The sequence below is a fragment of the Xanthomonas hortorum pv. pelargonii genome (assembly GCF_024499015.1).
GTDB classification, from domain to species: domain Bacteria; phylum Pseudomonadota; class Gammaproteobacteria; order Xanthomonadales; family Xanthomonadaceae; genus Xanthomonas; species Xanthomonas hortorum_B.
In genome coordinates this window covers 2,242,180-2,299,850 of sequence record NZ_CP098604.1, presented here as the reverse complement: position 1 = coordinate 2,299,850, position 57,671 = coordinate 2,242,180, and the positions used below count along the sequence as shown (strand labels likewise).

Annotated in this window: 37 protein-coding genes, 2 tRNA genes, 3 rRNA genes and 1 other RNA gene (2 of these 43 only partly in view); 27 read left to right on the top strand and 16 right to left on the bottom strand. The window is 63.1% G+C overall.

Annotated elements, in window-relative coordinates:
* The 3 genes from NDY25_RS10120 to bphP all read left to right on the top strand — a co-directional run.
* Positions 1-109, top strand: the 3' end of a protein-coding gene (locus NDY25_RS10120) for a TCR/Tet family MFS transporter (protein ID WP_256627915.1). The gene continues 1,163 nt to the left of window position 1, outside the view; the window shows 109 of its 1,272 coding nt (coding positions 1,164-1,272); its start codon lies off the left edge, out of view; the stop codon is at positions 107-109.
* 99 nt (positions 110-208) lie between these two features.
* Entirely contained in the window at positions 209-802 is a 594-nt protein-coding gene (locus NDY25_RS10115; RefSeq protein WP_168960073.1) for a biliverdin-producing heme oxygenase, read from the top strand.
* Positions 799-2,703: a bacteriophytochrome BphP gene (gene bphP / locus NDY25_RS10110; RefSeq protein ID WP_168960072.1), complete on the top strand. Its 1,905-nt coding sequence runs from the start codon at positions 799-801 to the stop codon at positions 2,701-2,703. Before NDY25_RS10115 ends, bphP begins: the two co-directional genes overlap by 4 nt.
* Before the next feature lie 138 nt (positions 2,704-2,841).
* Here the strand turns inward: bphP and NDY25_RS10105 are convergent, their stop codons facing one another.
* A complete protein-coding gene (locus tag NDY25_RS10105) occupies positions 2,842-4,017 on the bottom strand; it encodes a benzoate/H(+) symporter BenE family transporter (protein ID WP_168960071.1) in 1,176 nt (391 codons plus the stop codon).
* Between the two features lie 769 nt (positions 4,018-4,786).
* Here NDY25_RS10105 and NDY25_RS10100 point away from each other — a divergent pair.
* From NDY25_RS10100 to NDY25_RS10065, 8 genes are all read left to right on the top strand, one after another.
* Positions 4,787-6,333, top strand: a 16S ribosomal RNA gene (locus NDY25_RS10100).
* A 92-nt stretch (positions 6,334-6,425) separates the two neighbouring features.
* Positions 6,426-6,501: transfer RNA gene (locus NDY25_RS10095), tRNA-Ala, on the top strand.
* Between the two features lie 19 nt (positions 6,502-6,520).
* Positions 6,521-6,597, top strand: a tRNA-Ile gene (locus NDY25_RS10090).
* A 228-nt stretch (positions 6,598-6,825) separates the two neighbouring features.
* A 23S ribosomal RNA gene (locus NDY25_RS10085) occupies positions 6,826-9,708 on the top strand.
* A gap of 173 nt (positions 9,709-9,881) precedes the next feature.
* Positions 9,882-9,996 (top strand): 5S ribosomal RNA (gene rrf, locus NDY25_RS10080).
* Together the 16S, 23S and 5S rRNA genes with 2 tRNA genes alongside form the textbook arrangement of a ribosomal RNA operon.
* Before the next feature lie 302 nt (positions 9,997-10,298).
* Positions 10,299-11,114, top strand: coding sequence for a bifunctional DNA-formamidopyrimidine glycosylase/DNA-(apurinic or apyrimidinic site) lyase (gene mutM / locus NDY25_RS10075; RefSeq protein WP_043889566.1), 816 nt, complete (start codon positions 10,299-10,301; stop codon positions 11,112-11,114).
* Between the two features lie 184 nt (positions 11,115-11,298).
* On the top strand, positions 11,299-12,402 hold the full coding sequence (locus NDY25_RS10070; protein WP_168957587.1) for a DUF4380 domain-containing protein: 1,104 nt from the start codon (positions 11,299-11,301) through the stop codon (positions 12,400-12,402).
* Positions 12,403-12,469: 67 nt separating this feature from the next.
* The gene (locus NDY25_RS10065) at positions 12,470-14,071 is read left to right on the top strand and encodes an OpgD/OpgG family glucan biosynthesis protein (RefSeq protein WP_168957586.1); all 1,602 of its coding nucleotides are present in this window, start codon (positions 12,470-12,472) and stop codon (positions 14,069-14,071) included.
* A gap of 156 nt (positions 14,072-14,227) precedes the next feature.
* Here the strand turns inward: NDY25_RS10065 and NDY25_RS10060 are convergent, their stop codons facing one another.
* Together NDY25_RS10060 and NDY25_RS10055 are read right to left on the bottom strand one after the other, a co-directional pair.
* Complete coding sequence (locus NDY25_RS10060) at positions 14,228-15,472, bottom strand: GAF domain-containing sensor histidine kinase (RefSeq protein WP_168957585.1); 1,245 nt, start codon at positions 15,470-15,472, stop codon at positions 14,228-14,230.
* Positions 15,473-15,937: 465 nt separating this feature from the next.
* Positions 15,938-16,573: a thymidine kinase gene (locus NDY25_RS10055; protein WP_104551568.1), complete on the bottom strand. Its 636-nt coding sequence runs from the start codon at positions 16,571-16,573 to the stop codon at positions 15,938-15,940.
* Positions 16,574-16,687: 114 nt separating this feature from the next.
* On the opposite strand from NDY25_RS10055, the gene NDY25_RS10050 reads away from it, so the two are divergent.
* Together NDY25_RS10050 and NDY25_RS10045 are read left to right on the top strand one after the other, a co-directional pair.
* Entirely contained in the window at positions 16,688-18,664 is a 1,977-nt protein-coding gene (locus tag NDY25_RS10050) for a UvrD-helicase domain-containing protein (protein WP_104551569.1), read from the top strand.
* Positions 18,665-18,726: 62 nt separating this feature from the next.
* Positions 18,727-19,275, top strand: coding sequence for a GNAT family N-acetyltransferase (locus NDY25_RS10045; protein ID WP_168957584.1), 549 nt, complete (start codon positions 18,727-18,729; stop codon positions 19,273-19,275).
* A gap of 43 nt (positions 19,276-19,318) precedes the next feature.
* Here NDY25_RS10045 and NDY25_RS10040 read toward each other — a convergent pair.
* Positions 19,319-19,394: non-coding RNA, sX9 sRNA (locus tag NDY25_RS10040), on the bottom strand.
* 77 nt (positions 19,395-19,471) lie between these two features.
* Between NDY25_RS10040 and NDY25_RS10035 the strand changes: the two genes are divergently transcribed.
* A complete protein-coding gene (locus NDY25_RS10035; RefSeq protein WP_168957583.1) occupies positions 19,472-20,506 on the top strand; it encodes a DUF4272 domain-containing protein in 1,035 nt (344 codons plus the stop codon).
* Between the two features lie 134 nt (positions 20,507-20,640).
* Here the strand turns inward: NDY25_RS10035 and NDY25_RS10030 are convergent, their stop codons facing one another.
* Positions 20,641-21,309 (bottom strand): YceH family protein, encoded by a 669-nt coding sequence (locus NDY25_RS10030; RefSeq protein ID WP_168957582.1) that lies wholly within the window; start codon positions 21,307-21,309, stop codon positions 20,641-20,643.
* 127 nt (positions 21,310-21,436) lie between these two features.
* On the opposite strand from NDY25_RS10030, the gene NDY25_RS10025 reads away from it, so the two are divergent.
* Positions 21,437-22,399, top strand: a complete 963-nt coding sequence (locus NDY25_RS10025; RefSeq protein WP_168957602.1) for a 5'-nucleotidase, lipoprotein e(P4) family — start codon at positions 21,437-21,439, stop codon at positions 22,397-22,399.
* Positions 22,396-23,127: an orotidine-5'-phosphate decarboxylase gene (gene pyrF, locus NDY25_RS10020; protein ID WP_168957581.1), complete on the top strand. Its 732-nt coding sequence runs from the start codon at positions 22,396-22,398 to the stop codon at positions 23,125-23,127. Before NDY25_RS10025 ends, pyrF begins: the two co-directional genes overlap by 4 nt.
* 238 nt (positions 23,128-23,365) lie before the next feature.
* On the opposite strand, the gene NDY25_RS10015 is transcribed toward pyrF, so the two are convergent.
* The 4 genes from NDY25_RS10015 to NDY25_RS10000 form a co-directional block, all read right to left on the bottom strand.
* Positions 23,366-24,886 carry a tryptophan halogenase family protein gene (locus NDY25_RS10015; RefSeq protein WP_168957580.1) on the bottom strand — a complete coding sequence of 507 codons (1,521 nt, stop codon included), beginning with the start codon at positions 24,884-24,886 and terminating at the stop codon, positions 23,366-23,368.
* 106 nt (positions 24,887-24,992) lie between these two features.
* Complete coding sequence (locus tag NDY25_RS10010; protein WP_256627914.1) at positions 24,993-28,025, bottom strand: TonB-dependent receptor domain-containing protein; 3,033 nt, start codon at positions 28,023-28,025, stop codon at positions 24,993-24,995.
* Between the two features lie 323 nt (positions 28,026-28,348).
* Positions 28,349-31,378: a TonB-dependent receptor gene (locus NDY25_RS10005; RefSeq protein ID WP_168957578.1), complete on the bottom strand. Its 3,030-nt coding sequence runs from the start codon at positions 31,376-31,378 to the stop codon at positions 28,349-28,351.
* 134 nt (positions 31,379-31,512) lie between these two features.
* The gene (locus NDY25_RS10000; protein ID WP_168957577.1) at positions 31,513-32,565 is read right to left on the bottom strand and encodes a LacI family DNA-binding transcriptional regulator; all 1,053 of its coding nucleotides are present in this window, start codon (positions 32,563-32,565) and stop codon (positions 31,513-31,515) included.
* Between the two features lie 408 nt (positions 32,566-32,973).
* Between NDY25_RS10000 and NDY25_RS09995 the strand changes: the two genes are divergently transcribed.
* The 3 genes from NDY25_RS09995 to NDY25_RS09985 all read left to right on the top strand — a co-directional run bounded on the left by NDY25_RS09995 (position 32,974) and on the right by NDY25_RS09985 (position 37,928).
* Positions 32,974-33,948, top strand: a complete 975-nt coding sequence (locus NDY25_RS09995; RefSeq protein WP_168957576.1) for a hypothetical protein — start codon at positions 32,974-32,976, stop codon at positions 33,946-33,948.
* Positions 33,948-36,626 carry a glycerol-3-phosphate 1-O-acyltransferase PlsB gene (gene plsB / locus NDY25_RS09990; protein WP_168957575.1) on the top strand — a complete coding sequence of 893 codons (2,679 nt, stop codon included), beginning with the start codon at positions 33,948-33,950 and terminating at the stop codon, positions 36,624-36,626. Before NDY25_RS09995 ends, plsB begins: the two co-directional genes overlap by 1 nt.
* A gap of 318 nt (positions 36,627-36,944) precedes the next feature.
* Positions 36,945-37,928 carry a zinc-binding dehydrogenase gene (locus NDY25_RS09985; protein ID WP_168957574.1) on the top strand — a complete coding sequence of 328 codons (984 nt, stop codon included), beginning with the start codon at positions 36,945-36,947 and terminating at the stop codon, positions 37,926-37,928.
* A 334-nt stretch (positions 37,929-38,262) separates the two neighbouring features.
* Here NDY25_RS09985 and NDY25_RS09980 read toward each other — a convergent pair whose 3' ends face one another.
* Positions 38,263-38,466 carry a YdcH family protein gene (locus NDY25_RS09980; protein ID WP_023905744.1) on the bottom strand — a complete coding sequence of 68 codons (204 nt, stop codon included), beginning with the start codon at positions 38,464-38,466 and terminating at the stop codon, positions 38,263-38,265.
* Positions 38,467-38,625: 159 nt separating this feature from the next.
* Between NDY25_RS09980 and NDY25_RS09975 the strand changes: the two genes are divergently transcribed.
* Both NDY25_RS09975 and NDY25_RS09970 read left to right on the top strand, forming a co-directional pair.
* Positions 38,626-39,198 carry a hypothetical protein gene (locus NDY25_RS09975; RefSeq protein ID WP_168957573.1) on the top strand — a complete coding sequence of 191 codons (573 nt, stop codon included), beginning with the start codon at positions 38,626-38,628 and terminating at the stop codon, positions 39,196-39,198.
* A gap of 194 nt (positions 39,199-39,392) precedes the next feature.
* Positions 39,393-39,746: a ribonuclease E inhibitor RraB gene (locus NDY25_RS09970; RefSeq protein WP_168957572.1), complete on the top strand. Its 354-nt coding sequence runs from the start codon at positions 39,393-39,395 to the stop codon at positions 39,744-39,746.
* An 88-nt stretch (positions 39,747-39,834) separates the two neighbouring features.
* Here the strand turns inward: NDY25_RS09970 and NDY25_RS09965 are convergent, their stop codons facing one another.
* From NDY25_RS09965 to NDY25_RS09950, 4 genes are all read right to left on the bottom strand, one after another.
* Positions 39,835-40,368: a lipocalin family protein gene (locus NDY25_RS09965; protein WP_168957601.1), complete on the bottom strand. Its 534-nt coding sequence runs from the start codon at positions 40,366-40,368 to the stop codon at positions 39,835-39,837.
* Between the two features lie 332 nt (positions 40,369-40,700).
* The gene (locus tag NDY25_RS09960) at positions 40,701-41,735 is read right to left on the bottom strand and encodes a glycoside hydrolase family 43 protein (RefSeq protein WP_168957571.1); all 1,035 of its coding nucleotides are present in this window, start codon (positions 41,733-41,735) and stop codon (positions 40,701-40,703) included.
* Between the two features lie 34 nt (positions 41,736-41,769).
* Positions 41,770-43,257, bottom strand: coding sequence for an MFS transporter (locus NDY25_RS09955; protein WP_168957570.1), 1,488 nt, complete (start codon positions 43,255-43,257; stop codon positions 41,770-41,772).
* A 143-nt stretch (positions 43,258-43,400) separates the two neighbouring features.
* Positions 43,401-46,340, bottom strand: coding sequence for a TonB-dependent receptor (locus NDY25_RS09950; protein ID WP_168957569.1), 2,940 nt, complete (start codon positions 46,338-46,340; stop codon positions 43,401-43,403).
* A gap of 462 nt (positions 46,341-46,802) precedes the next feature.
* Between NDY25_RS09950 and NDY25_RS09945 the strand changes: the two genes are divergently transcribed.
* The 6 genes from NDY25_RS09945 (at position 46,803) to NDY25_RS09920 (ending at position 55,819) form a co-directional block, all read left to right on the top strand.
* A complete protein-coding gene (locus NDY25_RS09945) occupies positions 46,803-48,128 on the top strand; it encodes an MFS transporter (RefSeq protein WP_168957568.1) in 1,326 nt (441 codons plus the stop codon).
* Between the two features lie 10 nt (positions 48,129-48,138).
* Positions 48,139-49,128 carry an endo-1,4-beta-xylanase gene (locus tag NDY25_RS09940; RefSeq protein ID WP_168957567.1) on the top strand — a complete coding sequence of 330 codons (990 nt, stop codon included), beginning with the start codon at positions 48,139-48,141 and terminating at the stop codon, positions 49,126-49,128.
* Between the two features lie 30 nt (positions 49,129-49,158).
* Positions 49,159-50,595, top strand: coding sequence for a glucuronate isomerase (uxaC, locus tag NDY25_RS09935; protein ID WP_256627913.1), 1,437 nt, complete (start codon positions 49,159-49,161; stop codon positions 50,593-50,595).
* 232 nt (positions 50,596-50,827) lie between these two features.
* On the top strand, positions 50,828-53,470 hold the full coding sequence (gene galB / locus NDY25_RS09930) for a beta-galactosidase GalB (RefSeq protein ID WP_233366353.1): 2,643 nt from the start codon (positions 50,828-50,830) through the stop codon (positions 53,468-53,470).
* 116 nt (positions 53,471-53,586) lie between these two features.
* Complete coding sequence (locus NDY25_RS09925) at positions 53,587-54,705, top strand: endo-1,4-beta-xylanase (RefSeq protein WP_425510795.1); 1,119 nt, start codon at positions 53,587-53,589, stop codon at positions 54,703-54,705.
* Between the two features lie 76 nt (positions 54,706-54,781).
* Positions 54,782-55,819: an SMP-30/gluconolactonase/LRE family protein gene (locus tag NDY25_RS09920; RefSeq protein ID WP_168957564.1), complete on the top strand. Its 1,038-nt coding sequence runs from the start codon at positions 54,782-54,784 to the stop codon at positions 55,817-55,819.
* A gap of 361 nt (positions 55,820-56,180) precedes the next feature.
* On the opposite strand, the gene NDY25_RS09915 is transcribed toward NDY25_RS09920, so the two are convergent.
* The gene (locus tag NDY25_RS09915) at positions 56,181-56,885 is read right to left on the bottom strand and encodes a DUF3800 domain-containing protein (RefSeq protein ID WP_256627912.1); all 705 of its coding nucleotides are present in this window, start codon (positions 56,883-56,885) and stop codon (positions 56,181-56,183) included.
* A gap of 152 nt (positions 56,886-57,037) precedes the next feature.
* A protein-coding gene (locus tag NDY25_RS09910; RefSeq protein WP_168957562.1) for a Kelch repeat-containing protein crosses the window boundary here: on the bottom strand, positions 57,038-57,671 show its 3' portion. 401 nt of this gene lie beyond the right edge of the window; the window shows 634 of its 1,035 coding nt (coding positions 402-1,035); the start codon falls outside the window, past its right edge; the stop codon is at positions 57,038-57,040.

Sequence of the window (57,671 nt, the reverse complement as noted above, 5' to 3'; positions counted from 1 at the left end):
GCCCGGAGCGCCCTGGTTGCTGGCCGGTCTCCTGCTTGCCGCAGGCTGGGTCATGGCCTGGAAGCGGGCAGGGCGGGGCGCCGGGATTGCAGCCGCAGCGCCGCGATAATGCCAACCTATTCATGTTGCGCTCGCGCCTGCTTTATCTGATTTGCGCAGGCGCTGCTAGGCTGGTGTCCTTCGTGCCGCGGCACCGCCTCGAGTCCCTATGCCTTCCGACGCCTTGGCAGTTCCGCCCTCGGCCGCGTTCGTGCTGCGCGATGCCACTCAGGGCGTCCATTGCCTGGTCGAAGCGATCCCGCTGATGCAGGCATTGGGGCAGGGACGCGTCGATCGCGATGCCTATGCGCTGATCCTGCGCCGGCACTACGCGTTGCTGGCCGGCTTCGAAGAACAACTGAGCGATTGGCTCAACACGCTGGTTGGGACTGACTGGCACTATCGCCGCCGTGTGCCAGCCTTGCGCGAGGATTTGCGCACGCTGGGCCAACAGCCGGATGCGCCCATTGCACCACCCGTCGTCGATAACGAATCCGCGCGCTGGGGCATGCTGTACGTCATCGAAGGCTCGCAACTGGGCGGCCGCATGATCTCGCGCGCCTTGCGCAAGCAGCAGCCCGCATTGGCCGATGCCTTGCGCTATTTCGAACTGGCCGACAACGATCCGGCCGGCTGGCGCCATTTCCAGACCATGCTCAACCAACGTCTCGACACGCCTTGCACACGCAACGCCGCCATCGACGGTGCGCAGTCCATGTTTGCCCACTTCCACACCTGCCTCGCAGCGGAGCCGCGCCCGTGAACCAGCCAACCGAACCTTTGAATATGGATGCCTGCGCCCGCGAGCCGATCCACATTCCCGGCCTGATCCAGCCCTACGGCGTGCTGCTGGTGATCGAGCCGGCCGATGGACGCATCGTGCAGGCCAGCACCACTGCCGCCGAGTTGCTCGGCGTGCCGCTGGCCGAACTGTTGGGCATGCCCTACACGCAAGTGCTTGAACTGCCCGGCGAGCAGCCGTTCGCGGTCGACGACCAGGCGCAACACCTATTACATGCCGAGGTGCGTTTCCCCAGGCGCGCCGCGCCCACCGATCACCCATGGGTGGCCGCCTGGCATCTGTATCCGGAGCAATGGCTGGTCGAAATCGAACCGCGCGACGCCCGCCTGATGGACGTCACCCTGCGCGAGGCGCTGCCGCTGTTGCGCAGCATCGAGCGCGATCCCGGTATCGACGAAGCGGCGGTGCGTGCGGCCAAGGGCCTGCGCAACATGATCGGTTTTGATCGGGTGATGATTTACCGCTTCGACGAAGAGTGGAACGGCGAAGTCATTGCCGAGGCGCGCAACCCCGAATTGGTGGCCTATCTCGGCCAGCGTTACCCGTCCACCGACATTCCCGCGCAGGCGCGCGCGCTGTACCTGCGCAACCGCGTCCGCCAGATTGCCGATGTCGGCTACCAGTCCGCCGCAATCGAGCCCACCTTGCATCCGCGCCTGGGCACGCCGGTGGATCTGAGCGATGTCAGCCTGCGGAGCGTCTCGCCGGTGCATCTGGAATATCTGGCCAACATGGGCGTGAGTGCCACCCTGGTCTCCTCGCTCGTGGTCAACGACGTGCTGTGGGGGCTGATCGCCTGCCACCACTACAGCCCGCACTTCACCAGCCACGCCATGCGCGATGCCACCGATGCGGTCACGCGCGCGCTGGCCGGTCGCATCGGCGCCTTGCAGGCGGTCGAGCGTGCCCGCATGGAATCGGTGCTGCTCACCGTGCGCGAAAAGCTGATCACCGACTTCAACGACGCCGCCCAGATGACGGTGGAGATGCTCGCCGATATGGCGCCTGACCTGATGGACGTGGTGGATGCTGACGGCGTGGCGATCTTCCATGGCAAGGAGATCAGCCGCCACGGCACCGCGCCCGATGCCGCCGCGCTGCGGCGCATCCGCGACCACATCGAATCCGCACACCACGTCGCCCTGCGCGAGGATGCCGTCGGCGCCCTGCATGTGGAGGCGATCGGCGAGGTATTTCCCGAGCTGGCCGATCTGGCACCGCTGGCCGCCGGTTTCATTTTCGTGCCGCTGATGCCGCAGTCGCGCAGCGCCTTGCTGTGGACCCGCCGCGAACAGGTGCAGACGGTCAACTGGGCCGGCAATCCGCAGCTTGCCAAGCTGGCGGACATTCCCAACTCGCGCCTTTCGCCACGCAAGAGCTTCGATCTCTGGCAGGAAACCGTGCGTGGCCGCGCGCGTCGCTGGTCGCCGCTGCACCTGGAGTCGGCCCGCAGCCTGCGTGTGTTGATCGAACTGATGGAGCGCAAGCGCTTCCAGCAGGATTTCACCCTGCTCGAAGCCTCGCTGTCGCGTCTGCGCGACGGCGTGGCCATCATCGAACGTGGCGTAACCACGGCCGCGCACCGGCTGATGTTCATCAACCCGGCGTTCGCAGAGCTCATCCAGACCGAAGTGGCCGACCTGATCGGTTGCTACATCCTGACCCTGCTGGCCAGCGATGCCGCCCGGTCCAAGGTGGAACTGCTCGAAGAGGCGCTGCGGCAAGGCCGCGCCGCCTACGTCACCTTGCCGCTGCGCGCGCCCGGCGGCTCACCGGTCTACCGCCAATTCCATCTCGAACCGCTGCCCAGCCCTAGCGGCGTCACCGCGCACTGGCTGCTGCAGCTACGCGATCCCGAATAAGCGAGCCGGTGCCGCGCCAGGTGCAAGCTCGCAACATGCTGGCTGCGGTCCAGTTGCCTGCATCGCTTGGTGCGTCGGGCACGGCGTCTCAGTGAATCGATCCAATAAGACGCCCATCCACTGGATGGTGTGCCGCGGCTAAGCCCGCGGCCGCAACACCAACAAGGTGATCGTTCCGGCCACCAGGCCCCAGAACGAGGCACCGATCCCGCCCAGCGTCAGCCCGGACGCCGTGACCAGAAAGGTGATCAGCGCCGCCTCGCGCTCGCTGTCTTCGCGCAAGGCCGCCGCCAGGCTGTTGCCGATCGTGCCCAACAACGCGATCCCGGCGATCGCCATCACCAGCTCGCGCGGAAAGGCGGCAAACACCGCCGCCACGGTCGCGCCGAACAGGCCGATCACCACATAGAACACGCCCGCACTGACCGCAGCCACATAACGCCGCGCCGGATCTTCATGCGCCTCGCGTCCCATGCAGATCGCAGCGGTGATCGCCGCCAGGTTCAAGGCAAAGCCGCCGAATGGCGCTAGCAGCGTATTGACCGCACCGATCCAGCCGATCGTCGGCGAGATCGGCACCGTATAGCCGGAGGCCCGAATCACCGCCACACCCGGCACGTTCTGCGAGGCCATGGTGACCACGAACAACGGAATCGCCAGCCCGAACAGCGCCGCCCACGACAGTGACGGCATTACCAGCACCGGATGGGCCAATTCGATCTGCACCGCCGTCCAGTGCAATAGCCCGCCACTGGCCGCAATCGCGATGCCGACCAGCAACGTCGCAATCACCGCATAACGCGCAAACCAGCGCCGCCCGGCCAGATAGGTCGCCAGCATCGCCAGTGCCAACATCACCTGACTCTGCATCGCCACGAACAGATCCAGCCCAAAGCGCAACAACACCCCGGCCAACATGCCCGAGGCCAGCGAGATCGGAATGCGCCGGATCGCCCGCTCGAACAACCCCGAGAAACCCGCCACCATGCCAAGCACTGCAGCCACCACAAACGCACCGACCGCCTCACGCAACGGCACACCGGCCGCACTGCCGATCAGCATCGCCGCACCCGGCGTGGACCACGCCGTCACCACCGGCACGCGATAGCGCAGCGACAATCCAATGCAGGTCACCCCCATGCCGATCCCGAGCGCCCACATCCATGAGGCGATCTGCGCCTGATCCGCCCCCAGATGGCGTGCCGCCTCGAACACGATCACCGCCGAGCTGGCAAAACCCACCAGCACCGTGACAAAGCCTGCAGCAATCGCAGGCAGGGACAGATCGCGGAGCAGGCTGCGGGAGGGAAGCATCGTGAGCTCTCTATCTAGTGCACCCATTCTCACCGAGCACGCCGATGATCGATACCGAAGCACCTGTTTTATGGATGGCCCTGTATAGACACAGCCCTTTGGTTTTATAGAGAGAGCAGCGCCGCCACGTCGCATTTGCACGTGGAATCGGACGTCGCGCATTCGCGAAGTGATGCTCGTGTCATACCAGTGTCAAAAAGTGCTTGCACTTCTGCACAGTCTCGATAAACTGCGCGACCTCGCTCAGGACGGCGGCGCTTCTCGAAGCACCGCAACAACGAACGGGTTCGAAAACCCCCAGAAATTGGGTGTTGACGAAGTAGGAAAGTCGGCTATGATGGGCGGCTCGCTACACGGAAAGACGCTACGGCGGATTGAGGTGCAGCGGCGGCAACTTCCTCTTCACGAGGGGTTGACGAAGGTGAAAAGCCTGCTAATATGGCCGGCTCGCTTCGCAGAAAACCTTCGGGCCGAAACAAAGCAGCGTCAACCACCTCGGAAACAAGGTGTTGACGGTAAGAAAAAGTCCGCTATACTAGGCGGCTCGCTTCGAAGGAAACGACGAAGCTGACGGGAACGGCGCTGAGGCCACTTCCCCATGTTCTTTGACAGTGTGCGCAGGTAATTTGTGCGGACGCCTGCAGGAAGGATGATTGTCCATCTTGCAGACGTTTAATCAAAAAGCAACATATTAATTGCTTTGCAAGCGATAAGTTGTCAGTGGTTGAACTTCTGCAGCTAAAGTAATTTGTCTTCGGACATGTAATTTTAAGTGAAGAGTTTGATCCTGGCTCAGAGTGAACGCTGGCGGCAGGCCTAACACATGCAAGTCGAACGGCAGCACAGTAAGAGCTTGCTCTTATGGGTGGCGAGTGGCGGACGGGTGAGGAATACATCGGAATCTACTCTTTCGTGGGGGATAACGTAGGGAAACTTACGCTAATACCGCATACGACCTACGGGTGAAAGCGGAGGACCTTCGGGCTTCGCGCGATTGAATGAGCCGATGTCGGATTAGCTAGTTGGCGGGGTAAAGGCCCACCAAGGCGACGATCCGTAGCTGGTCTGAGAGGATGATCAGCCACACTGGAACTGAGACACGGTCCAGACTCCTACGGGAGGCAGCAGTGGGGAATATTGGACAATGGGCGCAAGCCTGATCCAGCCATGCCGCGTGGGTGAAGAAGGCCTTCGGGTTGTAAAGCCCTTTTGTTGGGAAAGAAAAGCAGTCGGTTAATACCCGATTGTTCTGACGGTACCCAAAGAATAAGCACCGGCTAACTTCGTGCCAGCAGCCGCGGTAATACGAAGGGTGCAAGCGTTACTCGGAATTACTGGGCGTAAAGCGTGCGTAGGTGGTGGTTTAAGTCTGTTGTGAAAGCCCTGGGCTCAACCTGGGAATTGCAGTGGATACTGGGTCACTAGAGTGTGGTAGAGGGTAGCGGAATTCCCGGTGTAGCAGTGAAATGCGTAGAGATCGGGAGGAACATCCGTGGCGAAGGCGGCTACCTGGACCAACACTGACACTGAGGCACGAAAGCGTGGGGAGCAAACAGGATTAGATACCCTGGTAGTCCACGCCCTAAACGATGCGAACTGGATGTTGGGTGCAATTTGGCACGCAGTATCGAAGCTAACGCGTTAAGTTCGCCGCCTGGGGAGTACGGTCGCAAGACTGAAACTCAAAGGAATTGACGGGGGCCCGCACAAGCGGTGGAGTATGTGGTTTAATTCGATGCAACGCGAAGAACCTTACCTGGTCTTGACATCCACGGAACTTTCCAGAGATGGATTGGTGCCTTCGGGAACCGTGAGACAGGTGCTGCATGGCTGTCGTCAGCTCGTGTCGTGAGATGTTGGGTTAAGTCCCGCAACGAGCGCAACCCTTGTCCTTAGTTGCCAGCACGTAATGGTGGGAACTCTAAGGAGACCGCCGGTGACAAACCGGAGGAAGGTGGGGATGACGTCAAGTCATCATGGCCCCTACGACCAGGGCTACACACGTACTACAATGGTAGGGACAGAGGGCTGCAAACCCGCGAGGGTAAGCCAATCCCAGAAACCCTATCTCAGTCCGGATTGGAGTCTGCAACTCGACTCCATGAAGTCGGAATCGCTAGTAATCGCAGATCAGCATTGCTGCGGTGAATACGTTCCCGGGCCTTGTACACACCGCCCGTCACACCATGGGAGTTTGTTGCACCAGAAGCAGGTAGCTTAACCTTCGGGAGGGCGCTTGCCACGGTGTGGCCGATGACTGGGGTGAAGTCGTAACAAGGTAGCCGTATCGGAAGGTGCGGCTGGATCACCTCCTTTTGAGCATGACGTCATCGTCCTGCGGGCGTCCTCACAAATTACCTGCATTCAGAGATTCATACCGGCACAGGTCGGTATGCGAAGTCCCCTTTGGGGCCTTAGCTCAGCTGGGAGAGCACCTGCTTTGCAAGCAGGGGGTCGTCGGTTCGATCCCGACAGGCTCCACCATATTGAGTGAAAAGACTTCGGGTCTGTAGCTCAGGTGGTTAGAGCGCACCCCTGATAAGGGTGAGGTCGGTAGTTCGAGTCTACCCAGACCCACCACTCTGAATGTAGTGCACACTTAAGAATTTATATGGATCAGCGTTGAGGCTGAGACATGTTCTTTTATAACTTGTGACGTAGCGAGCGTTTGAGATATCTATCTAAACGTGTCGTTGAGGCTAAGGCGGGGACTTCGAGTCCCTAAATAATTGAGTCGTATGTTCGCGTTGGTGGCTTTGTACCCCACACAACACGTACATGTAGCTCCGAGGCAACTTGGGGTTATATGGTCAAGCGAATAAGCGCACACGGTGGATGCCTAGGCGGTCAGAGGCGATGAAGGACGTGGTAGCCTGCGAAAAGTGTCGGGGAGCTGGCAACAAGCTTTGATCCGGCAATATCCGAATGGGGAAACCCACTGCTTCGGCAGTATCCTGCAGTGAATTCATAGCTGCTGGAAGCGAACCCGGTGAACTGAAATATCTAAGTAACCGGAGGAAAAGAAATCAACCGAGATTCCCTAAGTAGTGACGAGCGAACGGGGAACAGCCCTTAAGCTGGAATGGCTTTAGAAAAACAATCTGGAAAGATTGGCCATAGAAGGTGATAGCCCTGTATTTAAAAGGGCCACTCCAGTGAAGACGAGTAGGGCGGGGCACGTGAAACCCTGTCTGAATATGGGGGGACCATCCTCCAAGGCTAAATACTCCTGACCGACCGATAGTGAACCAGTACCGTGAGGGAAAGGCGAAAAGAACCCCGGAGAGGGGAGTGAAATAGATCCTGAAACCGTGTGCGTACAAGCAGTAGGAGCTCGCAAGAGTGACTGCGTACCTTTTGTATAATGGGTCAGCGACTTACTGTTCGTGGCAAGCTTAACCGTATAGGGGAGGCGAAGGGAAACCGAGTCTGATAAGGGCGCATAGTCGCGGGCAGTAGACCCGAAACCGGGTGATCTAGTCATGGCCAGGGTGAAGGTGCCGTAACAGGTACTGGAGGCCCGAACCCACGTCTGTTGCAAAAGACGGGGATGAGCTGTGATTAGGAGTGAAAAGCTAATCGAACCCGGAGATAGCTGGTTCTCCTCGAAAGCTATTTAGGTAGCGCCTCGGACGAATACTACTGGGGGTAGAGCACTGTTATGGCTAGGGGGTCATCGCGACTTACCAAACCATTGCAAACTCCGAATACCAGTACGTACTATCCGGGAGACACACGGCGGGTGCTAACGTCCGTCGTGAAAAGGGAAACAACCCAGACCCACAGCTAAGGTCCCAAATTCACTGCTAAGTGGAAAACGATGTGGAAAGGCATAGACAGCCAGGAGGTTGGCTTAGAAGCAGCCACCCTTTAAAGAAAGCGTAATAGCTCACTGGTCGAGTCGGTCTGCGCGGAAGATTTAACGGGGCTAAGCAGTGAACCGAAGCTTGGGGTGCGTAAAACTTCGGTTTTATGCGCGGTAGAGGAGCGTTCCTTAAGCCTGCGAAGGTGGATTGAGAAGTCCGCTGGAGGTATCGGAAGTGCGAATGCTGACATGAGTAACGATAATGCGGGTGAAAAGCCCGCACGCCGAAAGCCCAAGGTTTCCTTGCGCAACGTTAATCGACGCAGGGTTAGTCGGTCCCTAAGGCGAGGGCGAAAGCCGTAGTCGATGGGAAGCAGGTTAATATTCCTGCACCTCGCGTGAGTGCGATGGAGGGACGGAGAAGGTTAGGTGTACCGGGCGTTGGTTGTCCCGGGGAAAGGCGGTAGGTTTGGATCTTTGGCAAATCCGGGATCCTTTAAGACCGAGCACCGAGACGAGCCTTTATGGCAAAGTCACTGATACCACGCTTCCAGGAAAAGCTCCTAAGCTTCAGCTCACGAAGACCGTACCGTAAACCGACACAGGTGGGTAGGATGAGAATTCTCAGGCGCTTGAGAGAACTCGGGTGAAGGAACTAGGCAACATGGCACCGTAACTTCGGGAGAAGGTGCACCCTTTTTGGTGGCTCATGCGAGCTATAGCTGAAGAGGGTCGCAGAAACCAGGCCGCTGCGACTGTTTATCAAAAACACAGCACTCTGCAAACACGAAAGTGGACGTATAGGGTGTGACGCCTGCCCGGTGCTGGAAGGTTAATTGATGGGGTCAGCCGCAAGGCGAAGCTCTTGATCGAAGCCCCAGTAAACGGCGGCCGTAACTATAACGGTCCTAAGGTAGCGAAATTCCTTGTCGGGTAAGTTCCGACCTGCACGAATGGCGTAACGACAGCGGCGCTGTCTCCACCCGAGACTCAGTGAAATTGAAATCGCTGTGAAGATGCAGCGTTCCCGTGGCAAGACGGAAAGACCCCGTGAACCTTTACTATAGCTTTACACTGAACGTTGAGTTCGTCTGTGTAGGATAGGTGGGAGGCTATGAAACTGTGGCGCTAGCTGCAGTGGAGCCATCCTTGAAATACCACCCTGTCGTGCTTGACGTTCTAACCTAGATCCGTTATCCGGATCAGGGACCGTGTATGGTGGGTAGTTTGACTGGGGCGGTCTCCTCCTAAAGAGTAACGGAGGAGCACGAAGGTACGCTCAGCGCGGTCGGACATCGCGCACTGTGTGCAAAGGCATAAGCGTGCTTGACTGCAAGATCGACGGATCAAGCAGGTACGAAAGTAGGTCTTAGTGATCCGGTGGTTCTGTATGGAAGGGCCATCGCTCAACGGATAAAAGGTACTCCGGGGATAACAGGCTGATACCGCCCAAGAGTTCATATCGACGGCGGTGTTTGGCACCTCGATGTCGGCTCATCACATCCTGGGGCTGTAGTCGGTCCCAAGGGTATGGCTGTTCGCCATTTAAAGTGGTACGCGAGCTGGGTTCAGAACGTCGTGAGACAGTTCGGTCCCTATCTGCCATGGGCGTTGGAAGTTTGAGAGGGGCTGCTCCTAGTACGAGAGGACCGGAGTGGACGAACCTCTGGTGTTCCGGTTGTCACGCCAGTGGCATTGCCGGGTAGCTATGTTCGGAAGCGATAACCGCTGAAAGCATCTAAGCGGGAAGCGCGCCTCAAGATGAGACTTCCCGGGGCACAAGCCCCCTAAAGGAACCATATAGACTATGTGGTTGATAGGTCAGGTGTGTAAGTACAGCAATGTATTGAGCTAACTGATACTAATGATCCGTGCGGCTTGACCATATAACCTCAAGTTGCCTTGGTCCCAACGAACGTTGGTAGATCCGCAAACGCAAGCTACGTCACAAGTTAACTATGCGAGACGAGCGCTGTATGCGCTTCCCTTCGCAAGAGCCTGCACATCCTTGTGCAGACTCTTGAAGAGAAGCAAATATCGGCGACTCTCCAACCGTCTCCCTGGTGAAATTAGCGCTGTGGAACCACCCGATCCCATCCCGAACTCGGAAGTGAAACGCAGCTGCGCCGATGGTAGTGTGGCTCAAGCCATGCGAGAGTAGGTCATCGCCAGGGGCTTTACCCGAAACCCTCAGTCCAACAGGACTGGGGGTTTCTTTTGCACGGAATTCGGCGCGATAGGCCGAGGCCGAGGCCGGGAACCGAAAATTGACAAGAAGGCGCTGGGAAAATCTGCAAATGTCGCTCTGATCCCAGCTGCGTTTGAACACCCGCGAAGCGGTGCTGGACGAGAACTGCAGCAAGCACACTGACGTCCAAGCGTAGATCTGGATCAGACGAGATTTGGGTTTATCTAGCTCCGCCACCATATCCATCACGTCGGCAACATCGCCGGCCTCGCCTATTTGGATATCTGCATGCCCGAGCTTCCCGAAGTCGAAACCACCTTGCGCGGCCTGGCCCCGCATCTGGTTGACCAACGGATTCATGGTGTCATCCTGCGACGACCGGATCTGCGCTGGCCCATTCCCGAGCAGATCGAGCAGCTGCTTCCTGGCGCCACCATTACCAACGTACGACGTCGCGCCAAGTATCTGTTGATCGATACCGATGCTGGCGGCAGTGCGCTGCTGCATCTTGGAATGTCCGGAAGTCTGCGCGTGTTGCCTGGCGATACATTGCCGCGTGCGCACGATCATGTGGATATCAGTTTGGAAAATGGGCGCGTGCTGCGCTTCAACGATCCGCGCCGATTCGGCTGCCTGCTGTGGCAATCTGATACGCAGGTGCACGAGTTGCTTGCTGCACTTGGTCCCGAACCATTATCGGATGCATTTACTGGCGATTATCTGCATGCACTGGCGCGTGGCCGTCGGGCCGCGGTGAAAACCTTTCTGATGGATCAAGCAGTCGTCGTCGGCGTGGGGAATATTTACGCTGCCGAAAGCCTGCATCGCGCGGGAATCAGCCCCTTGCGAGAGGCTGGAAAAGTATCTTTGGACCGCTACCGGCGCTTGGCTACAGCAGTCAAAGACATTTTGGGATATGCGATCCAGCGCGGAGGCACGACGTTGCGTGATTTCATTAGCCCGGACGGTGCGCCTGGTTACTTCGAGCAGGAACTCACGGTGTATGGGCGTGAGGGTGAGGCCTGCAAGCAATGTGGACGTGTGTTGAAACACGCCACCATCGGACAACGCGCGACGGTGTGGTGCGGGAGTTGCCAACGTTGACAGCGGGCTAGGTCACACCCGCTGATCGAAACAACAGTAGCCAGTTCTGAATCAGCGAAGGCATCTGGCGAGCAGCCCTGAGGTAAATGCGAAGGGCGCGCTCAGAACCGCAGTTACCGATGGCTCGCTGGTGCGTGGCTCTGCATCGCGCCACAATCGTTGCGTCCTGCGATTGGAGTTGCACATGTCTGCCTTATTGCGTCGCTTCGTGCCGCTTATTGCTGTTGGTGCATTTACGTTGCAGCCTGCAGCAAGTGTGTGTGCCCAGGAGCTTGCGTCCAGCCCCAAGGCCACAATCGAGCGCATCCACTTGCATAACGAGGTTATCGAGCTCAGTGCCACGCCTGCGCTCGGTGGGCGAGTGCTGTCCTTCAATTTGCGTGGACACCCCAACGTGTTGAAGACGGGCATCGCCGTAGACCAGCAACCTATTCCGGAGGTCTCTGCCACTGCAGGCGATATCCCGTATCTGGGCCACGATGTCTGGGTGGGGCCGCAGAGTCAGTGGTGGCTGCATCAACAGGTCAACCCCGCACGTAAAGCCGCAGCTGCAGTGTGGCCGCCGGATCCGTATCTGTCGTTGGCAACCACACGCACGGTTACACGCAGTGGCAATCAACTGATCCTGGAAGGCGTACCCAGTCCGGTCACCGGTGTGCAACTACGCAAGCGTGTTGCGCTCTCATCCACGCGTGCCGATACCGTGGAGGTGGAGGCCACTGCACGCAATATCCGCAAACAGCCTATCGCTTGGGATCTGTGGTTCAACACGCGGGTTGCAGCCAGTACGCGTGTCTTCGTCCCGGTGGCCAATGCGGCTGATATCCGCGTTCAACCGCCGACGGAGGCTGGCACGACTGCGCCGACGTATCGCCATCACGAGGGCGTTTTCGTGCTGAGTGCCGATACACGACAGGACGGGCTGACCCAGCGCGGCAAGCTGTTGCTGCAGCCTTCGGCTGGCTGGATGGCGGGTTTTGCAGGTGGTCAGGTGCTGGTGATCCGCTTTACGCATCAGCCACTGGCGGCGATTCACCCTGAACAAGGGCAGGTGGAGTTGTATATGGATGCGCCACCACAGCACCCCGAGCAAGGACTGCTGGAAATGGAGGTGCATGCGCCATATCGGCAGCTTGCACCCGGTGCTCAGATGCAGGCCCAGGAGCAGTGGACCTTGCTGCGTTATAGCGGCCCTGACGAACAGCAGGCACAGCGACAGTTCCTGTGCAGCAAGGCGAAAGAGCTGGGGCTGAGAAACGCGTGCGCGTCTTCGTCAGCGGCGCCCTGAGCGTCGCATTCACCTGCACGCCGGGCTGTGGCTATGATGTCGCCATTCCCTGATCAGATCGATGCGCATGCAACGACGCCACTTCCTGAAAAATGCCGCTGCCGCTTTGGCTGCGCTCGGTTTGCCGGCGTTGCCGCAATGGGCATTGGCGGCCAAGGCGGTGGGCCTGCGTCGGTTGGGGCAGCCGCAACCGTTCGACTATGCCTGGCTCAAGGGGCAGGCACGCGAACTGGCCAAGGCGCCCTACAAGAGCCATAAGCAGGTGTTGCCGGGACCGCTTGAGGCGTTGAACTGGGATCAGTACCAGTCGATCCGCTACCGTCAGGACCATGCGTTATGGGCCGATGGCAACGGCAAGTTCCAGGCGAAGTTCTTCCACCTGGGGCTGTTCTTCCATACCCCGGTGCATATCTACGACATCGTCGATGGCAAGGCGCAACAACTGGCCTATGACCCGGCTGCGTTCGATTACGGCAGCAGCGGGCTGGGCGGCAAGCAGTTGCCTAAAGACCTGGGGTTTGCAGGATTTCGTCTGAACACGCGCAAGGACACCGACCGCGATTTTTCGGCGTTTCTGGGCGCGAGTTATTTCCGTGCGGTAGGCAAGGAAGGCCAGTACGGGCAGTCGGCGCGTGGCTTGGCGATCGATACCGGAACGGGCGGGCCGGAGGAGTTTCCGGACTTCATCGCCTATTACCTGGAGCAGCCGGCGGACGATTCGGACACTGTGGTGGTGTACGGGTTGTTGGATTCGCCCAGTGTTGCCGGTGCGTATCGGTTTGCCATCACCAATGGCGAGGTGCTGGTGATGGATATCGACAGCGCGCTGTATCCGCGCAAGGCCATCGAGCGGCTGGGCATCGGCCCGTGCACCAGCATGTACCAGGTGGGCGAAAACGACAGCCGGATGGATTGGGACTGGCGCCCGGAGATCCACGACACCGACGGGTTGGCGATGTGGACCGGCGGCGGCGAGTGGATTTGGCGGCCGTTGTGCAACCCGCCGCAGCTGCGCTTCAACATGTTTGTGGACGAGAACCCGCGCGGGTTCGGGCTGCTGCAGCGCGATCGCAATTTCGACCATTACCAGGACGATGGCGTGTTCTATGAGAAGCGGCCGTGCCTGTGGGTGGAACCCAAGAGCGGCTGGGGCAAGGGCTCGGTGCAACTGGTCGAGATTCCGACCGTGGATGAGACCTTCGACAACATCGTGGCGTTCTGGAATCCGCAGGCCAAGCCGCAGCCGGGGCAGGAGCTGCTGATGGGGTATCGCCTGTATTGGGGCGCGCACCCGCCGGCCAGCTCGCCGCTGGCGCATTGCGTGGCCACGCGGACCGGCCTGGGCGGCATCGTCGGGCAGAAGCGGAGTCATTTCTCGTGGCGGTTTGCGGTGGATTTCGCCGGGGGCGAGCTGGCTGCGCTGGTCAAGGATTCCAAGACCAAGGTCGAGGCGATCATCCAGGTGTCGCGCGGAACCACCGAGATCGTATCGGCGCGTCCGCTGCATGAACTCAAAGGCTATCGGGCGATGTTCGACCTGGTGCCGCCAGATGACAGCACCCAGCAGATCGATATCCGTCTGTTCCTGCGCGCCAACGGCAAGCCGCTGACCGAAACCTGGCTGTACCAATGGACGCCGCCGCCGGCGAGCGAGCGCAAGATTTACTAGGGCGCAGGCGCGTCGCGCAGCCGTGCTGCGCGATCGATAAGTGCCACCATCGTCAGTGACTTACGAACAGCGTGATGCCAGACCGCCGATTTGAAATATCGACCGCGGCTGCGTGACAGCCGCGCAGTTATTGATGCACCGCCAACGCGCCCCGGCTCAGGCCGACGTCGCGCTGTTGACCAGTTGCATGCGTGCACGCGGGCGCACGCAGGCCAGCTCTACACGGAAACAGGTGCCATCCTTGCCGCTGGTGATGCGCAGTTCGCCTTGATGGGCCTGGGCGATCTGGGCGGCCATATGCAGACCCAGATCGACTTCCGGCAATGCCCGGCCGGGGGTGTGTACATGGGTGGAGGCTTGCAGCACATCGAGCCGGCGCGGATCGATGCCGTCCAGATTGCAGACTTCGATGCGCAGGCGACCGTTCTCGGTCACTGCAACCGCCTTGATCAGCGAACTCTGCTGACCTTGCACGACGGCGTTGATCATCAGGCTGCCGAACATCTGCGCCAGGCGCACGGCATCGCCATGTACCGGTTCGTCGATGGCCACATGCGTGGACAGCACCTGGTTGGGGTAGGCAGCGCGTGTTTCGTCGACCACTTGCGATAGCGCATCGAGCAGGTCGCTGCCATTGCCGTAGTCCAGCTGCAGCCAGTCGCGTTCGATGCCACGCGCGAAATCGCTGGCGAAGTCGATCAGTTCTTCCATGCGCCGCAGGCTGCGCTGCATCGAGCGGATGGCGCCGCCCTGGCGTTGATTGAGCGGGTCGATGGCCAGCACGTCCACCACCGCATGCATCGACTGCAGCGGGTTGCGCAGGTCGTGCCCAAGGATGCCGATGAACTCTTCGCGCAGGCGCGCCGAGGCACCGATGCGCCCCAGTTCGCTGCGTGCCCGCAGCGATTCCTGTGCGCTCTCTTCGGCACGCTGCTCGGCCTGGATCTGCGCGGCCAGCAGTTGCGCCAGCAGCTCGACCTTTTCCACCAACGGCGCGTCCATGACACGCGGCAACGGGTCCAGCGCGCACAAGGTGCCGAACACGCTGCCGTCGTCGAACTTGATCGGCACCGACACATAGCTTTCGAAGCCATAGAGCCGCGGCGTGGGGTGGTCGCGGAAGACCGGGTGCTCGGAGGCATGGCCGAACCACAACGCGTTGCCCTGGGTGCGCACGCTGTCGCAGAAGGTGGTGACTAAGGGCAGCTCGTCGCCAGGCGTCAGACCGAAGGACAGGTCGTCGCGCACCTGGCAGGTCACCCAGCGCGTATCGGTCACGCGCGCGACGGCGGCGAACCCCATGCCGGTCAAACGAGTAAGGATGGTCAGCACATCGGGGACCGACGATAGCCGGCCAACACGCGCGATATCTGCACGTAATTCGGGAGGAAGCGGACCCATATATTGCCTCCCGACAAATGGATGGTCGCAAGCTTACAGGACTGTGGTTGAGCTTGGTTGCATGTAGATCGCTGCAACGCTGGGCAAACGATACGCTGGTTGATGGGGCGCAGATATACAGCGGCGATTGAATGCCTGCCTGGGTTTAGCGTCGCATCACAAGCGTATAGCGAGCCAGAGGATTAACGGCGGTTCGGCTGAATTCTTCAGCGAGTCATCACTGCGCGCTGCCTACTGATAGCGGGGAAATATCGGGGCGTGGTAACACCGACTCATCACTCATGGAGGCTGCCATCGACCCGCGTTGGCCAATGGTCAGTCGGTAGACGATGGCTCCGGTGTTGCGATGCCACCGTCGTCGGCGGATTTGTCGATGACAGCCCGCACAGGGGATTGGCATCGCCCGCTGTAGGGGCGACATGCCAGCACCGCGCTGCGCCGCTGGCAGCATGATGCTGTGGAGCGTTACGTCCCCGCAGGCGGCAACGGCAATGCAATCTGCAGCGGGTCGATGCGGCCTTCGCCACGCATGATCTTCTTGAACTCGGCACGGCTGACTGACACGTAGCGCTCGTTGCCGCCGATCTCCACCTGCGGGCCGTCCTGCACCGCATGCCCTTGCGCGTCCACGCGCACGGTCATGGTGGCCTTGCTGCCGCTGTGGCAGATGGTCTTGATCTCGTCCAGCTCGTCGGCCCAGGCCAGCAGGAACTGGCTGCCCTCGAACAGCTCGCCGCGGAAGTCAGTGCGCAACCCGTAACAGAGCACCGGCACGCGCAGGCGGTCGACCACCTCGCTCAACTGCCAGACCTGCGCACGGTTGAGAAACTGCGCCTCATCGACCAGGACGCAATGCAGCGCACCCTCGGCCTGGATGTCGCGCTCGATGAGCTGCTGCAACTCGGTATCGCGATCGAAGGTGCGCCCGTCGGCGCGCAGGCCGATCCGCGAGGCCACCACGCCGCTGCCTGCGCGGTGATCGAGCTTGGGCGTGAGGATCAACGTGCGCATGCCGCGTTCGCGGTAGTTGTGCGCGGACTGCAGCAAGGTGGTGGTCTTGCCGGCATTCATTGCCGAATAGTAGAAATAGAGCTTGGCCATCGGTGGATTTTACCGGGCCGCGCGGTATGCGGTAATGGCTGGCGAGCATGAACCGGCAGCGCCGGCTCGCCCGACGCGGCGCCGGTACAATGGCCCGCTCTGTCGGAAGCCCCTATGCACGGTCTCAATCCCCCGCAAAGCGCCGCAGTGCTGCACTGCGAAGGTCCCTTGTTGGTGCTGGCCGGTGCCGGCAGCGGCAAGACGCGCGTGATCGTGGAAAAGATCGCGCATCTGATCGCCATCGGCCGCTATCCGGCCAAGCGCATCGCCGCGATCACCTTCACCAACAAGTCGGCCAAGGAAATGCGCGAGCGTGTGGCCAAGCGTATCCGGGGCGACGGCGCCGATGGGCTGACCATCTGCACCTTCCACGCGCTGGGGCTGAAGTTCCTGCAGATCGAACACGCCGCTGCCGGTTTGAAGCGCGGCTTTTCGATCTTCGATTCCGACGATGCCGCCGCCCAGATCAAGGACCTGATGCATGGCGCCAAGCCCGATGCGATCGAAGACGCCAAGAACCTGATCTCGCGTGCCAAGAACGCCGGCATGTCGCCCGAGCAGGCGATGGCGGCGGCACGCAGCAATCGCGAAAAGGAAGCGGCCAGCCTGTACGAGCGCTACCAGGCGCGGCTGACCACCTTCAACGCGGTGGACTTCGACGATCTGATCCGCCTGCCGGTGCAGATTCTGGAGGGCAACGAAGAGATCGTGATGGGCTGGCGCGAGCGCATCGGCTATCTGCTGGTGGACGAGTGCCAGGACACCAACGATGCGCAATATCGCCTGCTGAAAATGCTGGCCGGGCCACGCGGCAACTTCACCTGCGTGGGCGACGACGACCAGAGCATCTACGCCTGGCGTGGCGCCAATCCGGAGAACCTGCAGCAGATGGGGCGCGATTATCCGGCGCTGGAAATCATCAAGCTGGAACAGAACTACCGCTGCTCCAACCGCGTGCTGCGGGCGGCCAATGCTTTGATCGCGCACAACCCGCACGAGCACTTGAAGACGCTGTGGAGCGATCAGGCCGACGGCGAGCGCATTCGCGTGTGGGAATGCCGCGACAGCGAGCACGAGGCCGAAAAGGTCGCCGCCGAGATCTCGTTTCTGGGCACCGCCAAGCAGGTGCCGTGGAGCGATTTCTGCATCCTGTTCCGCGGTAATTTTCAATCGCGGCCGTTGGAAAAAGCGCTGCAGTTGCTGCGCGTGCCGTATCACCTGACCGGTGGTACTGCGTTCTTGGAGCGGCAGGAAGTCAAGGACGTGCTGTCGTGGTTGCGGTTGATCGTCAATCCCGAAGACGACGCGGCGTTCTTGCGCGCGGTGCAGTCGCCCAAGCGCGAAGTGGGGGCGACCTCGCTGGCGCGGTTGGCCGAGCTGGCCAGTGCCAAGTCGGTGCCGATGTCGCGCGCAGCCGAATCGATGGGCGCGCTGCAGCACTTGCCGCCGCGTGCGGCCAACGGCTTGAGCGCGTTTACCGACATCCTGCGTGATATGCGCGAGCATTCGGCCACGCTGCCGGCCGGCGAATTAGTGCGCACCTTGGCCGAAAAATCCGGCCTGCTCAACGACCTGCGCAACCAGTCCAAGGACGAAACCGGCTTCCAGCGCCGCAAGCGCAACCTGGACGAATTGGCCGAGTGGTTCGAAGGCGGCCCGCGTGGGGCAAGCGCCAGCGATCTGGCCGCGCAGCTGGCGTTGTTGTCGCGCAACGACAAGGACGATGGCGGCAACCAGGTGCGCATGATGACCATGCATGCGTCCAAGGGCCTGGAATTCCGTTATGTGTTCATCGTCGGCTGCGAAGACGGCGTGCTGCCGCACGAAGTGAGCCTGGAAGAAGGCAATCTGCAGGAAGAACGCCGCCTGCTGTACGTGGGCATCACCCGCGCCAAGGAGCAGCTGTGGATGAGCCACAGCAAGCTGACGCGCAAGTTCGGCGAGCATGTGCGGCTCAAGCCGAGCCGGTTCTTCGACGAGATTCCGGCCGAAGAACTGCAGCGCGATGGTGCCGACCCGGTGGCCGATGCCGAGCGCAAGAAAGAGCGCGCCAGCGCGGGCCTGGCGGCGATCCAGGCGTTGTTCGACTAGCGGTTGTTGCGCATGCGCAGGCTTGCCAGCGACAGGCCTGCACGGCAGTCTGGTTTTTCCCGATGCCGGAGTGTGCCGTGACTGTTGTGATCGAAACCGCTCGTTTGCGCCTGCGCACGCTCGATCCCGAGCGCGATGCCGATGCGATATTGGTATTGGTCAATGACCCCGGTTTTATCGCCGGCATCAACGATCGCGGCGTGCGCACGCGCGAGCAGGCGCGAGATCATCTGCGTGAGTGGGCACAGGCGCATCAGGAGACACACGGCTTCGCGCACTGGGCGGTGGAGACGCGCGAGGGCGCGTTTGCAGGCACCTTGGGTCTGCTGTGCCGCGATACCTTGCCGGTGCCGCATATCGGGTTCGCGCTGTTGCCTGTGTACCGAGGCAAGGGTTATGTGACCGAGGCAGGACGGGCGGTGCTGACCTATGCACGCGATGTGCTGGGGTTGTCGCAGCTGTGCGCGATCGTGTCGCCGGACAATGCCGACTCGATTCGCGCATTGGAAACACTCGGATTGCAGCGGCAAGGCCTGCGGGTGCTGAGCCAGGAGGCCGATCCGGTGCTGTATTACACGATCGATCTTGCGCCCGCCGGCATGGACAGCTGAGCGTGCCTCCGGCACCCTGCCGGCTTATCTCACGGCCAAAAGTGGCTAACAAAACCTGGCGAGTGTTCGTCAGCTCGGCGCGGACAGCGCGGAGCAACCGCAGCGTACGAGGGGTACATAAGGGACCGAACACCGATGACGCCCGCCTGATGGTGAGCGCGGTAGTTTTGTTCGTCACCCCAACAAGGACACCCGCATGCCATTGCTGGTCAACGCCTATTCCACCCTGCGCGACCCGGTGTGGCCGGATTTTCTGCCGCGTACCGCCGTGCAGCACCGCGACCACGCCGATCCGGAACTGGCGACGCATCTGCATGGTTTTGTCGGCTACGTGAATCAGGCCGGCGACGGCCAGATGACCCAGGCGCGCTATCACCTGATGCGGCATGTGCAGCGGGTGCGTCAGCACTTCACCTTCGAGGTCGACGACGCGGCTTTCGGGGAATTGGCGCAGTGGGCCGAGCAGGCCAACGCGGTATGTTTTCTGGCCGACGGCAGCGTGCGCGACCCGCACGGGCGGGTGCTGATCAGCCAGGGCGAGCCGGCGATCGACGATGAGGCGCAGGTGCCGTATCCGCCGGATGCGTTGGAGCGGCGTGCGCAGCAACTGGCCCGGCTGACCGCGCAAGGCATCCGCGTGCCGCCCAGCTTGCCGCCGGTGCCCGGCGAGGCCGAAGCGCGGGTGCGCGATAGCGCAGCGGTGACACAACGGATGCTGGCGTTGTTTGCGGTGGCCTTGCGTGCGGAGATTCTGGCCTCTGGCGATGCACCACCATCGTTGGACGAAGTTGAAACCCGTCTGCCGGGCCTGGGGGCCGCGCTGTCGCCGCAGGAACGTACCTTCTTTTCCCAACCCGCGCCGGAGCCGCAGCAGCTCGCCAACTTCGGCTGGCGCTACGAGAGCCTGGCCGTGCTGCAGTGGGCCCTGGGGCTGGCCGACGCGCTGCCGGAGCCAACCGACCTGTGCGATGTGCCCTCGGCTGCCCAGCGCGCGCTGGAACATGCCGAAGCCGCGACGCGGCCGTCGCTGACGCTACGGCAAGTGCCCGAACTGCTGGATGCGCTGGACCGGCACTTGCGCCTGCACTGGGCGGTGCGCCAGGCCGGCCAGACCCAGCAACCGCCACCGGCCGGCATCGTGCCCGGCGTGGTCTACGAGCGTCACTACACTCTCAACTGGCTGCTGCACTTCGAAGACGCCGATTGGGACGAGGTGGATACGCCGACCTAAGCGGGCGGCCGCAAGGTGCGCCATCACCACTCGGCAAGGACGTCGTCTGTCGACCTTGCCGGTCGTTGCGGGGGGTGCGGTCCGATGAGGGGCGGCGAAGTGAAGTGGACATCTCCGACAGCAGAACAGCGCCCTCAGGCGCCAGCCGCCTCCAGGCGTGCCTGCACTGCGGCCAACGCATCCTGCAGTTCGGCAACGGTGGCTTCCAGGCTTTGCACGCGTGCTTCCAGCTCGCTGCTGTCGGCGCTGCTGCGCGAACTCGGTGCGGCACGCGCAGCCGCAGCCTGCAGGGCTTCCACGTCCAGCTCGCCACTGAGCAGATGCGCATAGCGCTCCTCGCGCTGGCCACTGGCACGCGGCAGCTGCACGGCCAGGTTGCGCTGGATCAACCGGTCCAGATGGTGGCGCACGTCGTCGGCATCGTTGAAACGCACCAGCCGCTCGCTGCGTGCATACAACTCGCCCAGCGTCTGCGGGCCGCGCAACAGCAGCAGGCCGATCACGGCCACTTGTTGCCGGGTCAGATCCAGCACGCTGCCCAGCCGGTGTTCGTAGCGTTCGGCGCGCGAGGAAAACTGCTGGCGTACCAGGCCCAGCGTTTCCAGCTGGCGCAAGGCGTGATGCACCACGCCGGTCTGCAGATTCAGCACCGGCTCGCGCGCGGTCTTCTGGTTGGCGGCCACCTGCGCGGCGTTGACCGTGAGCGGATACGCATCCGGCGTGGTCGCCTCTTTTTCGATCAGGCAGCCGAGCACGCGGGCCTGGGCGGTATCGAGGACGGGCGGGGTAGGTGCGTCTGTCATGGGTGACTCCGGGGGCGATCAGCCCGCAAGCATACCGATCCTGCTCGCGGGTGCTGCCAGCAGTGCGATGGAAGCGTCGGCACACGAACCCGCTAAAATCGCCGACTTCATTGCCGCTCCTGTTCTGGTGGATGCCATGCGCCCCTCGTTTTACGCACCGTTGTCCCTGCTCGCCTGCACCGTGCTGGCCTTGAGCGCCTGCAAGCCCAGCGACAAGGAGTTGGCCCAGCGTGCGCAGGGTGCCGCCGTGTCCGCCAATGCGGCTGCCAGCGCCGCCGCCAAGACCGCCACGCAACCCGCAGCCACCACCGCACCGGCCGGCGACGACAATCTCAACGCGGTGCTGTGGATGCAGCGCTCGGAGGAATACCGCGCCGTGGCCGAGCAGACCTACCGCGCCGCCGCCGACAAGCTGGACGCTGCGCTGAAGCAGCCCAACTGGGACGCGCTGGTGCCCGAAGAGCGCGGCAATGCCGCCACCGGCCTGAAGCCGGCGGTGGTGCTGGACGTGGACGAGACCGTGCTGGACAACTCGCCCTACCAGGCGCGCCTGCTGCGCGATGGCAAGGAATACGACGAGCTGAGTTGGGACCAGTGGGTGGCCGAGAAGAAGGCCGCCGCGATTCCCGGCGTGGTGGATTTTGCCAAGGCGGCCAACGCCCGCGGCATCACCTTGATCTATATCTCCAACCGCGCCGTGCATCTCAAGGACGCCACGCTGGCCAACCTGCGCAGCGTCGGGCTGCCGGTGGCCGATGACAGCGTGTTTCTGGGCCTGGGCACGGTGGTCCAGGGCTGCGAGCAGAACGGCAGCGAGAAGAACTGCCGCCGCCAGCTGGCCGGGCAGAAGTACCGCGTGCTGATGCAGTTCGGCGACCAGCTGGGCGACTTTGTGCAAGTCACCGCCAACACCAGCCAGGCGCGTGGCGCGTTGCTGCAGCAATATCACGACTGGTTCGGCGAGCGCTGGTGGATGCTGCCCAACCCCAGCTACGGCGGCTGGGAGCCGGCGCAGTTCAACAACGACTTCAGCCAGCCCTGGCAGCAGCGCCACGACGCCAAGCGCGCCGCGCTGGAGGTGGCCCGATGAGCCGCGCACCATTGCCGCTGGCCGCGCACGAGCGGCTGATCTTCGCGCTGGATGTGCCCAGCCATGACGAGGCGATCGCCTGGGTGGACCGGCTGGGCGAGTCGGTAGCGTTCTACAAGATCGGCATGGAGCTGCTGGCCTCCGGCGAGTACTTCCACGTGCTCGATGCGCTGGCCAAGCGCAACAAGCGTGTGTTCGTCGACCTGAAATTCTTCGACATCCCCGCCACCGTGGCCGGCACCATCCGCCGCCTGGCGCAGTGGCCGGTGAGCTATTGCACCGTGCACGGCTGGCACGCGGGCATGCTGCAGGCCGCCGCCGAGGCCAACCACGGCGACATGCGCTTGCTGGCGGTGACCGTGCTGACCTCGATGGGCCGGCCGGACCTGGCCGCGATGGGTATCGACCGCGAACCGGTGGAGGTGGTGGTGGAGCGCGCGCTGGCCGCCCAGGCCGCCGGCATCGATGGAGTGATCGCCTCCGGCCAGGAAGCCGGCCCGATCCGCCGCGCCACCGGCGCTGCGTTTTCGATCGTCTGCCCCGGCATCCGCCCCGGCGGCCCGGTCGGCGACGACCAGCAGCGCACCGTGGGCGTAGCGCAGGCGTTCAACGATGGCGCCGATGCCATCGTGGTCGGCCGCCCGATTCGCCTGGCTGCCGATCCGGCGGCGGCGGCGAATGCGATCCAGGCTGAGATTCGTAAGGCATTGGGGCAGCGCCAGGCGTAGTGGAGGCGCCTGATGGGATCCGCTGGTCAATAAAATCAATAAGTTAATTCGGTAGAATTAAAGTGTTGCTTTAACGTTAAGGGCTGCGTACGATGCCCTCGTCCGATGTCAGTCGGAAGCTGTGCCACTCATTGTCCACCGGGCTTGTCCCGGTTTTCGAAGGGATCGGGCCTTGTGCCCGATCCTTTTTTTTGCCTGCAGATTGGCGAGTGCGGCGACTGCGGCGTCGAACAATCGCTCAACGCGCCGCCGCCGCCTTGCAGTAGCGATCGATGAACTGCTGGTGGCTGGGCATGACATCCACGCAGTGGCCGATGGTCTGCGCGATGCTCGCCAGAAATCCTTCTGCATCGCGGTCGGGCACCTGGTCCACCAGCGGGTGGTAGCCCTGCGGCAGCACGCCCTGGCCGACCATCACCTGCACCCAGCTGATCTCGGCGAACATTTCCTCGGCATTGCGGTAGAAGCGCCCGCTGTCGCGGAACAGGTCCAGGGTGAATTGCAGTTCCGGGGTGATCTGCATGGTGCGGCAGTGGCGCCAGAACGCGCTGTCGTCGCGCTCGGTGGCGTGGTAATGCAGCACCAGGAAATCGCGGATGCGGTCGAACTCGAACGCCAGCCGGTCGTTGTAGCGCTGCACCAACACCGGGCTGATGCCCTCGCGCGGAAACAATTCCAGCAGCCGAGAAATGCCGGCCTGGATTAGATGGATGCTGGTCGATTCCAGTGGCTCCAGAAAGCCGCTCGCCAGGCCCAGCGCCACCACATTGCGGTTCCAGAACTGCTTGCGCCGCCCGGTGGTGAAGCGCAGCGGGCGCGGATCGGCCAGCGCTTTGCCATCCAGGTTGGCGAGCAGCGTGGCGGCGGCTTCGTCGTCGCTGATGTGCTCGCTGGAATAGACATAGCCGTTGCCGGTGCGGTGCTGCAGCGGAATGCGCCACTGCCAGCCGGCCGCGCGCGCGGTGGAGCGCGTGTACGGCGTGGGCGGGCCGACGTTTTCGCACGGCACCGCCAGTGCGCGATCGCAGGGCAGCCAATGGGTGAAGTCGTGGTAACCGGTGTGCAGCACTTCTTCGATCAACAACCCACGGAAGCCGGAGCAGTCGATAAACAAGTCGCCACTGACCACTTGCCCGGACGCCAGCTGCAGCGATTGCACATGGCCGGTGTCCGGATGCAGCTGCACCTGTTCGACCAGGCCTTCGATACGCGTGACGCCGCGCTGTTCGGCATAGCCGCGCAAAAACCGCGCGTAGTGCGAGGCATCGAAGTGATACGCGTAGGCGATATTGGCCAGCGGCGAGTTGGCCGGTACATCGCCGGCCGAGGTCATGAACTTGCCGCGCACGGCGGCCACGGTATTGAGCGTGTACGCGCCTAGCGGCTGCGCCTTGCCGCGCAAGTGTTGCTTGATCCAGTACTGATGGAACGGCAGCAGCCCGAGCGGATGCCCGATCTGAGTGCCGAAGCCGTGGATGTACGAGGTGCCGGGCCGCTGCCAGTCGACGAACTCGATACCGAGCTTGAAGCTGCCCTGGGTCTGTCGCACGAACTCGGCTTCGTCGATGCCGAGCAGATTGTTGAAGGCCTTGATATGCGGCACGGTGGCCTCGCCGACGCCCACGGTGCCGAGCTGCTCGGATTCGATCAGCTGCACGTTGAAGCCAGGGCCAAGCACGCGCGCGAAGGCGGCGGCCGCCATCCAGCCGGCGGTGCCGCCACCGACGATGACGATGTTGCGAAGCGGGGCGGGGATCATCGGGTTCCGGTCCTGCAATGAGTAAGTGACTGATAGGCGAACGGGGCCAATCGGCCCCGTTCGACTCACGCGCATCCAACTGCATGCGCGTGCACGTTGCGATGAATCAGAACTTTGCGCCCACCTCGAAGATCACGCTGCGTGGCACGTAGCTGATCTCGCCGTTGTTGACCACGGTGATGTCCGGCTCAAGCCGTCCGTTGCTGCCGAAGCTGTTGTATTCGTACTGAGTGAAGTTCTTGAAGTCGAACGCGTTGAGCACGTTGACCCGTGCGGTCAGCTTGAAGTCGCCAGCCACGGTGAAGTCCTTGGTGGCCTGCAGATCGACGGTGCGATAACCCCAGATCTTGCCGCCCAGCAGGAACTTGCCGTTGCCCGGCGGGACGACGCCGACCTGCTGGCAGGTGCCGCCATCGGGATCGGTGAAGCCGTAGCAGGCGATCGTGTTGATCGGCTCCGGCGTGGCCAACACCAGCTTGGCGCCGAAGGTGACGCCCCACGGACCATCCAGCGAGCCGGAAGCCACGAAGCGATGCGCAGAGGCCGCATCGGACTTCACGAACGGGTAGTCGCGGATGGTGGCCTTGTCGAACGCAAACGGCTCGTCGATGTTGCGGTTCTGGCGCGCGCTGGTATGCGTGTACGCCAGGTTCAAGCCCCAACCCGATTCCTTGGTGTACGGCTTTTCGGCCGACAGCAAGACCTGGCTGCTGCGCTGCTCCAGACCGTTGTCGCCGATGATGGTATTGCGATAGCCGGGCACCGGCTCGCCCCACGGTACGCCACCGTTGGCGTCGAAATACGCGCCGTTCGGATAGCGGTTGACCAGGCTCATCACCAGGCCGTCGTAAGACGGGATGCGCTGGAAGGTGACATCGGTCAGCCAGTCGCCAACCTGGTTGCTGATGCCGATGCTGTACTGGTCGCTGTACGGGGTCTTGAGCTTGTTCTTGAACATGAAAAGCTCGGAGCTGTCGTTGGTGCCATCGATCGTATTGAGCTGATCGATACCGTTGAGAAACGCCGGATTCCATGGGGCGCAGACACGGTCGGTGCGGAAGCAGCCCTGGCCGCTGGCGGCATCGCTGAAGTACACCACCACCGGTGACAGCGCGGCCTTGACCGATTCCAGCGCCAGCTGCTCGAACAGATTGCGGTCGTAGGAACGACCTGCACCGCCGTGGATCACCGCCGCCTCATCGCCGAACAGGTCGTACGAGAAACCCAGACGCGGCGCCCAGGCGTCCTTGAAGTTCTTGCGGTTGTTACCGGTGCTGATGTAATCGGCCACGTTGACGCCGCTGGGCAGCAGGCGGTTGGCCCACGGCTGACCGGGGTTGGCCGGGTCGTCGGAATACAGCGCATCCACGAACGGCTGCGAGGTCACGAAGTCCGTATAGGCCGGGGTGTCTTCATAGTCGTAGCGCACGCCGATGTTGATCATCAACTTGTCGGTGGCGGCCCAGTCGTCCTGCAGATAGATGCCGTACTGCTTGGACGGCGATTCGACCACAGGCAACTGGCCGGGATTGTCGAACGCGCGGATATAGCGCACCTGGAACGGCACCGGCGCCACGCCGTTCTGGCCGACTTCATAACTGAACTGCGGATTGAGCGAGCTGGATTCGCGCGAGGTCAGCTTGATGTCGCGGTAGGTCACGCCGGTCTTGATGGTGTGCTCGCCGTGCCACTCCAGCGCATTGAAGGTCAGGTCGTTCTGGAACGACCAGCCCTTCTGGCTGCGCAGTTTGAAGTCTTCGCCGCTGGCGGCGCCGGTATTGAGAAACACCCACTGGCGCGGGTCGGCCTGGGTGCGATCGATGTAGGTGTAGATCGAACCATTGCCCACGCCGCGCGGCGTCGGCAGATTGCGCGAATCCTCGGTGGTGAGGATGGCTTCGTTGAACCAGCCATCGGCACTGTGCTGCCAACGCAGGCTGGTGCGCTTGTCCTTGTTGACCTTGTCCACGGCGCGGTCGGGCGCGTTCTGGCCGCCCACGTTGCTGACCTGGGTTTCGTCGCGGTACTGCGTGGCCAATTCGATACGATCGTTGTCGGTCGGTTCGAAGTCGATCTTGCCGAAGTACAGGTCCTCGCTAAACGGCATGTTCGACGCGCCGTATTGATCGCGCAGGTTCGACGGCAACAGCCCGATGAAGGGCGTCGCTTCGGCACTGGGTTGCACGCTCTTGGGCGCGACGTTGTCCTTGCCTTCGTAGGCGAAGAAGAAATGCATGCGGTCCTGGATCAGCGGTCCGCCGATCGCAAACCCGTATTCCTTGGTCTGCGAATCGACCTTGCCATCGGCTTCGTCCGGGCGTTCTTTACGCAGGTCCTGATTGGTGAAGCGGTAGAACGCCTCGCCGTGGAACTCGTTGGTGCCGGACTTGGTTGCCGCAGTGATGGCCGCGCCGCTGATCTGGCCGTACTCGGCCTTGTAGTTGGAAGTAATGACCTTGTATTCGCCGATCGCCAACTGCGGGAACGGATTGCCCTGGGTCTCGTCCTGGCCGGCAATGCCGCCGCCGGAGACGTAGCTCTTCTGGCTCACGCCATCGATGTACAGATTGCTGGAGCTGGCGTTGGATGCACCGCCGCGCAACTTGGTGTTGCCGTCCTGGTCGATGGTGAACACCATGCCCGGCACGGTGTCGGCAAATTCCAGGAAGTTGCGCGTGGCCTGCGGCAGCTGCTGGATCTGGCGCAGCGACACGGTGTTGCCCACTTCCGAAGTTTTCACGTCGCGAATCATCGGCGCGCTGACCGTCACCGTCTCCAGCGTGGTCGCATCGCCGGCCGGCGCTGCCGCCGCCTCCGTGCCGAGATCGACAGTGGCGCTGGAGGCCACCGACAGGGTCACCGTGCGGCTGGCACCGTTGGATTCAACCTTGTAGGTGCCCGGCTGCAAACCGACGATGGTGTAGTTGCCGTTGGCATTGACCGGTGCGCGTCGCACCGAGCCGGTGGCGAGGTTGGTGACGACGACCTCGCTGCCGCTTTGCGCGGACGCGACCTGGCCGCGCAACGTGGCGTTGCTGGACTGGGCCATGGCCGGGGTGGTGGCGAACAACGAGGCAGCCAGGGCGCAGCACAACAGGCTACGTGCGGGCAGGGTGGAGACGGTGCGGTGATTCTTCATGACTTTCCCCCTCCCAGGGGTAAAGCGCGAACCAGTGAAGTGACTGGCGCGTCAGGTTGGTGCTTGGTGTGGACGGAACGGGTACAGCGGCAACAGACAGCAGAGACTGCAAACACAACAAAAAACGATCGCGAAGGAAGCGTGTTGCCTGCAGCATCGCTCGCATCAAGCAACGCGCTGCGTGGACACACTGCCGATAAGCAAACTGCATGACACCTGCAGGCGGCCCCTCCCCAGTGCAATGGGGCCGTGCAGTGATCGACGACGGGTCTGGTAACCAACGGCATTCGGTGCCGAGGCACCGGGCGCCGTCCAGCCAGCCGTTACCAGATGATGCGTGCGCTCATGAACAAGGTGCGGGGCGGGGTGGACATCGCCCCGTACTGGTTGATGCTCACGCGCGGGTCGTAGGTACCGGCAGTGCCCCAATCGATGCTGTACTGATCGTAGTTGCGGAAGTTCAGCGCATTGATCAGATCACCGCGCACCTGCACGGTGACCGCGTCGGTGATGTGCATGTCCTTGGACAACGACAGATCCAGCTGGCGGGTGCCGAAGATGTCGCCGCCGGCGATGAACTTGCCACCGGGCGCATCCACCGAGACCACGCGGATATTGTCCGAATTCGGGCCACCATACTGGTCGTAGGAGATCGCCTCGTTGCGCGGCGGCACCGTGGCCAGGGTCAGCTTGGCCGAGCCGCTGATGCCCCAGAACAGATCGTAGATGCCGGTAAGCACCAGGCGATGACGCGGCACCGCGTTGAGGTCCAGAAACGGATAGTCGGCGATGGTGGCCGCATCGAAGCCGTAGCGATCGTCGTTGCCGCGATTGCCGCGCGCACGCGAGAAGGTGTACGCCGCGGTCAGGCCCCAGCCGCTTTCCTGCGTATAGGCCTTGTCCGCCGATAGCAGCAACTGACCGGTCTTGGTCTCCACGCCGTTGTTGCCGATGATCAGGTTGCCGAAGCCCTGGGGCGTCTGTCCGAATGCCTGGCCGCCGTTCTGGAAGAACTCGCCGTTGGCATAGCGGTTGCCCAGGGTGAAGATGAAACCATCCTTGCTGTGGATATACGACACCGTTGCCGAGGTGTTCCAGTCGCCCAGCTGAGTGCGCAAGCCCAGCGAATACTGGTCCGCATACGGCGTCTTCAGATCGTTGTTGAGCAGATTGATCTCGCCGTTGCGCACGCGCGCATCGACCAGGTTGCCCAGGCTATCCGGGTTGCTCACAAAGGCCGGATCGAAGGGCGCGCAGGTGCCGGGCGCAGGGATGCAGCCGGTGGGGCCGGCAAAGCGGATCGTGTACTGCGCCAGCGCGGATTTGATCTGCTCCAGGCCCATCACGTCGAACAGGTTGCGGTCATAGCTGCGGCCGGCACCACCGAACAGCACCAGCGACTCGTCGCCACGGAAGTCGTAGGAAAAGCCCAGCCGCGGCGCGAAATTATTGTTGTCCTGTTTGCGATTGCGGCCGTTGCTGATGTAGTCGTTGATGTTCACCCCGCCCTTGGCCAATTGCTCGGCGTAGGTGGCGCTCACGGCTGGATCGGTGCCGGGGCCGTTCAAGGCCGCCACCACTTCCGGCGGGGTCACGTTGTCCAGGTACGAGGGAATCTTTTCGCCATCCCAGCGCACGCCGATATTCAACTGCAGCTTGTCGTTGACGTCCCAATCGTCCTGGATGTACAGGCCCAGCTGCTTGCTGGTGGTGGTCACCGACGGCGCGGCGCCGGCGAACGGCAGGTTGAAGCGCACCTGATACGGAATGGCGGCGGTACCGACGCCATCGCCCACTGCGTAGTAGAAGGACGGATTGGCCGCAGAATTCTCGCTCTGGGTCAGCTCCACTTCCTTGTACTTCACGCCCATCTTGATGACGTGATTGCCGTGCCACTCGAGATTGTTGAAGGTCAGGTCGTTCTGGAAGCTGGGGCCTTTCTGGCCCTTGCGCTGGATCGCCAACCCGCTGGTGGCACCGTCGTTGAGCAGCACGTCGTCTTCGGCGATGCCGCGCGTGTACACGGTCTGGCTACCCACGGTGTAGGCGGTGGGATTGAACAACACGTCCTCGTAGGACACGCGTGCTTCGTTGACGTAGCGCTCGCCGTAATGCTGCCAGCGCAGGTCGAAGCGTTTTTCGGTGTTGAGGTTGATCTTGGAGGCGATTGCGGTGGTCTGGCCGCCGACGCTGTCGCGGCTTTCTTCGTCGCGGTATTTGCCTGTGAGTTCCAGGCGGTCGTTCTCGCCGATGTCCCAGTCCACCTTGCCGAAATACAGGTCTTCGTTGAACGGACGGGTCACCGAGCCCAGCCGGCTCCGCACGCCGGCCGGCAGGTCGTCGCTGAGCGCGCTGAAACGATCGGGCACGGCCACCGGATCGGCCGAGACCTCGAAGCCCTTGCCTTCGTAGCTGAAGAAGAAATGCGCCTTGTCCTGCACGATCGGCCCGCTCAGCGCAAAACCGTATTCGTCCTGGTGGGTCTTGCGCTTGTTGCCGTCGGCATTGGGTGCGCCGGCGCGCTCATCGGCCTGGCGCGCACGGAAATCGGTATTGCTGGTGCGCCCGAAGATCTCGCCGTGGAATTCATTGCCGCCTGACTTGGTCGAGGCCACGATCGCCGCCGAACCCACCTGGTCGAACTCGGCCTTGTAGTTGGAGGTGATGACCTTGTACTCGCCGATCGCCAGCTGCGGGAACGGATTGCCCGCGCTCTGCTCCTGGCCGGACACGCCGCCGAACAGGTAGCTCTTCTGGCCAACGCCGTCGATGTAGACGTTCACCGCCGAGCTACCCTGCGCGCCGCCGCGGATCTGGCTGTTGCCGTTGGAGTTGGTCTCGAACTGCATGCCCGGCACGGTGTCGGCGAACTCCAGGAAGTTGCGCGTCAGCTGCGGCACGGTGCTGATCTGCTTCAGCGACACGTTGGTGCCCACTTCAGAGGTCTTGACCTCCTGCAGCGTGGTGGCGGTGACCTGCACCGCGTCCAGCGTCGTCGCATCGCCGGCAGGTGCGGCTGCCGCCGCGCCGCCCAGGTTCAAGGTGACCGACGAGGCCACCGACAAGGTCACGGTCTGCTCGCTGCCGGGGCCGGCGTCCACCTTGTAGGTGCCCGGAGGCAGGCCGACCAGCGCGTAGCTACCGTCGGCGCCGGTGGGCACGCGTCGGACGGCGCCGTTGGCGACATTGGTCGCGGTCACGGTGGTGCCGGCCTGTGCCGAGGCGACCTGGCCGCGCAACGTCGCGTTGCTGGACTGGGCCATGGCTGGCGTGCTGGCCAGCAACGAGGCGGCCAGGGCGCAGCACAACAGGCTGCGCGCCGGCAGGGTGGAGACAGTGCGGTAATGCTTCATGACTTTCCCCCTCCCAGGGGTAAAGCGCGAACCAGCGGAGTGGCTGGCGCGTCGGTATTACGTAAAGCGGGACAGCGGGCAACAACTGCGGGGACTGCAAGCAACACAAGCTCAGCAAAGCGCGGTGGCGCGTCTCAGGTAGGAGGCGCAGCACGCGGCGCGCTGGAAGCGCGCACGATCAATTCGGGAACCATTTCGGAGAACGCCGGCGGGGCGGCATCGGTGGGCGGTGCAGGCGCATCGACCAATTGCTGACCTAGCAACAGTTGCAATGCACGCGCGCCCAGCCCGGCGATATCCACCCGCATGGTGGTCAGCGCCGGCAGCACGTAGCGCGCCATCGGCACGTCGTCGAAGCCGGCCAGCGCGATGTCCTGCGGCACCTTCAGCCCGGCATGGCCGAGCGCGAACAGGCAGCCCAGCGCCATCATGTCGTTGGCCGCGAATACCGCATCCGGGCGCGTGTCCTGCGCCAGCGTCTGGCCGGCGCGGTAGCCGGATTCTTCATCGAAGTTGCCCGGCAGCACCCACGGCTGCGCCTGCGCATCCAGCGCCAGCTCGTCGCGGTAGCCGCGCAGACGCTCGTGCGCATCGAAGTTGTCGGCCGGCCCGGCGATGAAGGCGATGCGGCGATGGCCGCTGTCGCGCAGATGCCGCGTCATCGTCCGCGCGCCGCCGTAGTTGTCCACGTTGAGCACCGGGCGCTGGCTGGCCGTGCCGGCGCAGTTGAGCAGCACCGCCGGCAGCCCGCCGGGCAGCGCATCTTCGTGCACGCCGGAGTCGCCCAGCGAAGGCGACATCACCACCACCCCGTCCACGCGCCCGGGCAGGCGTTCCAGCGCCTTGCGCTGCGCCTGCGGATCGCCGTGCGAGCTGGACACCAGCAGGTGATAGCCCTGCTCGCGTGCGACTTGGTCGATGCCGCGGATCAATTCGGAAAAGAATTCGCCATGCAGATCCGGCAACACCACGCCGATGGTGTGGGTGCGACGGCTGCTCAAGCTGCGCGCGGCGTGATGCGGGATGTAGTGCAGCGCACGGGCGACCTGCAACACGCGTTCGCGCACCGACTCGGCCACGTGCTGATGCCCGTTCATGGTGCGCGAGACCGTGGCCACAGACACCTGCGCTTCGCGCGCGACATCCTTGATGGTGACGCTACCGCCTTCGGACCTTGGTCGACTCATGCTCTCGCACTCCCCAAAACAACGCGCCTGGCGCCGCGCGCCGGGTCAGGGCGCATGGTCCGCTGGCGCAGAACATTCGTGCCACACATGCACATGGATGACATCGGCCCCGACCGATGGCGATCTCAGAACGAGATGGCGCGCACGCTAGCAGGAACTGCAAGCGCTTACATGATGCGCTGCAGCATTGCAGCAAACGCAGGCGGCACAAGGGCTCGGAGCAGATGCCTGGACAAGTTTGTCCGGAGAAGACAACAGCGGTCAATGTCGGACACTGGACGACAACATGCCTGGAACTACGAAAATCTAACGTTTTCCACCGTACCCGAGCGCACGGTTGTCGCGCGCCTTGCCGCCAACGCATTCAGACAGCAAGATGCGCCGATCGATCAGGGGAACATCGTGCGCATGTCGCTATCCACCGTCCGCGCCGGCCGGTTCCAGTCCATCGCGTGGGTGCTGCTGGCGGCGCTATGTGCCAGCAGCTGCCAGCGCAGCGACACCGCCGCTGCCTTGCCCGGCGCCACCGCCGAGCCGGCAGCGGCGATGCAGTCGATGACCACGCCATTGCGGCGCAACGATCTGGTTGCCTATGCGCGGATCCGGGTCACGCCTGCGCAGTACACCCAGCTGGAAGCGGCCTGGCGTAGCGGTGCCAGCCGCTGGCCGCTGACCGAGCTGCCGCTGCCCAGTGAGGTGGGCAACCTGCTCGGCACGCTGTCGGCGCCCGGTGCCGAACGCCAGCTGCAACAGGCCTTCGATGCGCAACTGGCCGGGCAGGCGCAGGGCATCCGCCAGGCCGCGCAGTCGCTGGGCCAGTTCGGCGTGCAATACCTGCGCAGCCGCAACGACTACCAGCCCGAGCAGCGCGCGCATTACGTGCAACTGGTCGACGCCCTGAGCGCCTGGGCCGCGACCGCGCCGCTGGCCGATCGCGCCCGCGCCAAGGCCAGCATCACCGACCTGGTGACTGCCGCCCGCGCCACCGGCATCGGCTCGGACGCCGATCTGCAGCGCTTGGGGATGGAAGAGAGCCTGCGCCGGCTGGGGCCGTTCTGGGCAGCGGCCAAGCAGGTGCTGGAGCGCTACGGCCTGTCGCTGGACACCAGCCTGGATGCGCTGCGCACCGGCTTGATCAAACAGGAGGGCGAGCGCGCCCAGGTGCGGCTGCGCTATCCCCTGGCTGCGCATGACATCGACCTCACCATCGCCCTGCTCAAGCGCGAAGGCCACTGGTACCCGCAGCAGACCCAGGACGAGGTGCAGGCGCTACTCAGCGCCGCGCCGGCCGCGCCCCTACCCGACGCCGCTGCAGCGCCCGACACCCCGCCGGCCGCGCCCGCCCCGCCCGCCGCCACCGGGCAACGCCCGGCTGGGCGATAATGACCGTGATGCCAGAACAAAATCCCCTGCCGTTCCCGGACGGCCAGCCCGCCCCGCCCAGTCCTGCCGCAGCCGATAGCGGCGCGAGCGCGGTGGTGCTGCCGCCCGCCGCGTCGTCGTCGCCATCGGCCGCAGACACGCCGCCGCCTGCAGCGCCGGTGTACGCGGCCGCCCGTAACGCCAAACGCCCGTGGTGGGCGCGCCTGCTCGGCCGGCTGGCCGACCCGTGGCTGAGCCTGACCATCGAACCGGACCAACCCGCCCGCTACGACGACGGCACGCCCGTGGTCTACGTGCTGGAGGACTACGGCCTGTCCAGCGCCCTGATCCTGGACAAGGCCTGCCGCGAGGCCGGCCTGCCCTCGCCACTGGTGCCGCTGCCGGGCGACCCGCTGCAGCGCAAGCGCGCCTACCTGGCGCTGTCTCGGCGCAGCAGCAGCAATTCGTTGATCCCCGAGCAGCGCGGCGGTAAGACCCATTCCGACTCGCTGGCCAAGTTGCTGCAGGCGCACCGCGTGCGCGACGACCTGGACGTGCATCTGGTGCCGGTGTCGATCTTCGTCGGCCGTGCGCCCGACAAGCAGAGCGGCTGGTTCGCAGTGCTGTTTTCGGAAAACTGGGCGCTGGTCGGCCGCTTCCGGCGCCTGCTGGCGGTGCTGCTCAATGGCCGCACCACCATCGTGCGCTTCGCCCCGCCGATCTCGCTGCGCCAGACCATGGCCGAGGGGCTGCCGCCCGAGCGCACCCTGCGCAAATTGCAGCGCGTGTTGCGCACGCATTTCCGGCGTATCCGCGAGGCGGTGATCGGGCCGGATCTGTCCACCCGCCGCCTGCTGGTGGACCAGGTGCTGGCCGCCGACTCGGTGCGCGAGGCCATCGCCACCCAGGCCAGGCGCGACAACTCCAAGCCGGTGGATGCCTGGCGCAAGGCGCATGCCTATGCCTGGGAAATCGCCGCCGACTATTCCAGCCCGGTGGTGCGCTCGGCCAGCTTCCTGCTCACCCACGTGTGGAACCGCATCTACGCCGGCGTGCTGGTGCATCACCTGGACAAGCTCAAGCAGGCCGCGCCCGGGCACGAAGTGGTCTACGTGCCCAGCCACCGCAGCCATATGGATTACCTGCTGCTGAGCTACCTGCTGTACGAGCGCGGCATCGTGCCGCCACACATCGTGGCCGGCATCAACCTCAATCTGCCGGTGGTCGGCACGCTGCTGCGCAAGGGCGGCGCGTTCTTCATCCGCCGCAGTATCCGCGGCAACGCGCTGTATTCGGCGGTGCTCAGCGAATACGTCGCCCAACTGGTGGCCGGCGGCTATTCGATCGAATACTTCGTCGAAGGCGGGCGCTCGCGTACCGGGCGTCTGCTGCAGCCCAAGGGCGGCATGATCGCGATGACGCTGCGCGCCTACCTGCGCCAGCCGCGCAAACCGGTGCTGTTCCAGCCGGTCTACATCGGCTATGAAAAGCTGATGGAAGGCAACAGCTATCTGGACGAGCTCACCGGCCGGCCGAAGGAAAAGGAATCCATCTGGGGCCTGCTGTGGTCGATTCCCAAAGTACTCAAGCAGAACTACGGCCAGGTGGTGGTGAACTTCGGCGAGCCGATCGCGCTCAACGACGTGCTGGCCAAGCACGCCCCGGAGTGGGATGGTCAACCGCTGCCCGACGACGAAAAACCCAGCTGGCTCGCGCCGGCGGTGGACACGCTGTCCACCCAGATCCAGACCCGCATCAACTGCGCCGCCGACGTCAACCCGATCAACCTGCTGGCGCTGGCGCTGCTGTCCACGCCCAAGCACGCGATGGGCGAGGCCGACCTGATCGCGCAGATCGAGTTGTGCAAGAAGCTGCTGGCGGAGATGCCGTATTCGGACCGCGTCACTGTCACCCCGCACACCCCGGCGCGCATCATCACCCACGCCGAAGAGATCAACGTGCTCACGCGTGTGTCGCATCCGCTGGGCGATGTGCTCAGCGTCAGCGGCGACACCGCGGTGTTGCTGAGCTACTTCCGCAACAACGTGCTGCATTTGTTTACGGCGTCTTCGTGGGTGGCGTGCTGCTTCCAGAACAACCGCCGCATGAGCCGTGCCGGTCTGCTGCGGCTGGGTCGCACCGTGTACCCGTTCCTGCAGGCGGAGTTGTTCCTGCCCTGGAGCGAGGATCGCTTTGCCGAACGCATCGAACAGACCATCGACATGTTCGTGCGCGAGGGCCTGCTGCTCAACGTCGCCGACGACGATGGCGGCGTGCTGACCCGCAACACCGGGCAGACCGACGAAGTGTTCCGTCTGCGTGCGATCGGCCACTCGTTGCAGCAGGCGTTCGAGCGTTATTACATCGCCATCTCGGTGCTGGTGAAGAACGGCCCCGGCGTGCTCGGCGCCGGCGAACTGGAAAGCCTGTGCCAACAGGCCGCGCAACGCCTGAGCCTGTTGTACGCCCCGGCCGCCCCGGAGTTCTTCGACAAGACCCTGTTCCGCAGCTTCATCCAGAAACTGCGCGAGCTGCGTCTGGTGTGGCCGGACGAGAACAGCAAGCTGGTGTTCGACGAGCGCCTGGATGCGTGGGCCAAGGATGCCAAGTTCATCCTGGGCCGTGAGCTGCGGCACACCATCGAGCGTGTCAGCCCGGAAGCGGCAAAGCCGGATGTGGTGGCACCGCCGGCTGAGTAAGCGGCGGTACAAACGCCATCGTCTCCCGGCAGTACGTAAGGGTGGGCCAATGGCAGGGCACTTGTAGGTAGGCGCAGACACGCGCGACGTTTTCCTTCTCCCCTCGGGAGAAGGTGCCCGAAGGGCGGATGAGGGTCGGCCAGCACGCAAATCATCCAGCGCTGCAGCAGACCAACGTCACTACTCGCGCACGCCAACAACTTCACACAACAGTTCCGTCCGTTTCATCCCCCTCTTGCAGCCCTGCCGATAGCATCGCGCCACCTTTCACAACGATCGGGCGCGTCGCAGCAAGAGCGTGCCCGGCAGGAGACCTCCGTGCGCGCAGCCATCCACACCCAATTCGGTGACCCCGCCCAGGTGCTCGAACTCGGCGAGCGGCCTATGCCGCAACCAGGCAAAGGCCAGGTCCGCATCGCCATGCGCCGTTCGCCTATCCACAACCACGACCTGTGGACCGTGCGCGGCAACTACGGCTACAAGCCCGAACTCCCGGCCATCGGCGGCAGTGAAGCGGCGGGCGTGATCGACGCCCTCGGCGAAGGTGTCGAAGGCCTGCAGGTCGGCCAACGCGTCGTCGCAGCCGGCGTGCACGAAAGCTGGGCCGAATACTTCCTTGCTGACGCCTCCGGCGTCGTCCCGCTGCCCGACGCACTCGACGATGACCGCGACTGCCAGTTGATCGCCATGCCGCTGAGCGCCCTCATGCTGATCGAATCCTTGCACGTCAAAAAAGGCGACTGGATCGTGCAGAACACCGCCAACGGCGCGGTCGGCAAGACCGTGGCCATGCTCGCCGCCGCACGCGGCATCAACGTGATCAACCTGGTGCGCCGCGACGCCGGCGTGGACGAGCTGAAAGCGCTGGGCATCGGCAACGCAATCTCCACCGCGCAAGCAGGCTGGCAGGACAAGGCGCGCGCGCTGGCCGGCGACGCACCGATCGTGCGCGCCATCGACTCGGTGGCCGGCAGCGCGGCCGGCGAGTTGATGGCGCTGCTGGCCGAAGGCGGCGAGCTGATTTCGTTCGGCTCGATGACCGGCGAGCCGCTGCAGATTTCCAGCGGCGATGTGATCTTCAAGCAGGCCAGCGTGCGCGGCTTCTGGGGCAGCAAGGTCACGGCCGCCACCAAGCCCGAGGACAAGCGCCGCATGATCGGCGAACTACTCAAGGCTGCCGTCGATGGCAGCTTGGCTCTGCCCGTTGAAGCCGTGTTCGATCTGGAAGATGCCGCCAAAGCCGCCGCAGCAAGTGCCGAACCGGGACGCAGTGGCAAGGTGCTGCTACGCGCAGGCTCATGACGGCGGCTCGGGTCGTCTTACGACAGTCGGCCCCTGACGCGCAGAAGCGATGAGGCGCTCGCACGTCCGCTGACGCGAACAAGCGCCCGGACTCGTTACCCAGATCGGTCGAAGAGAGCGTTTCTCCAAGGCCGGCACATCAAGCCCCTCTCCCCCCGGGAGAGGGGTTGGGGTGAGGGTACGGCCCAAGCGACCAACCCGACGCGCCTCAGCTCAAGCCGGCGGCTGCCATCAAACCAACCCTGCCTGCATCACCGACTGACCCATCTGCCTGTCACTGCGATGCCGATACCAACAACCGCAAAACAAACCCAAGCGGCCGCACGCACCAACCTCACGCCGGCTCGTCAGGCACCAGCTCCATCTCCAGCCGCGTAATGCAGTCCTTGAGATGCAGCTTGCGCTTCTTCAAGCGCTTCATCTGCAGCTCGTCGTCCATGTTTGCGGGCACGCGCTGAATCTCCTCGTCCAACGCGCGGTGGGCGCGCCGCAACTCGGCGATCTGCTCGGCAATCTCGGCGGGTGAGAGGGTTTCCACGGCTCCGAGCATACACAAACCGATGCCGGCCGCGTCACCCGCCGCGCTTGCCAAGCTGCCCGAGGCTGCGACAATGCCAGCGCGCCGTTGGGGAAAAGGCGGCGCGCCCGATCCCATCATTGCCGCGCGGCCACGGCCGTCGAGAAAGGAGTCTTTACGATGCGTTTGCGTTCTTCCCTGCTAGCCCTGAGCCTGCTCACCGCCTCCACCCTGGCCACCGCCGCCGACGTCGCCAAGTACGACGGCTTTCTGTGCTGCAACCTGCGCACCGACGGCAGCTGGATCAGCGACAGCAACTACGCCGAAGATGGCAAGCGCGTGCTCCCCGTCGGCACCCCGGTCAGCGTCACCGGCTTCGGTCGCAACCGCGTCAACCTCAAGATCGCCGGCGAAAAGCAATCCATCGGTAACGACTACAGCCGCGACCTGGACAACACCGCCTTCGCCGCCCGCTACATCCTCACCGCCGACCCCAAGCTCAAGCTCGCCACCTTCCCGCCGAAGATTCGCCAAGCCATCAACGATGGCAAGCTCACCGGCGGCATGACCCGCGAACAGGTCCTGATGGCAGTCGGCTACCCGATCAGCAGCGAGAACCCCAACCTGGAAGCCTCGCTGTGGCGCTACTGGCGCGACAGCTTCTCCGAGTACCAGGTGCAGTTCGGCCCCAGCGGCAAGCTGGTCAAGGTCACCGCGGACCCGCAGTTGATGAATTTGATTTGGGTGCAGTGAACTGTCTCGGTGGTCGCGCATCGCGCGGCCACGTGAGCGGCGACTTCATCGCCTCAGCAGGGTGGTGGAAAACCGGGAAAATGGCTGGCTCCAGGAACTGACGTCTGGCTCGCAACGTTACCCAATCAGCACGCGCACAAGCCCGTCGCGACGATTCTTCCTCGGCCAACTGGCTGCCAACGACCGAAGCCACCATGCAACGAAATCCGGATCTGTACCCTAAAGACGATAATGGCGACACCCTTTGGCACATCGCCCAGCAAGGGGTGGATCTTTCGACGCCGCGAGAGATTGCGTTCTCCGTGGTCTTCCCCACGAAGGAATCGGCATTGGCGTTCTCAGTGACGATGCTGCGCTTCGAGCAAAAAGTGCGTTGCTGCCATTACGAAGAAAACACGGCGTTTCCGATGGACGTGACCGTGTATCCGACCATGATCCCGTCGTACAAAGCGATTTCGGCGTTCGAGGAAGAGTTGGCAACAGAGGCCAAGCCGTTAGGAGGTTTGAATGACGGATGGGAGTTTTCTGCGGATGAAAAGAACGTCTAACGCAGGCGGTGTGCGAGAGCCTGCGATGCAGATACTGCATCGCTGATGCGCGTCGCACCTTTCTACCGCATCGGCCCTTGTTACCGCATCAGCGCTGCGACTGTGGCACGCGGCGCAGCTGTGACACGTCATAGCCCATTGCCGCGATACGTTTAACAGCCTGCTGATAGTCGGCATCGGACACCTGCGGAGTACGCGCCATGTACCAGACGTAATCGCGCTTGCTGCGTGCCACGATGGTCTGCGCATAGTCTGCATCCCGCCAGGCGATCACGTACTCGGCCTTGAACGGCCAGAGGAACTGCATGCTCCACAGCGCTCCATTGCCCTCCTTCGCAACTTGGCCAATCGGATGCATGGACTTGAGCGGCGCCTGGAAGCTGCCCTTGCGAAAGGTGAAGGTGGTCTGGATGCGGCCATCCGGTCGCAGCGCATAGCGTTCGACGGCATCGTAGGCCTTGCGCTCGGGCCTGGTAGGAATATGCGCGATGACATACCAGTCGCCCATGAAGCGTGGCACGTCAACAGTGTCTGCGCGGGGCAGTGCAGCGCGTGAATCGCTTGCGCTAGCACTCCCGTAGACCGCAAGCGTCAGTAACAACAGCATCGAACGATGTCGCATGGCAACCTCCATCAAAAGAGCACGTACATGGCCTACGTAGCTGCAATGCACTTGGATGCAGCCCCATGCGATGCAGTTCCGGCCCAGGCGCAAGCTGGCCCTGTGTGCCAGTAGCACGACGGTACCGTGCGAGAAGTCATTGCAGCGTTGAGGAGCGAGACCCAAGAGTTGCGCAGACGGCATGAAACGCGCGATCAGAAAGCCGTGAGCGTTGTTTCGACGATGAGGACCACGACGCGCCTGGAACCTTGGCGATGATTCTCTCGTGCAGTGCTGGCGGGCGCGCTATGACGCCTTGATGGAATCTTGGGAAGAGGCTGCCCAACGACGCATCACCAAGGCGACACCGCGTCTTCCCCATATGGATAGATCGTTGCGATCTTTCCATCCGCATCGTGCTCCAGCGATGCCATTTTGATACTGCGTAGATGCGTCTGTCCGCCTGATAAAACAGCGTCGTGATAGAACAGATACCACTGGCCTTCGAAGGCGCAGATGGAGTGGTGTGTGGTCCAGCCGACCACCGGTGCGAGCAGCACGCCCTGATAAGTGAACGGGCCGTACGGCGTGTCGCTGGTGGCGTAGCAGATCAGGTGGGTGTCGCCGGTGGAATACGACAGGTAATAGCGGCCGGCGTGGTGATGCACCCAGGGGCCTTCGAAGAAGCGGCGGGCATGGTCGCCGGCGCGTAGCGGGGTGCCGTGTTCGTCGAGGATGACGATCTCGCGGGTGGGTTCGGCCAGTTGGGTCATGTCTTCGCCCATGCGTGCGACGCGTGGGCCGAGTGCGGGTGCGTCGTCTGCGGGTTCCTGGTTGGTTTGGTCGTAGACGTTGTCGCGGTAGTGCTGCAGCTGGCCGCCCCAGATCCCGCCGAAGTACAAGTAATGCGCGCCGTCGTGGTCGGCGAACACGGCCGGGTCGATCGAGTAGGTGCCTGCGATGGGCTCGGGTTCGGCAACGAACGGGCCTTCGGGACGATCGCCCACCGCCACACCGATCTGGAAGATGCCATCGGCGCGTTTTGCCGGGAAATATAGGTACGTACGGCCGTCGCGTTGCGCTGCGTCCGGCGCCCACATCTGTCGCTGCGCCCAGGGGACGTCGCGTACGTGCAGCACTTGCCCGAGGTCTTCGACCGGCGCGTTGGGATGCGCCATCCGGAATACGTGGTAGTCGGCCATGTCGAAATGCGAGCCGTCATCGCTGAAGGCAACGCCGGCATCGATGTCGTGCGAGGGATACAGGTACAACGCGCCGTCGAACACGTGTGCGGAAGGGTCGGCGGTATACAGATGGGTGACCAGCGGTGCGGACATGGCGGTGCGCGCCAGCGCCTGCAGTGCATCGGAGTGCAGTTCATCGGACATGCGCGTACCTGTGCATGAAGTGGGAGGGAGGGCGTCAGCTGGTGGCGAGCGGTGCGCTGCGTCGGCGTACGCCCAGGTCGTGCTCGATGCGGGTTTCCAGCACCTTGTCGATCTCGTACAGCGCCAGCAGTGCGGTGCCGAGCAGGAACGGAATGGACGCATACACGCTGATGGCCAGGCGAATGCCGCTCGTCACTGCATCGCTTTGCAGCGGCAGCGCTGCGTTGTAGCCATAGAACGCCAGGATGCCGGCGACCAGTGCGCCGCCGACGCTCAGGCCGATCTTCAGCCCGCACAACATCGCCGAGAAAATGATGGCGGTGGCGCGGCGGTGGTTCTTCCACTCCGAGTAATCGGCCACATCGGCGATCATCGCCCACAGCAGCGGGATGGTGATGCCGTAGAAGAAGCCGTGCAGCACGTAGGAGGCGAACACCCAGCCGATCGCATCCGGCGGGTACACGTAGAACGCCAGCAGAAACACAGTGGAGATCAGCAGCGCGCCGCCGAATACGTTGCGCTTGCCGTAGCGGTCGGCCAGCCGCTTTGAAAAGCCGATACCCACGATCATCGCCAGAATGCCGCCGGCACTGAACACGCTGAACGCCGAGGTCGGCGCATCCTGCGGCCACTGCAGTGCGCTCATGCCGGCACCGGTCAACACGCTGTTGATGCCGCCGATAAAGCGGTTGAAGCCCGCGTGATCGAGAAACAGCGTCAATGCGTTCGCATCGAGGTAGTAATTGAAGTAGTAGATGTACATCCCGCCCTTCATGGCGAGATTGATGAAGACCAGGATGGTCAGCGCCAGCATCACCAGCCAGGGCTTGTTGCGCACCAGATCGGTGAGGTCCTGGCGCACGCTGGTACGCTGTTCGCTGATCGGCAGCACGCGCTCGCGCGTGGTGAAAAAGGTGATCAGAAAGCACAGTGTGCCGACGGCGGCGAACAGCGCCATGGTGTTGCGAAAGCCCTGCGCCTTGTCGCCGTTGCCCAGAATCAGCACCAGCGGCAGCAGCAGCACCTGGATGATGAACTGTGCAAACGTCACCGCCAGAAAGCGATACGCCGACAGACTGTTGCGCTGCTCCATGCTGCCGGTGAGCACGCCACTCAATGCCGAATACGGCAGGTTGTTGGCCACGTACACCAGCATCAACAAGGTATAGGTGGCGAAGGCGTAGGCGATCTTGCCCTGCTCGCCGAGTGCGGGCGTGTTGAATGCTGCCAGCGACAACGCACCGAACGGCAGTGCGGTCCACAAGATCCACGGGCGGAACTTGCCCCAGCGCGTGCGGGTGCGATCGGCCAGGATGCCGATGATGGGGGTGAACACGAAGGCGCCGAGCATGCCCACGACAAAGATCAACGTGGCCGCCGCGCTCGCCGGGATGCGGAACACATCGGTGTAGAAGAACGCCAGAAAAGTGACCAGCGTCTGGAAGATCAGATTGGCCGCCAGGTCGCCCAAGCTGTAGCCGATCTTTTCGCGCACGGAGAGCTGTTGTGACCGATCGTTCATGAGGTGGGGCGGGGCTCAAGGAGTGCTGCGGAAAACGCCGCGGTGCGCGCTGTTTCGCCGGTCGCGATGGGGATGGTCGCGACGGCGAAGACAGCACTAGGAGTGGCTAACAAAACGTAACGCAGTAGTGTTGACAGCCGCTCCTAGAAGGTACCGCGAATGCCGAGCATGACCGTGCGCCCGGGCTCGTACAGATCGTAGGTGGCGTTGGGCCAGGCGTAGGTGGTGCGCAGCGGCTCGTCGGTGAGGTTGGTGACGTTGAGGGTGATCTGCGGCTTGGACGGCAACGATTCCAGCGTGTAGCTGGCCGACAGATCCAGCTGGCCGCGCGCGTCGGCGTTGAGGCGCGCGTAGGGGATGCCGTTCTGGTTGGCGCCCGAGATCACCATGTCGTCGTTCCAGGTATAGGACAGGCGCACCGAGGCGGCGTCTTTTTCCCAGTACACGGTGCCGTTCCACAGGTTCGGTGCAACACCGACCGCCACTGCCGGGATGCCTTCGCCTTCCGAGGATTGGGTAACGTGCGTGTAGTTCACGCTGAAGCCCATGCCGTCGACGAGTTTGTCCAATGGCTGCACCCAGATCGCCTCGGTGCCGCGGATGTTGAGCACGCCATCGGCGTTGACCTGGGTCTGCACGTCCACCGTGGCGGCATTGGGGCCACCGCGCTGGTCCAGGCCGGCTTGCTGGATCGGCAGCAGGCTCTCGTACGGCACGCCCAGGTCGTTGAACGGAATGCGCCGCACGCCGTTGACGGTGAAGCCGCTGATGCGCTTGTTGAACAGCGTCAGGCCCACATAGCCCTCGCCGCCGGTGTACCACTCGCCGCCGAAGTCCACGTTGGTGGACAGGTACGGTGCCAGGTTGGGATTGCCCTGGGTTGCGGTCTGCGCGGAGGGGTCGCTGAAGTTGGTGTTGGGCAGCATCGCGCTGGGGTCGGGCCGGGTGAGCGTGCGCGAGCTGGACAGGCGCAGCACCACGTTGTCGGCCACATCCCAGGCGGCGTTGAATGAGGGCAGGGTTTCCTTGTAATCCGAATCCAGTACCTGGATGCGGCGGATGCCGTTGATGGTGACCGGGCCGGTGATGGTCTGGTCGGTGGTCACATAGCGCACGCCGGCATTGAAGCGCAGCGTGCGGTTCCACACTTCGGTTTCTGCGTTGGTTTCGATATAGAAACCCCAGTTCTTTTCGCGGATGCCGCCGGCCGAGGCGCCGGTGTTGGCGGAGTTGGTTTCCGGTGCGGAATCGCGCAGCGCGTAATAGTTGGTGTCGCCCAGGAAGCGGTTGAAATCGGCGGTGATAAAGCCGTCCGGACCGGGCCGCAGATAGCCGGCCAGGGCCGCATTCGGCACCGCCGAGCCAGGGCCGCCGTTACACACGTTGCCGCCACCGCCGCGGCAGACCACCTGCTCCCAGGCGATGCTGTTGTCGAAGCCGCGAATGGTGCGCTCGGCCTGGTCGTAGGCGGCGCCGACCTTGATGTTGCGCTTGTCCTCGCCGAACTGCAGATCGGCGCGGCCGCCACGTGTTTCGGTAACACGTTTTTCGTTCTGGATATTGACCCGGCCACCATTCCAGCCCCAGCCCAGGTTGGGGTCGTTGAGATCGAGCGGGCTGGTGATCGAGGGGCGGTCGCCGCCTTCGTTGCGGTAGTCGACGGTGGTGAACGGCGAGGTCACCAGGATGCTGGGCGACTCACGATCCAGCCAGCTGCGCGTGGCATTGGCCTGCACGTTGAGCTTGATGTCCTGCTCGGCGCCGAACAACAGTTCCGTGCCCGGGTTGACGCTCCAGAACTTGACCTCTTCGCGATACGGGCGCGCTTCCAGAAAGTACTGCGCGTTGGCAAACGTGGCGCTGGTCACCACGTTGTTCTGGTCCAGCTGCATGCCGAGCGGGATCATGTTGCCGTTGCGGCCGATCAGATTCATGCTGATCCGTTCGGTGGTGCGCTTGGCCTCGGAATACAGCGTGTCCAGATAGAAATGCATGCTGTCGGACGGGCGCCATTCCAGCGACATCACCGAGGCATCGCGGTCGCGGTCGCCATTCATGTAGACGCTGCGGCCCAGGCGCGGAATCAACGCGTCGCTGATCTGGTCGATGCTCAAGCCCGGGTTGCGTGCCAGCAACCACGCCGCATCGATGGTCTCGCCGGTGGTGAGGCCACTGCCGGCGGTGGCCGGAACGCGATCGGGAATGCGCCAGTTGCCGCCGCCGTTGACGTTGCAGGCGGCCGGTTGATTGGTGGCCGGCGTGCCCGCAGGCGGGGTGAGACCGCATTGGGTATAGGTGAGGCCAGGGTTGGTCCAGCCCACGCTTTCGAAGCCGCGCACGCCGAGTTTGCCGCGCACCGATGCAACGCCCAGCAATGCGCCGAAGGTGCCTTCCTCGTTGGTCCAGCTACCCATGAAGGCGCCGCGCGGGGTGGTCTTTTCGCTGGTGCTGTTCCAGTCGGCTTGCGCCTGATAGGTGAAGTGCACGCCGGGGCGATCGAACGGGCGTGCGCTGCGCATGTCCACCACGCCGGAGACGCCGCCTTCGAGCATGCTGGCGGTGGGCGTCTTGCTCACGGTGAGCTGGGTGAAGAACTCGGTGGGGAACAGGTTTAGATCGACTTCGCGGTTCTGATTCTGCGCGTTCAAGCCAATTGATGCGGTCGCAATGCTGGCGCCGTTGAGCGTGGTCTTGGTGAAGCTGGTGCCCAGGCCGCGGATGGCGATGTTGAGGCCTTCGCCATTGACGTCGCGCGAGAGTTGCACGCCGGGGATGCGGTTGAGCGACTCGGCGATGTTCATGTCCGGGAACTTGCCGATGTCCTCGGCAAACACGGTATCGGCAAAGCCCACCGAATCGCGCTTGGCATCGGTAGAAAACTGGATGCTGCGTCGGTAGCCGGAGACGGTGACGGTATCGAGCTGGGTTACCGCATCGCCGCTGGCGGTTGCGGCCGGTGGAGTTTGTGCGGTCGTTGCGCTGGCGGCATCGGTGGACTGAGCCAAGGCGGCCGTGCTGGCCATGCCCAGCAGGATGGACCCCAACGCGCAGGACAACGCGGTTTGTGCGTAGCTGTTCTTCACCGTAATCCCTTCCCTAACAGGTGAGCGGATGTCCCACGCATCGCCCCTGCGCAGGGAGTGCCGCTGCCGATGCGCGGCGCGACGATGATGCGATGGGGGAGACGGGCGATCAGTGGTGGCGGATGTTAGCGCTACCAAATTCAGAACAGCACGCTGCAGGGCAGCATAGATGTCGGGGCATAGCGGCAAATCTGGCGTTAGCGCTTATTGATACGGTCTTGAACGTCGGCGCAAAACTGGCGTGCTGCACTGCGCGATGGATTTTGCCGGACGGCGTGGTAATGGTAGCGCTATCACCCGTGGCGCAAGGCCACCTTTGTGCAGGTGCAGTGGTCGATGAATCGAATCGAAGAATACGGCAGCAATGCGCCGAACTGTCCCGGACATGCGGCAGCGCACTGCAGTGGTCTGCGAGATTGCCCATCGCACGCTGCGTTTAGCTGCGTTGCGGCGCTCAGGCGCATGAGCGAGTTGCCGCAGGCGGTTGCACCTGCCAGCACGCTGGCACGCCTGGGCCGCGTGCGCTGGCGCGTGTGCGCATTGCTGCTTGCGGTCACTACCATCAACTATGTCGACCGCCAGGTGCTCGGCGTGCTGGCGCCGTTTCTGCAGACGCAGATCGGCTGGAACGAAATCCAGTACGGCTACATCGTCACCGCGTTTCAGGCGGCGTATGCGCTGGGATTGCTGTGCAGCGGCGCGGTGATCGACCGCTTCGGTACGCGCATCGGCTATGCGCTGGCGATCGGCATCTGGAGCCTGGCGGCGATGGGGCATGCGCTGGCCACCACAGTGGTGGGCTTTGCGATTGCGCGCTTCTTTTTGGGGCTGGGCGAGTCCGGCAACTTCCCCGCCGCGCTCAAGACGGTGGCCGAATGGTTCCCGCGTCGCGAGCGCGCCCTGGCCACCGGCATCTTCAATTCCGGCTCCAATATCGGCGCCATCGTCGCGCCGTTGCTGGTGCCGCTGATCGCCACCGCCTGGGGTTGGCAGGCGGCATTTCTGTTCACCGGCGTGCTCAGCGCCACCTGGCTGGTGGTGTGGTGGCTGAGCTATCACCCGCCCGAGCAGCAACCGGGTTTGTCGTCTGCCGAGTTGGCGCATATCCGCAGCGATGCGCATGAGCCGGTGCAGCGGCGGCTGTCGTGGTTGCAGGTGCTGCGGCATCGTCAGGCATGGGCGTTTGTGCTGGGCAAGTTCATCACCGACCCGATCTGGTGGTTCTTCCTGTTCTGGCTGCCCAAGTTTCTGCATGCCGAATACGGCTTGAGTCTGTTGCAACTGGGCGCGCCATTGATCGTGATCTTCGTGCTTGCCGATATCGGCAGCATTGCCGGTGGCTGGGCCGCCGGACGCTTCATCGCGCGCGGGTGGAGCGTCAACCGTGCGCGCAAGACCGCGATGCTGATCTGCGCGATCTCGGTGGTGCCGATCGTGTTCGCCGCACGTGCGGATAATCTATGGGTGGCGGTCGCGTTGATCGGTTTGGCCACCGCCGCGCATCAGGGCTGGTCGGCCAACCTGTTTACGCTGCCGTCGGACATGTTTCCGCGCCATGCGGTCGCCACGGTGGTCGGTATCGGTGGCTTTGCCGGCGCAGTGGGCGGCATGCTGATCGCTACTTTCATCGGTTTTCTGTTGCAGGCCACCGGCAGCTACGTGCCGGTGTTCTTGATGGCGGGCTCGGCCTACCTGCTGGCGTTGACGGTCGTGCACACGCTGGCGCCGCGCCTGGATCCAGCGCAGCTACCGGCCGATGCTGCCGTTGCATCTTCCCCTTCGTCCTGAGGTGATCGCCATGCGTACGCGGGTCGTTTTCTCCAGTCTGCTGCTCGCAGCCAGCCTCGCAACATCTGCATCTGCTGCGCCATTGGCATCGGGTGCGTCCAAGTTCTTGGGCAGCGCCTACAGCCCGCAACAGGCGGCAGGGTTCGCGCAGTACTGGAACAAGCTCACGCCGGAAAACAGCGGCAAGTGGGGCAGTGTGGAAGCGGTGCGCGACCAGATGGACTGGACCGGGCTGGATACTGCCTACAAGCTGGCCAAGACCAACGGCATGCCGTTCCAGATGCATGTGATGGTGTGGGGCAATCAGCAGCCGGAGTGGATCGAGACCTTGCCGCCGGCCGAGCAACGCCGCGAGATCGAGCAGTGGTTTGCCGCAGTGGCGCAGCGCTATCCGGAGATCGATCTGCTGGAAGTGGTCAACGAGCCGCTCAACGACCCGCCCAGCAAAAACGACACCGGCGGCGGCAATTACCTGCAGGCGCTGGGCGGCAACGGCGCCAGCGGTTGGGAGTGGGTGCCGCAATCGTTTCGGCTTGCGCGCCAGCATTTTCCGCGTGCGCGGCTGATGATCAACGACTACAGCATCACCAACAACCCGCAGGCCACGCAGAAGTATCTGCAGATCGTGCAGCTGCTGCAGCGCGAGCAGTTGGTGGATGCCATCGGCGTGCAGGAGCATGCCTTCGAAACCACTCCGAATGTGGCGATGTCGGTGCATCGCGCCAATCTCGATGCATTGGCCGCAACCGGCTTGCCGATCTACATCACCGAGTTCGATCTGGACGGCCCAAGCGATGCGCAGCAACTGGCCGACTACCAACGCGTGTTTCCGGTGTTTTGGGAACACCCGGCGGTGCGCGGCATCACGCTGTGGGGCTTTCGCCCCGGGCTGTGGCGCGACAAGGAAGCGGCCTATCTGATTCGCGCCGATGGCAGCGAGCGGCCGGCGCTGACCTGGCTGCGTAGTTACGTGGCCGCACATCGCAACGCCACGCCGTGAGCGTTGCGCCACTCACCTTTCGTTTGTTTGTTGACTGACTTATGCCCACGCCCACCCACACCACTGACCCTGCACGACGACCGCCTGTTTCCGGCCGACCACGGCACGCGCGCGATTGCGCGCCGCCTGTATGCGCAGATCGCCGCGCTGCCGATCATCAGCCCGCACGGCCATACCGACCCGGCGTGGTTTTCCACCGATGCGCCGTTCGCCAACGCCACCGAGTTGTTGTTGGTACCGGACCACTATGTGTTCCGCATGCTCTACAGCCAGGGCATCGCGTTGGATGCCTTGGGCATCCCGCGTGCGGATGGATCGCGTGCAGCGGTAGATCCACGCGCGGCGTGGCGTGTGTTCGCCGAGCACTACACGCTGTTGCGGGGCACGCCATCTGCGTTGTGGCTCAATCACGTGCTCCACGATGTGTTCGATCTGCGTGTCCGGCTGGATGCAGGCACTGCCGATCATTATTACGATCACATCACCGCCGCTTTGCAGACCGCCGCATTTCGTCCGCGTGCGTTGTTCGAGCGCTTCAATATCGAGGTGATCGCCACCACCGAATCGCCGCTGGACACGCTGCAACATCACGCCAGCATTCGCGACAGCGGTTGGAAGGGACGCGTGCTCACCGCGTATCGCCCGGACCCGGTGGTCGACCCCGAACACGAGCAGTTTGCCGGCGCGCTACAGCAGTTCGGCGCGCTCACCGGCGAGGACGTGTTGACCTGGCAAGGCTATCTGCGTGCGCATCGGCAACGCCGTGCGTTCTTCGCCGCGCACGGCGCAACCTCGACCGATCACGGCCACCCCAGTGCAGCCACCGCCGATCTGTCGCCGGCCGAAGCGCAACGCTTGTTCGACACTGTGATGCGCGGTGCAGCGACGCCCGCGCAGGCCGAGCTGTTCCGCGCGCAGGTGCTGACCGAGATGGCGGCGATGAGCCTGGACGACGGCCTGGTGATGCAATTGCATCCGGGCTGTTTTCGCAATCACAACCGGCAGCTGTTTCAGACCTTCGGGCGCGACAAGGGCGCCGATATTCCGATGCGCACCGACTACGTGCACGCGCTCAAACCGCTGCTGGATCGCTTCGGTAACGACCCGCGTCTGCGCCTGATCGTGTTCACGCTGGACGAAACCAGCTACAGCCGCGAACTTGCACCGTTGGCCGGGCATTATCCCTCGCTGCTGCTCGGGCCGGCGTGGTGGTTCCATGACGCGCCGGAGGGCATGTGGCGCTTCCGCGAGCAGACCCTGGCCAGCGCCGGCTTCTACAACACCGTGGGCTTCAACGACGACACCCGCGCCTTCCTGTCGATTCCTGCACGGCACGATGTGGCGCGGCGTGTGGACAGCGCGTTTCTCGCCAAGCTCGTTGCCGAGCATCGGCTGGACGAGGATGAAGCGGCCGAGGTCGCGATCGATCTGGCGTATCGCTTGCCGAAGCAGGCCTACAAGTTGTGAGGGTGAGTGGCGCGCAGTGTAGCGATGCCTTCCCACGTGCGTGTGGAGTCTTTACACCGAGCGCATGCGTCTGGTCGGATGGAGTAGCGACATGATGCGCGTAGAGATGTGGTGCGCGCTGAAGCGTCGTATTGCCGAACGCAGCGTGCGTCTTGCACAGCTCGTGTTCGTCTGCCTCTGCGCCACGCTTCCTGTGTTGCCCGCACTGGCGGCACCACCGGCGCCAACCGAGATGCCACGCGAGCGTGTCTCGCTCAACGCGCAATGGCGCTTCCAACGCGGCGATCCCCCTGGCAATCGCGAAACCCTCGACTACGATGTGCGTCCGCAAGTGGTGCGTAGCGAAGACGGCAAGGTGGCCGATGCGCAACCCGAGCAGGCGCAGCACATTGATGCCGCCGCAACACGCGTGCTCAAGCCGTGGATCCTGCCTACAGCCAATAACCTGATTGCAGATCCCGCGAAACGACACAAACGCCCGCCCGGCAATCCCGGCGGCACCGTTGCTTTCGTGCAGCCGCAGTTCGACGACAGCGGTTGGGAGCCGGTGGACCTGCCGCACGATTGGGCGATTGCCGGGCCGTTTCTAGCCGATGGCCCTTACGGCGGCATGGGGCGCTTGCCTAGCTGGGACATCGGTTGGTATCGCAAGAATCTGGACATTCCGGCCAGCGATCGCGGCCGCTCGTTGTTTCTCGATCTCGATGGCGCAATGTCATATGCCACGGTCTGGCTCAACGGCACGCTGGTCGGCGGTTGGCCGTATGGCTACAGCTCCTGGCGCGTGGACCTGAGCCCGTACGTGGTGGTTGGTGCACGCAACCAGCTGGCGATTCGTCTGGACAACCCGCCCGACTCGGCACGCTGGTATCCGGGCGGCGGGCTGTATCGCAATGTGTGGTTAACCAAAGCTGCTCCGTTGCATATCGCGCAATGGGGCACGCAGCTGACCACGCCGCAGGTGTCGGTGCAGACTGCGCAGGTGCAGCTGGCGATCACGCTGGAGAATGCCGCCCGCAGCGCTGTGCAAGCGCAAGTCAGTACCGCGATCTATGTGCTCGATGATGTGCGTGGCACGCGCAGTGGTGAGCCTGTTGCATGCATTGCGCCTGTGCAGGTTGCGGTTCCCGCAACTGGTAGCGCCCGCGTGCAAGGCAATACGCAGATCGACCACCCACGTCTGTGGGGCCCGCCACCGACACAGCGACCGCATCGCTATGTCGCCGTGACCGAAGTCAGCCAGAACGGGCGCGTGGTGGATCGCTATGACACACCGTTCGGCATCCGCAGCATCGTGTTCGATGCCGGGAAGGGGCTGTTGGTCAACGGCGAACATGTGCCGATTCGCGGCGTGAACAATCATCACGATCTCGGTGCGCTGGGTGCGGCGTTCAACGTGCGCGCCGCCGAGCGGCAACTGCAGTTGCTGCAGCAGATGGGTGCCAACGCCATCCGCATGAGCCACAACCCGCCCGCGCCGGAATTATTGGAGCTGACCGACCGCATGGGCCTGCTGGTGGTGGACGAGGTCTTCGACAGTTGGGAGATGAAGAAGACCCCGCTGGATTTCCACCTGGTGTTCCCGCAGTGGCACGAGCCGGACTTGCGCGCGATGCTGCGGCGCGACCGCAATCATCCCTCGGTGATGCTGTGGAGCGTGGGCAACGAAGTTGGCGAGCAATACACCGGCGAGCAGGGCGCCGCGATCGCACGCACGCTGCATGCCATCGTGCACGACGAAGACCCCACTCGCCCGGCTACTGTGGCGATGAACTACGCCTCGCCCGAGATGCCGTTGCCCGCTGCGCTGGATGTCATCAGCCTCAACTATCAGGGCGAAGGCATTCGCGATACGCCGGAGTTCGCAGGCACCGAGCGTATCCGTAAACAGCCGCAGTATCCGGCGTTTCATAGCAAGTTTCCGCACAAAGCGATTTTCAGTAGCGAGACCGCATCGGCCTTGAGCAGCCGTGGCGTGTATCTGTTTCCAGTGACGCCGGATAACAGCGCACCGGTGCGCGATGGGCGCGGCGGCGACTCGGTCGCGCATCAGGTCAGCGCTTACGAATTGCATGCGGTGGATTTCGGTTCCAGCGCCGACAAGGTCTTCGCTGCACAGGACCGGCATCCATATGTCGCGGGCGAGTTTGTCTGGACCGGCTTCGATTATCTGGGCGAACCCACGCCGTACTACAGCTCGCGCAGTTCCTATTCGGGCATCTTCGATCTGGCCGGTTTTCCTAAGGATCGCTACTGGCTGTATCAATCGCGCTGGCGCCCTGACCTGCCGATGGCGCATCTGTTGCCGCACTGGACCTGGCCCGGTCGCGAGGGGCAGGTCACGCCGGTGCATGTGTTCACCTCTGGCGATGAGGCCGAGTTGTTCGTCAATGGCGTGTCGCAGGGGCGCAAGCGCAAGACGCCCCTGCAGTATCGGTTGCGCTGGGATCAGGTGGTCTACCAACCAAGTGAGCTGCGGGTACAGGCCTACAAGGATGGCAAGCCCTGGGCGAGCGATCGTGTGCAGACCGCCGGCCGCGCCGCGCGCATGCAGATCACGCCCGACCGCAGCACCATCCGTGCCGATGGGCAGGACCTGAGTTTCATCACCGTGCGTCTGCTCGATCGCGCCGGCCGTCCTGCACCAACCGCCGGCGATCGTCTGCGTTTCCGCATCGAAGGCCCAGGCGAGTTGGTTGCCACCGACAACGGCGATCCGACCAATCTGGAATCATTCGTTTCGCAGCAACGCAACGCCTTCAACGGGCTATGTCTGGCCATCGTGCGCGCCAAGGCCGGCGCACGCGGCACCATCACGGTCCATGTCGAGTCCGACACCTTGCAAGCGGGCAGTGCGCAGGTGGTGGTGGAGTGATGGGGCTATCGATGACGCAGTGCATGCAGTACCTCAATAGGAACCCAGCGATGCAGTACAACCCCAAGGGTCCAGCAACGCGCTTGCGTTTCGGTTTGGCCCTCATCGGCGCCCTCATGGCGCTGCCGGCAATTGCCGTCTGCGATACCCGCAGCACCTCGCTCAAGCACGCCTACGCAGACGGCTTCCTGATCGGCACGGCCGTCAATACCGACATCGTCTCCGGCAAGGACGCCGTCTCTGCCGCGCTGGTCGCCTGCCACTTCAACGCCATCACCGCCGAGAACGTGATGAAGGCCGAGGTGGTCGCGCCGCGGCCCGGCGTGTTCGACTTCAGTGCTGCCGATGCCTTCGTTGCCTACGGACGCAGCCGTGACATGTTTGTGATCGGCCATACGCTGGTCTGGCACAACCAGACGCCGGACTGGTTCTTCGTCGATGCGCAGGGCAACCCCAACACCGCAGACGCGCAGCTGGAACGCATGCGCGCGCACATCGAACGCGTGGCAGGGCGCTACGCGGGCAAAGTGCAGGCCTGGGATGTGGTCAACGAGATCATCGACGAAGACGGCAGTTACCGCGCTACCAACTGGGTGCAGCGCGTGGGCGATGGCGACACCGTAGTGCGCAATGCCTTCACCTTCGCGCAGCGTTATGCACCCGATGCGCAGCTGTATTACAACGACTTCAATGCCTGGCGGCCGGCCAAGCGCGACGGCATCGTGCGCATGGTCAAGATGCTGCAGCACTCCGGTATCCGCATCGATGGCGTCGGCATGCAAGGACACTGGGGGCTCGACTATCCCAGCCTGCGCGATATCGAAGACGCCATCGACGCTTACGCCGCGCTCGGCATCAAGGTCATGATCACCGAGCTGGACATCGACGTGCTGCCGCTCACCAAGGAAGGCCAGGTTATCGGCACCGGGCTTGCGCACAAGCAGTTCCAGCTGCCGGAATTCAAGCGCTTTCTCGACCCCTATCGCGATGGCTTGCCACCCGAGGTGCAGGCGCAACTACGCGATCGCTATGCCGAACTGTTCGCGCTGTTCTGGCGCAAGCGCGACAAGCTCGCCCGCGTCAGTGTCTGGGGCGTTACCGACGGTATGTCATGGAAGAACGATTACCCCGTGCCAGGCCGTACCAACTACCCGTTGCTGTTCGATCGCAAGCATCAGCCCAAACCTGCATTGGATGCGGTGTTGGCGGTGCCGGCGGACTCAAGCGCGCGATAGGCAAGGTGCTAGCGCTCTAGATAACCTGCACAGCCATGATGGCATCATGGCCCGACTTCGATTACCGGACTTCCCGATGCGCTTGCCGCCCTATCTGTTGTTGGCTGTTCCGTTGCTGGCAGTCCTTGCTGCCTGCACCAGGAAAGACGCACCGCCGCCGCGCTTTCCTGTCATCGGGCAGCTGAAGACCTTCGATCGCAGCTTCAGCGATGTGATCGCAAGCGATGCGCGTATCGAAAAGCTCACCGAAGGCTTCACTTGGTCCGAGGGTCCCGCATGGGTGCGCAACGGTAGCTATCTGTTGTTCACCGATGTGCCGGAAAACAAGCTCTATCGTTGGTCCGAAGACGCAGGGCTATCGGTCTTTCTGTCGCCTTCCGGTTACAGCGGCCCGGAGCAGGCCACGTTGCGCGAGGCGGGCGCCAACGGCCTGTATGCCGAACCGGGCGGCACCGTGTTGTTGGCCGATTCCGGCACGCGCATCGTCGCCAGGCTCGACCCGGCCACGCGCAAGAAGACACCGCTCGCCACCCAGTTCGAAGGCCACCGCTTCAACAGCCCCAACGATCTGGTTCGCCGCAGCGACGGCGTGGTGTTCTTCACCGACCCGCCGTACGGCCTCAAGGGCATGAACGACTCGCCGGTCAAGGAACTGCGCTTCAACGGCGTCTACCGCCTGGACACCGACGGCAGCGTGCATCTGCTCGATGACAGCCTCAGCCTTCCCAATGGCATTGCGCTCTCGCCCGACGAGCGCACCTTGTACGTAGCCAATTCCGATCCGCAGCGCCCGATCTGGATGGCCTATGCGCTCGACGCAACCGGTGCGGTGACCGGCAAGCGCGTGTTCGCCGATGCCTCCGATCTGGTTGAAAAGGACGCCCCCGGCCTGCCCGACGGCATGGCGGTCTCCGCCGACGGCCACCTGTTCGCCACCGGCCCCGGCGGCGTCATCGTCTTCGCCCCCGACGGCCGCAGACTGGGCCGCATCGAAACCGGCGAACCGATCTCCAACTGCGCCTTCGGCAACGACGGCCACACGCTCTACATGACCTCGCACGCGATGCTGACGCGGGTGCGCGTCAAAGCACTTGGGTTGGAATTCACAAAGTAGCCTCCCGGGTGACAAATAGCTCAACCTCAAGCTGCCTCTACATGTGGAGCGCAGCACGCATCGAACGCAGTCCCGACATTTTGTGGATGCGATGTCCTGACCGACCCGGTTCTGTAGCCGGCGACCTTGAATTCTTCGGTGTACGACCCTAAACTCACGCTTAAGTGGACTGGGGGTTCCCGGTCGGCGTCATAGCCTCGGTGAGATCACCGGGGCTTTTCGCTTTCTGGCGGCGGGAAAATCTTCAGTCCCCAGCCCTCGTAATCGATGCCCAATTTGCGCCGGCCCTGTTTGCAGAAGAATTTTCGCTGCAGCACGTCGAATGCGCGATTTGGATGATCTGGACGAAGTACCGATAGGCCTATGGGGCGCGCAACGAGGTCTGCCAGCTGCAAGCCGGAAGAGTTGGCCTTTTGTCTGCGAATACAATCGTGAAGGGGAGTTGCCGGCCCCAGCGGTTCGCGTCATCGCAGATTCGCCTGAATTCAAGCTCCAGATCGCGGTCTTCTTTCTTGCCACGGCACTCAACCACCACATGCGTCGCAACATCGCCCTGTTTCTTTTCTTGCATCAGTTCAAAAAGCGTTTCAAGGCAAAAGGCGAGCGCCAGGTGATAAGGATTGTCTGCTGTCTGGGCTTTTTCCTTCAGCCGTGTCTTGTCGATGACACAGCTGATCAGGATGAAGTTATGTGACTCGATAATTCCCGTCAGTTCATCCAGAAAAATCGTTTTTTCCAACCGATCATTGAAGCGGAAATGTCCCTTTTCCTTGCGGATGTCATGCTCATGAAGAATGACCAAGTCATGCCCGAAATGCCTGAACTTGAACGACTCGATGGCAGGAACCACGCGTTGCGCGTAGTGACCTTTGTGGAAGACGCAAAAGGCCAGCACAAACACGGGATAGTTGGGATCTAACGTCTCCAGCCCGTGGTCGCCGCTTTCATCGACATAGACAATGTAGTTGCTGTACTGCGCGTTGGCCGTTGCCAGCGGCGGCGATGTCACTGGCTCGCTTTCCGCATGGACCAGTGGGAGCGAAAATTGCCCGGCAACGCGAGGCATTGCGGGGGTGCTTTATCCGATTTACGTTTCGGCTTTACCACTCCCTGGCGTTGCGCATTGAAGAACGAAGAAGCAGATTAGATCCTCATCTTCAGACACACAATGTTCAACAAGCTCCTTCGTCGCATGCCGTACGCAGGAGTCACCGCGACTTATGGCTTGCTGCGTTCATGCAGTACCAACACATCATACAACTCCGGCCCACCACCGCGATTACCGCTACCCGCAACGATGTAGAGATCGCCGCCTACCTCTGCGGCCTGGGTGCCATGGCGGCCTTGCGGCAACGCAGCCAGCGTCTTCCAGGTAGCGGTGGCCGGGTCGTAAGCCTCGACCTCTTCATGCGCCTTGACCTGGCGGGTACTCTCGCCGCCCATTACCAGCAGCTGGCCATCGCGTGCGATGGCGGCGGTACCTGCGCGTGGGGTCGGTAACGCAGCCGGGGCGACAGTCCAGGTGCCGCGTTCGATGTCGTAGATATCGACCTCGCTGATTGTCTGCGCCAGGGTGTTGCCACTTTCGTGCGCCGAGCGGCGTCCACCGGCCGCATACACCTTGCCATCGATCACCACCGCGTGGAAATGATCGCGCGCATGTGGTGCATCGGCCAGTTGCGTCCATTGCTGCGTTTTCATATCGAACGCATCCAGCCATGGCACATAACCGCTCATATGGCCGCGCGTATTGCCGCCGACCAGGTACAGCACGCCATCGTGTTCCACCGTTCCGGCAGCGCCGCGGCGACGATGCTGCGGGATCTCCGCGCCCACCTGCCAGCGATCGGTG

What these genes read in the sequence shown, in the direction of transcription:
- NDY25_RS10115 (WP_168960073.1), top strand. Translation starts at nt 209, where the DNA reads ATGCCTTCCGACGCCTTGGCAGTTCCGCCCTCGGCCGCGTTCGTGCTG.
- NDY25_RS10105 (WP_168960071.1), bottom strand. Translation starts at nt 4,017, where the DNA reads ATGCTTCCCTCCCGCAGCCTGCTCCGCGATCTGTCCCTGCCTGCGATT.
- mutM (WP_043889566.1), top strand. Translation starts at nt 10,299, where the DNA reads ATGCCCGAGCTTCCCGAAGTCGAAACCACCTTGCGCGGCCTGGCCCCG.
- NDY25_RS10070 (WP_168957587.1), top strand. Translation starts at nt 11,299, where the DNA reads ATGTCTGCCTTATTGCGTCGCTTCGTGCCGCTTATTGCTGTTGGTGCA.
- NDY25_RS10065 (WP_168957586.1), top strand. Translation starts at nt 12,470, where the DNA reads ATGCAACGACGCCACTTCCTGAAAAATGCCGCTGCCGCTTTGGCTGCG.
- NDY25_RS10060 (WP_168957585.1), bottom strand. Translation starts at nt 15,472, where the DNA reads ATGGGTCCGCTTCCTCCCGAATTACGTGCAGATATCGCGCGTGTTGGC.
- NDY25_RS10055 (WP_104551568.1), bottom strand. Translation starts at nt 16,573, where the DNA reads ATGGCCAAGCTCTATTTCTACTATTCGGCAATGAATGCCGGCAAGACC.
- NDY25_RS10050 (WP_104551569.1), top strand. Translation starts at nt 16,688, where the DNA reads ATGCACGGTCTCAATCCCCCGCAAAGCGCCGCAGTGCTGCACTGCGAA.
- NDY25_RS10045 (WP_168957584.1), top strand. Translation starts at nt 18,727, where the DNA reads ATGCCGGAGTGTGCCGTGACTGTTGTGATCGAAACCGCTCGTTTGCGC.
- NDY25_RS10035 (WP_168957583.1), top strand. Translation starts at nt 19,472, where the DNA reads ATGCCATTGCTGGTCAACGCCTATTCCACCCTGCGCGACCCGGTGTGG.
- NDY25_RS10030 (WP_168957582.1), bottom strand. Translation starts at nt 21,309, where the DNA reads ATGACAGACGCACCTACCCCGCCCGTCCTCGATACCGCCCAGGCCCGC.
- pyrF (WP_168957581.1), top strand. Translation starts at nt 22,396, where the DNA reads ATGAGCCGCGCACCATTGCCGCTGGCCGCGCACGAGCGGCTGATCTTC.
- NDY25_RS10015 (WP_168957580.1), bottom strand. Translation starts at nt 24,886, where the DNA reads ATGATCCCCGCCCCGCTTCGCAACATCGTCATCGTCGGTGGCGGCACC.
- NDY25_RS10010 (WP_256627914.1), bottom strand. Translation starts at nt 28,025, where the DNA reads ATGAAGAATCACCGCACCGTCTCCACCCTGCCCGCACGTAGCCTGTTG.
- NDY25_RS10005 (WP_168957578.1), bottom strand. Translation starts at nt 31,378, where the DNA reads ATGAAGCATTACCGCACTGTCTCCACCCTGCCGGCGCGCAGCCTGTTG.
- NDY25_RS10000 (WP_168957577.1), bottom strand. Translation starts at nt 32,565, where the DNA reads ATGAGTCGACCAAGGTCCGAAGGCGGTAGCGTCACCATCAAGGATGTC.
- NDY25_RS09995 (WP_168957576.1), top strand. Translation starts at nt 32,974, where the DNA reads ATGTCGCTATCCACCGTCCGCGCCGGCCGGTTCCAGTCCATCGCGTGG.
- plsB (WP_168957575.1), top strand. Translation starts at nt 33,948, where the DNA reads ATGACCGTGATGCCAGAACAAAATCCCCTGCCGTTCCCGGACGGCCAG.
- NDY25_RS09975 (WP_168957573.1), top strand. Translation starts at nt 38,626, where the DNA reads ATGCGTTTGCGTTCTTCCCTGCTAGCCCTGAGCCTGCTCACCGCCTCC.
- NDY25_RS09970 (WP_168957572.1), top strand. Translation starts at nt 39,393, where the DNA reads ATGCAACGAAATCCGGATCTGTACCCTAAAGACGATAATGGCGACACC.
- NDY25_RS09965 (WP_168957601.1), bottom strand. Translation starts at nt 40,368, where the DNA reads ATGCGACATCGTTCGATGCTGTTGTTACTGACGCTTGCGGTCTACGGG.
- NDY25_RS09960 (WP_168957571.1), bottom strand. Translation starts at nt 41,735, where the DNA reads ATGTCCGATGAACTGCACTCCGATGCACTGCAGGCGCTGGCGCGCACC.
- NDY25_RS09955 (WP_168957570.1), bottom strand. Translation starts at nt 43,257, where the DNA reads ATGAACGATCGGTCACAACAGCTCTCCGTGCGCGAAAAGATCGGCTAC.
- NDY25_RS09945 (WP_168957568.1), top strand. Translation starts at nt 46,803, where the DNA reads ATGAGCGAGTTGCCGCAGGCGGTTGCACCTGCCAGCACGCTGGCACGC.
- NDY25_RS09940 (WP_168957567.1), top strand. Translation starts at nt 48,139, where the DNA reads ATGCGTACGCGGGTCGTTTTCTCCAGTCTGCTGCTCGCAGCCAGCCTC.
- galB (WP_233366353.1), top strand. Translation starts at nt 50,828, where the DNA reads ATGCCACGCGAGCGTGTCTCGCTCAACGCGCAATGGCGCTTCCAACGC.
- NDY25_RS09925 (WP_425510795.1), top strand. Translation starts at nt 53,587, where the DNA reads ATGGCGCTGCCGGCAATTGCCGTCTGCGATACCCGCAGCACCTCGCTC.
- NDY25_RS09920 (WP_168957564.1), top strand. Translation starts at nt 54,782, where the DNA reads ATGCGCTTGCCGCCCTATCTGTTGTTGGCTGTTCCGTTGCTGGCAGTC.
- NDY25_RS09915 (WP_256627912.1), bottom strand. Translation starts at nt 56,885, where the DNA reads ATGCCTCGCGTTGCCGGGCAATTTTCGCTCCCACTGGTCCATGCGGAA.